Source organism: Paraburkholderia sp. BGA-UO-ETr-F12 (assembly GCF_059567945.1).
On sequence record NZ_JCAQOZ010000057.1, the window covers coordinates 230,687 to 279,439 of the forward strand.

44 protein-coding genes and 1 riboswitch (1 of these 45 running past the window's edge) are annotated in these 48,753 nt (G+C 63.6%); of the genes, 23 read left to right on the forward strand and 21 right to left on the reverse strand.

Annotation, left to right across the window (positions count from 1 at the left end; translation table 11 throughout):
• Positions 1 to 203: the end of a c-type cytochrome gene (locus AC57B6_RS27750; protein ID WP_046570696.1), read on the forward strand. The gene continues 1,078 nt to the left of window position 1, outside the view; only the last 203 of its 1,281 coding nucleotides appear in the window; the start codon falls outside the window, past its left edge; it ends in the stop codon at positions 201 to 203.
• An 82-nt stretch (positions 204 to 285) separates the two neighbouring features.
• Here AC57B6_RS27750 and AC57B6_RS27755 read toward each other — a convergent pair whose 3' ends face one another.
• From AC57B6_RS27755 to AC57B6_RS27785, 7 genes are all read right to left on the reverse strand, one after another.
• Positions 286 to 942 (reverse strand): amino acid ABC transporter permease, encoded by a 657-nt coding sequence (locus tag AC57B6_RS27755; protein WP_046570695.1) that lies wholly within the window; start codon positions 940 to 942, stop codon positions 286 to 288.
• A 2-nt stretch (positions 943 to 944) separates the two neighbouring features.
• Positions 945 to 1,697 carry an amino acid ABC transporter permease gene (locus AC57B6_RS27760; RefSeq protein WP_030100747.1) on the reverse strand — a complete coding sequence of 251 codons (753 nt, stop codon included), beginning with the start codon at positions 1,695 to 1,697 and terminating at the stop codon, positions 945 to 947.
• Between the two features lie 67 nt (positions 1,698 to 1,764).
• Positions 1,765 to 2,592: a transporter substrate-binding domain-containing protein gene (locus AC57B6_RS27765; RefSeq protein ID WP_046570690.1), complete on the reverse strand. Its 828-nt coding sequence runs from the start codon at positions 2,590 to 2,592 to the stop codon at positions 1,765 to 1,767.
• A 54-nt stretch (positions 2,593 to 2,646) separates the two neighbouring features.
• Positions 2,647 to 3,720 (reverse strand): ABC transporter ATP-binding protein, encoded by a 1,074-nt coding sequence (locus AC57B6_RS27770; protein ID WP_496422514.1) that lies wholly within the window; start codon positions 3,718 to 3,720, stop codon positions 2,647 to 2,649.
• 55 nt (positions 3,721 to 3,775) lie between these two features.
• Entirely contained in the window at positions 3,776 to 4,672 is an 897-nt protein-coding gene (locus tag AC57B6_RS27775; protein WP_183800051.1) for an ABC transporter permease, read from the reverse strand.
• Positions 4,669 to 5,652: an ABC transporter permease gene (locus AC57B6_RS27780; RefSeq protein ID WP_216751581.1), complete on the reverse strand. Its 984-nt coding sequence runs from the start codon at positions 5,650 to 5,652 to the stop codon at positions 4,669 to 4,671. Before AC57B6_RS27780 ends, AC57B6_RS27775 begins: the two co-directional genes overlap by 4 nt.
• Positions 5,649 to 6,743: an ABC transporter substrate-binding protein gene (locus AC57B6_RS27785; protein ID WP_028197228.1), complete on the reverse strand. Its 1,095-nt coding sequence runs from the start codon at positions 6,741 to 6,743 to the stop codon at positions 5,649 to 5,651. The genes AC57B6_RS27780 and AC57B6_RS27785 overlap by 4 nt, the downstream gene beginning before the upstream one ends.
• A gap of 559 nt (positions 6,744 to 7,302) precedes the next feature.
• Between AC57B6_RS27785 and AC57B6_RS27790 the strand changes: the two genes are divergently transcribed.
• On the forward strand, positions 7,303 to 8,196 hold the full coding sequence (locus tag AC57B6_RS27790; RefSeq protein WP_046570686.1) for a LysR substrate-binding domain-containing protein: 894 nt from the start codon (positions 7,303 to 7,305) through the stop codon (positions 8,194 to 8,196).
• A gap of 60 nt (positions 8,197 to 8,256) precedes the next feature.
• Here AC57B6_RS27790 and AC57B6_RS27795 read toward each other — a convergent pair whose 3' ends face one another.
• Together AC57B6_RS27795 and AC57B6_RS27800 are read right to left on the reverse strand one after the other, a co-directional pair.
• On the reverse strand, positions 8,257 to 9,339 hold the full coding sequence (locus AC57B6_RS27795; protein ID WP_028197226.1) for a calcium:cation antiporter: 1,083 nt from the start codon (positions 9,337 to 9,339) through the stop codon (positions 8,257 to 8,259).
• A gap of 337 nt (positions 9,340 to 9,676) precedes the next feature.
• On the reverse strand, positions 9,677 to 10,042 hold the full coding sequence (locus AC57B6_RS27800) for a BON domain-containing protein (RefSeq protein WP_028197225.1): 366 nt from the start codon (positions 10,040 to 10,042) through the stop codon (positions 9,677 to 9,679).
• A gap of 399 nt (positions 10,043 to 10,441) precedes the next feature.
• Here AC57B6_RS27800 and AC57B6_RS27805 point away from each other — a divergent pair, with 399 nt between their 5' ends.
• Positions 10,442 to 11,086, forward strand: coding sequence for a DNA-3-methyladenine glycosylase (locus tag AC57B6_RS27805; protein ID WP_178370067.1), 645 nt, complete (start codon positions 10,442 to 10,444; stop codon positions 11,084 to 11,086).
• Positions 11,087 to 11,358: 272 nt separating this feature from the next.
• Positions 11,359 to 11,703, forward strand: coding sequence for a DUF4148 domain-containing protein (locus AC57B6_RS27810; protein WP_030100741.1), 345 nt, complete (start codon positions 11,359 to 11,361; stop codon positions 11,701 to 11,703).
• A gap of 304 nt (positions 11,704 to 12,007) precedes the next feature.
• Here AC57B6_RS27810 and AC57B6_RS27815 read toward each other — a convergent pair whose 3' ends face one another.
• A complete protein-coding gene (locus AC57B6_RS27815; protein ID WP_496422536.1) occupies positions 12,008 to 12,451 on the reverse strand; it encodes a CBS domain-containing protein in 444 nt (147 codons plus the stop codon).
• Positions 12,452 to 12,743: 292 nt separating this feature from the next.
• Between AC57B6_RS27815 and ribA the strand changes: the two genes are divergently transcribed.
• Positions 12,744 to 13,394 (forward strand): GTP cyclohydrolase II, encoded by a 651-nt coding sequence (gene ribA, locus AC57B6_RS27820; protein WP_028197221.1) that lies wholly within the window; start codon positions 12,744 to 12,746, stop codon positions 13,392 to 13,394.
• Between the two features lie 146 nt (positions 13,395 to 13,540).
• Here the strand turns inward: ribA and AC57B6_RS27825 are convergent, their stop codons facing one another.
• Positions 13,541 to 13,750, reverse strand: a complete 210-nt coding sequence (locus AC57B6_RS27825) for a hypothetical protein (RefSeq protein ID WP_028197220.1) — start codon at positions 13,748 to 13,750, stop codon at positions 13,541 to 13,543.
• A gap of 26 nt (positions 13,751 to 13,776) precedes the next feature.
• Positions 13,777 to 14,691 (reverse strand): NAD(P)H-binding protein, encoded by a 915-nt coding sequence (locus AC57B6_RS27830; protein WP_496422515.1) that lies wholly within the window; start codon positions 14,689 to 14,691, stop codon positions 13,777 to 13,779.
• A gap of 208 nt (positions 14,692 to 14,899) precedes the next feature.
• On the opposite strand from AC57B6_RS27830, the gene AC57B6_RS27835 reads away from it, so the two are divergent.
• The 3 genes from AC57B6_RS27835 (at position 14,900) to AC57B6_RS27845 (ending at position 18,137) form a co-directional block, all read left to right on the forward strand.
• Positions 14,900 to 15,835, forward strand: coding sequence for an AraC family transcriptional regulator (locus AC57B6_RS27835; protein ID WP_406868553.1), 936 nt, complete (start codon positions 14,900 to 14,902; stop codon positions 15,833 to 15,835).
• Between the two features lie 105 nt (positions 15,836 to 15,940).
• Positions 15,941 to 17,035: a triacylglycerol lipase gene (locus tag AC57B6_RS27840; protein ID WP_496422516.1), complete on the forward strand. Its 1,095-nt coding sequence runs from the start codon at positions 15,941 to 15,943 to the stop codon at positions 17,033 to 17,035.
• 4 nt (positions 17,036 to 17,039) lie between these two features.
• Positions 17,040 to 18,137: a lipase secretion chaperone gene (locus AC57B6_RS27845; protein WP_144194393.1), complete on the forward strand. Its 1,098-nt coding sequence runs from the start codon at positions 17,040 to 17,042 to the stop codon at positions 18,135 to 18,137.
• 28 nt (positions 18,138 to 18,165) lie between these two features.
• On the opposite strand, the gene AC57B6_RS27850 is transcribed toward AC57B6_RS27845, so the two are convergent.
• The 3 genes from AC57B6_RS27850 to AC57B6_RS27860 all read right to left on the reverse strand — a co-directional run bounded on the left by AC57B6_RS27850 (position 18,166) and on the right by AC57B6_RS27860 (position 20,379).
• Positions 18,166 to 18,993, reverse strand: coding sequence for an anti-sigma factor family protein (locus AC57B6_RS27850; protein WP_028197215.1), 828 nt, complete (start codon positions 18,991 to 18,993; stop codon positions 18,166 to 18,168).
• A complete protein-coding gene (locus AC57B6_RS27855; protein ID WP_028197214.1) occupies positions 18,990 to 19,508 on the reverse strand; it encodes a sigma-70 family RNA polymerase sigma factor in 519 nt (172 codons plus the stop codon). Before AC57B6_RS27855 ends, AC57B6_RS27850 begins: the two co-directional genes overlap by 4 nt.
• Positions 19,509 to 19,653: 145 nt before the next feature.
• The gene (locus AC57B6_RS27860; protein ID WP_496422517.1) at positions 19,654 to 20,379 is read right to left on the reverse strand and encodes an anti-sigma factor family protein; all 726 of its coding nucleotides are present in this window, start codon (positions 20,377 to 20,379) and stop codon (positions 19,654 to 19,656) included.
• A gap of 167 nt (positions 20,380 to 20,546) precedes the next feature.
• On the opposite strand from AC57B6_RS27860, the gene AC57B6_RS27865 reads away from it, so the two are divergent.
• From AC57B6_RS27865 to AC57B6_RS27875, 3 genes are all read left to right on the forward strand, one after another.
• Positions 20,547 to 20,816: a DUF4148 domain-containing protein gene (locus AC57B6_RS27865; RefSeq protein WP_028197212.1), complete on the forward strand. Its 270-nt coding sequence runs from the start codon at positions 20,547 to 20,549 to the stop codon at positions 20,814 to 20,816.
• A 107-nt stretch (positions 20,817 to 20,923) separates the two neighbouring features.
• Positions 20,924 to 22,015 (forward strand): catalase family peroxidase, encoded by a 1,092-nt coding sequence (locus AC57B6_RS27870; RefSeq protein ID WP_496422518.1) that lies wholly within the window; start codon positions 20,924 to 20,926, stop codon positions 22,013 to 22,015.
• Positions 22,012 to 22,551, forward strand: a complete 540-nt coding sequence (locus AC57B6_RS27875) for a cytochrome b (protein WP_496422519.1) — start codon at positions 22,012 to 22,014, stop codon at positions 22,549 to 22,551. The genes AC57B6_RS27870 and AC57B6_RS27875 overlap by 4 nt, the downstream gene beginning before the upstream one ends.
• Here the strand turns inward: AC57B6_RS27875 and AC57B6_RS27880 are convergent.
• Positions 22,548 to 25,052 carry a GcvT family protein gene (locus AC57B6_RS27880; RefSeq protein WP_496422520.1) on the reverse strand — a complete coding sequence of 835 codons (2,505 nt, stop codon included), beginning with the start codon at positions 25,050 to 25,052 and terminating at the stop codon, positions 22,548 to 22,550. The two genes, AC57B6_RS27875 and AC57B6_RS27880, sit on opposite strands and share 4 nt — an antisense overlap.
• A 166-nt stretch (positions 25,053 to 25,218) precedes the next feature.
• Here AC57B6_RS27880 and AC57B6_RS27885 point away from each other — a divergent pair, with 166 nt between their 5' ends.
• The 8 genes from AC57B6_RS27885 (at position 25,219) to AC57B6_RS27920 (ending at position 36,488) form a co-directional block, all read left to right on the forward strand.
• The gene (locus AC57B6_RS27885; RefSeq protein WP_496422537.1) at positions 25,219 to 25,515 is read left to right on the forward strand and encodes a type II toxin-antitoxin system MqsR family toxin; all 297 of its coding nucleotides are present in this window, start codon (positions 25,219 to 25,221) and stop codon (positions 25,513 to 25,515) included.
• A 2-nt stretch (positions 25,516 to 25,517) separates the two neighbouring features.
• Complete coding sequence (locus AC57B6_RS27890) at positions 25,518 to 25,919, forward strand: type II toxin-antitoxin system MqsA family antitoxin (protein ID WP_106353224.1); 402 nt, start codon at positions 25,518 to 25,520, stop codon at positions 25,917 to 25,919.
• A gap of 104 nt (positions 25,920 to 26,023) precedes the next feature.
• A complete protein-coding gene (locus tag AC57B6_RS27895; protein ID WP_046570653.1) occupies positions 26,024 to 26,803 on the forward strand; it encodes a DeoR/GlpR family DNA-binding transcription regulator in 780 nt (259 codons plus the stop codon).
• Positions 26,804 to 26,992: 189 nt separating this feature from the next.
• On the forward strand, positions 26,993 to 30,475 hold the full coding sequence (locus AC57B6_RS27900) for a DEAD/DEAH box helicase (RefSeq protein ID WP_496422521.1): 3,483 nt from the start codon (positions 26,993 to 26,995) through the stop codon (positions 30,473 to 30,475).
• Between the two features lie 597 nt (positions 30,476 to 31,072).
• The gene (locus AC57B6_RS27905) at positions 31,073 to 31,813 is read left to right on the forward strand and encodes a response regulator transcription factor (RefSeq protein ID WP_153140900.1); all 741 of its coding nucleotides are present in this window, start codon (positions 31,073 to 31,075) and stop codon (positions 31,811 to 31,813) included.
• Complete coding sequence (locus tag AC57B6_RS27910; RefSeq protein WP_496422522.1) at positions 31,810 to 33,264, forward strand: FecR domain-containing protein; 1,455 nt, start codon at positions 31,810 to 31,812, stop codon at positions 33,262 to 33,264. Before AC57B6_RS27905 ends, AC57B6_RS27910 begins: the two co-directional genes overlap by 4 nt.
• Positions 33,265 to 33,330: 66 nt before the next feature.
• The gene (locus tag AC57B6_RS27915; protein ID WP_496422523.1) at positions 33,331 to 35,853 is read left to right on the forward strand and encodes a CHASE2 domain-containing protein; all 2,523 of its coding nucleotides are present in this window, start codon (positions 33,331 to 33,333) and stop codon (positions 35,851 to 35,853) included.
• A gap of 38 nt (positions 35,854 to 35,891) precedes the next feature.
• The gene (locus tag AC57B6_RS27920) at positions 35,892 to 36,488 is read left to right on the forward strand and encodes a DUF4136 domain-containing protein (protein WP_496422524.1); all 597 of its coding nucleotides are present in this window, start codon (positions 35,892 to 35,894) and stop codon (positions 36,486 to 36,488) included.
• A gap of 9 nt (positions 36,489 to 36,497) precedes the next feature.
• Here AC57B6_RS27920 and bluB read toward each other — a convergent pair whose 3' ends face one another.
• The 4 genes from bluB to AC57B6_RS27940 are packed head-to-tail and all read right to left on the reverse strand — an operon-like array spanning position 36,498 to position 39,503.
• Positions 36,498 to 37,157, reverse strand: coding sequence for a 5,6-dimethylbenzimidazole synthase (gene bluB, locus AC57B6_RS27925; protein WP_144194385.1), 660 nt, complete (start codon positions 37,155 to 37,157; stop codon positions 36,498 to 36,500).
• On the reverse strand, positions 37,141 to 38,439 hold the full coding sequence (locus tag AC57B6_RS27930) for a cobyrinic acid a,c-diamide synthase CobB (RefSeq protein WP_496422525.1): 1,299 nt from the start codon (positions 38,437 to 38,439) through the stop codon (positions 37,141 to 37,143). The genes bluB and AC57B6_RS27930 overlap by 17 nt, the downstream gene beginning before the upstream one ends.
• 3 nt (positions 38,440 to 38,442) lie before the next feature.
• The gene (gene cobO, locus AC57B6_RS27935; RefSeq protein WP_046570639.1) at positions 38,443 to 39,045 is read right to left on the reverse strand and encodes a cob(I)yrinic acid a,c-diamide adenosyltransferase; all 603 of its coding nucleotides are present in this window, start codon (positions 39,043 to 39,045) and stop codon (positions 38,443 to 38,445) included.
• Positions 39,042 to 39,503 carry a cobalamin biosynthesis protein gene (locus AC57B6_RS27940; RefSeq protein ID WP_046570636.1) on the reverse strand — a complete coding sequence of 154 codons (462 nt, stop codon included), beginning with the start codon at positions 39,501 to 39,503 and terminating at the stop codon, positions 39,042 to 39,044. The genes cobO and AC57B6_RS27940 overlap by 4 nt, the downstream gene beginning before the upstream one ends.
• A gap of 150 nt (positions 39,504 to 39,653) precedes the next feature.
• Positions 39,654 to 39,933, forward strand: a riboswitch (cobalamin riboswitch).
• 195 nt (positions 39,934 to 40,128) lie between these two features.
• Between AC57B6_RS27940 and cobW the strand changes: the two genes are divergently transcribed.
• The 4 genes from cobW (at position 40,129) to AC57B6_RS27960 (ending at position 46,768) form a co-directional block, all read left to right on the forward strand.
• The gene (gene cobW, locus AC57B6_RS27945) at positions 40,129 to 41,229 is read left to right on the forward strand and encodes a cobalamin biosynthesis protein CobW (protein ID WP_496422526.1); all 1,101 of its coding nucleotides are present in this window, start codon (positions 40,129 to 40,131) and stop codon (positions 41,227 to 41,229) included.
• A gap of 6 nt (positions 41,230 to 41,235) precedes the next feature.
• Positions 41,236 to 45,036: a cobaltochelatase subunit CobN gene (cobN, locus tag AC57B6_RS27950; RefSeq protein WP_496422527.1), complete on the forward strand. Its 3,801-nt coding sequence runs from the start codon at positions 41,236 to 41,238 to the stop codon at positions 45,034 to 45,036.
• Positions 45,033 to 46,097: a magnesium chelatase ATPase subunit I gene (locus tag AC57B6_RS27955; protein WP_496422528.1), complete on the forward strand. Its 1,065-nt coding sequence runs from the start codon at positions 45,033 to 45,035 to the stop codon at positions 46,095 to 46,097. The genes cobN and AC57B6_RS27955 overlap by 4 nt, the downstream gene beginning before the upstream one ends.
• Before the next feature lie 80 nt (positions 46,098 to 46,177).
• Positions 46,178 to 46,768 (forward strand): vWA domain-containing protein, encoded by a 591-nt coding sequence (locus tag AC57B6_RS27960; protein WP_496422529.1) that lies wholly within the window; start codon positions 46,178 to 46,180, stop codon positions 46,766 to 46,768.
• A 59-nt stretch (positions 46,769 to 46,827) separates the two neighbouring features.
• On the opposite strand, the gene AC57B6_RS27965 is transcribed toward AC57B6_RS27960, so the two are convergent.
• A complete protein-coding gene (locus AC57B6_RS27965; protein ID WP_496422530.1) occupies positions 46,828 to 47,781 on the reverse strand; it encodes a flagellar brake protein in 954 nt (317 codons plus the stop codon).
• Positions 47,782 to 48,753: the final 972 nt, after the last annotated feature.

A 48,753-nucleotide genomic window follows, 5' to 3' on the forward strand; every position in this document is an offset into this window, starting at 1 on the left:
ACGTGACGTTGAACGGCACGGAGGACCTGGTGATCGGCGGCATTCCCGCGCCGTATCCGATGCCGAAGTACGCGCCGGTGCTCAACGACCAGCAGATCGCCGACGTGCTCACCTTCGTGCGCGCCGGCTGGAATAACGGTGGACCGGCGGTGACGGCGGCCGACGTGGCGAAGCTGCGCAAGTCGACTGAGGCGGCTCGCTAGCGGCGCCGCGCTCGAGGCTCGCAACGAAAAAAGCGGCAACCGTTTTGCACGGTTGCCGCTTTTTTATCGACCAGGGGAAGCCTTAACGGTGCTGCCCCACCTTCTGCCGTTTCTCCAGCACGCGCGCATACCACGTCAACGGGAAGCACATCGCGAAGTAAATCATCGCCACCATGCCGTAGATCGGAAATGGGCGGAAAGCGGCGTTAGTGATCATCGTGCCGGTCTTGGTCAATTCCGTGAAGCCGATGATCGACGCCAGCGCCGTGCTCTTTACCACCTGCACGAGGAAACCGACTGTCGGCGCGACGGCGATCTTCAGTGCCTGCGGCCAGACGATGTAGCGCAGTTGCTGGCCGAACGTCATGCCCAGACTCGCCCCCGCGGACCACTGGCCGCGCGGCACGGCTTCCACGCAACCGCGCCAGATATCGACCAGATACGCGCTGGTATAAAGCGTCAGCGTGACGGTTGCCGCGACCCAGGGCGACACATCGACGCCCAGCAAGGGCAGGCCGAAAAACGCCAGAAACAGTTGCATCAGCAGCGGCGTGCCCTGAAACACCTCCACGTACACCACCACGATGCGCCGCAGCCACGGCAACGGCGACACGCGCATCGCGAGCAGGATCAGCCCGACAATGCCGCCGCCGACAAACGCGATCAGCGACAGCAACACCGTCCAGCGGGCGGCGAGCAACAGATTGCGGGCGATGTCCCACAGCGTGAATTCGACCATGATCAACGCTCCGTCGGCAGAGTGCGGGCGCCGCGCCACATCAGGCGGGTACGCCAGTTACGCGGCGCGCTGCCGCTATTGCCGCCGCGAGCCACGCGGCCCGCAAAGAGATTGCGGCCGAGCCGGTTCATGAGTTGCCGCAACACGATCGACAACACCAGATACGTCGCGGTGATGATCAGGTAGCTTTCGAACGAGCGGAAGTTGCGCGACTGGATGAAGTTGGCCGCGTAAGTCAGATCGGGGACCGAGATTTGCGAAACCACCGCCGAGCCAAGCATCACGATCAGCACCTGGCTCAACAACGCGGGAAACACGTTGGCGAGCGCCTGCGGCAGCACGACGTAGCGAAACACCTGGCGCCCATGCAGGCCGAGCGCCTGGGCCGCCTGCACCTGGCCGCGCGAAATCGAATCGATCCCGGCGCGCACGATTTCGATCGCGTAGGCGCCGAGATTGACGGTCATTGCCAGAATCGCGGCCTGTACCTCGTCGATATGAATGCCGAGGCTCGGCAAGCCGAAGAAGATGAAGAACAATTGCACGATGAAGGGCGTGTTGCGGATCAACTCGACATAAGCCGCGACCACGCCGCGCGCCCATTTCGGACCGGCCACCGCGATGCTCGCGCCGCCAATGCCGACGAGGCCGCCGAGCACGGTGGACACGGCGGTCAGTCCCAATGTGACGGCGACACCGCGCGCGAGCAGCCCCGCATAGAGGCCGAAGCCGCTGAAATCGAACGCGTAGGTCATGACGTGGCGCTCATCGTGAGGTCAAACTCCGGCGCGGACGCTCCGAAGGCGTCCGTGCAAACAAGGTTTAGAGATCGGCCGGCAGCGGCGCGCGCAGCCACTTCTGCGAAATCGCATTCATGGTGCCGTCCTTGCGGGCCTTGGCAATCGTTTCGTCGACTTTCTGCTTCAGACGCGGCTCGTTCTTGTTCAAACCGACGTGGTCCGGCGAGCTGAACAGCGAGAACTTCTGCTCCGGATCGTTCGCCGGATGACGCGCGAGAATGGTTGCGCCGACGTCGTTGCCGACTACCATCAACTGTACCTGACCAGAAAGAAACGCCGAAATTGCGCCGTTAGGATCGTCGAATCTTTTTATGGTCGCGCTGGGCGGCGCGATTTTGGTCACGCTCAGGTCTTCCAGCGTGCCGCGCGCGACCGAAATCGTCTTGCCGGCGAGGTCGGCGGCGTTCTTCACGGGCAGTGCCTTCGGGCCGAAGACGGCGAGGTAGTAGGGCGCGTAGGGCTGCGAGAAGTCGATCACCTTTTCGCGCTCCGGCGTCTGGCCGACTGAAAGCAGCATGTCAGCCTTATGGTCGGCGAGGTAGGCCATGCGGTTGTCGCCCGTCACCTGCACGAGTTCGACCTTTGCGTTGAGCGCACGGCCGATCAGGTTGGCGACGTCGATGTCGTAGCCCATCGGTTTCATGTCCGGGCCGATCGAGCCGAACGGCGGATAGTCCTCGAATACGCCGATGCGCACCGTGCCGGTTTTGGCGATGTTGTCGAGCGCGTCGGCATGCGCGGCCGGCGACGCCAGCGCGCACAGGGCGCCGAGGCCGGTGAAGGCGAGCGTCGCGGCAAGCGTGGCGAAGACGCGGCGCGCGTTCGATTGGGCAACTTGGGGCTGGTTCATGGTCTTTCCTCTGTCGAAAACTCGGTACTGGAATGGTTTTTCTGGATGAGCGTTTCAATGCGCCGCGCGGGCAGCGATCAGTTTGCATGCATGCGGTGGCAATTCCGCGAGCACCGGCATGCCGAGCGCCAGTCCCGGCGTTTCTCGCGGGGTGGTGGCGGCCGTCAGCGTGAAACCCGCGCAATCGATCGTCGCTTCGAGTGAGGCTCCCACGTCGCGGATAAACGTCACCGTGCCCGCGAGGCGGTTCGGCCCTGCATGGTCGGAGGCCGATTTGACGCACACGTCTTCCGGCCGGATCAACAGACGGATGTCGCCGCTGGCTTGCGGCACGCGTGCCGGCTGCGCCACCGCAATGCGCCGGCCTCCCGGCAGGCTGACGCCGCCCGCGCCGTCGTAAGTGACCGGCAGGATATTGCCGAGCCCGATGAAGTCGGCGACGAACTCGCTGACCGGGTCGCGATAAATATCGAGCGGTTTGCCGACTTGCGCAATCCGGCCTTTCTCCATCACGACGATTTCGTCGGCCATGGTCATCGCTTCGCGCTGGTCGTGCGTGACCATGATCGTCGTGATGCCGAGGCGCTGTTGCAGCAGGCGAATTTCGACCTGCATCGCTTCGCGCAGCTTGGCGTCGAGCGCGGAGAGCGGTTCGTCGAGCAGCAGCAGTTTCGGTTGCGATGCAATTGCACGCGCAATCGCCACGCGCTGCCGCTGGCCGCCGGAGAGTTGCGTGACGGGCCGGTTCGCCATGTGCGGTAACTGGATCAGATCCAGCAACTCGGCGACGCGCCGTGCTTGCGCGTCTTTCGCGGTCTTGCGCAGCTTGAGCGGATACGCGACGTTTTGCGCCACTGTCATATGCGGAAACAGGGCGAGCGACTGGAACACCATGCCGAAGTCGCGCTGGTTCGCCGGCAGATGCGTAATATCGCGGCCCGCGAAATGGATGCTCCCCGCGCTCGGCGTCTCGAGTCCGGCAATCATCCGCAGCAGCGTGGTCTTGCCGCAGCCGGACGGCCCGAGAAAGCACACCAGCTTGCCGTCGGGCACGCTCAGATCGACGCTGTCGACGGCATAGGTCGTATTGAAGCGCCTGGTCACGGCCTGCAAGGTCAGATGGGTCATCGAATGCTCCAGCAAAAAGGCATCAGCGCAGCGCGGATCGAAAGGCAAAGGGCGATCAAAGCGCCACCCCTTCGTCGCCGATCAGCTTTTCGAGCAGCCAGATCAGCGCGAAGTCGATCGCGACGATGAATACGGCGAAACAGAACACAGTCGGATCGAGCGACGACACCGTGCGGCTGTAGAGCCACACCGGCAGCGTCATCGTGTCGATGCCGTACAGAAAGAACGTCACTGTGAATTCGTTGAACGAGACGATGAACGCGAACAGCATGCCGGCGAGAATACCGGGGCGCATCAGCGGCAGGATGACGTCGATCAGCGCACGGCCCGGGCTTGCGCCCATCACGCAGGCCGCTTCTTCGAACTCCGGGCCGATCGAGGCGACCGATGCCGCGCAGTTCTTCACCGTGAACGGCAGCGCCAGAATCACGTGCGCGATGATCAGGCGGAACACGCCGAGCTCGACCGGCAGCACGTTGAACACCAGCAGCAGCGACAAGCCGAGCATCACCAGCGGATAGACGAGCGGCAGCGCGACCAGTTGTTCGACCGCCGGTTTGCCGCGAAAACGGTAGCGGCTCAGTGCGTACGCGGCCGGCACCGAGACGAGGGTGGCGATGACCATCGTCGAGAGCGCGACGATCAGGCTCGTGCTGAGCGCGGCGCCCATCGAGAGCGAATCGCTCGCATCCGGCGAGACAAAGCTGTGCCATGCCGCGCGGTACCAATGCAGGCCGTAGGCGTGCGGCGGGAATTCAAGCGTGTCTGCCGCGCTGAACGACATGGTGATCATCGTCAGGATCGGCAGCGCGGCGAGGAACAGCACGACGGCGGCGAGCAGCGCGGTGGCCTTGCCGAGCTGGCCGGGCATGGTGGTCGGCAAACGCGGCAAGCGCGGCAGGCGCGGTGAACGCGGTGGGCGCGTCAGGGGAGTCTGGATCGGCGTGCTCATGCGTGAGGCTCCTCGGCGAGACGTTGCGTGCGGCGCACGAGCCGTTGCGACAGTGCCATCACGGTGAGCGTCGCGATCATCAATACGACCCCCGACGCCGATGCCGCGGGCCAGTTGAGCAGGGGCGCGACCTGGTCGTGAACCAGCACGGCAAGCATCGGCACGCGGCGTCCACCGAGCAACAGGGGTACGGCGAATGCGCTGGCGTTGTAAGCGAACACCAGCAACGCGCCGGATACGAGCCCCGGCATGGCGAGCGGCAGCAATACGTGACGCAGCGTTTGCCAACGCGTCGCGCCGAGCGTGGCCGCGGCTTCTTCATACGAGCTCGAGACCGCGCGCATCGCGCTCGACAAGGGCAGTACAGCCAGAGGAAACGCGGTCTGAATCAGGCCGAGCAACACGCCGTGTTCGCGATACAGCCACATCACCGGACGGTCGACGAGGCCGCTGCCGAGCAGCGCGTGATTGAGCAGGCCGGCCGGGCCAAGAATGATCAGCCAGCCGTAACCTTGCAGCAGCAGATTGACGAGCAACGGCAGCAGCACGCCCGCGAGCAGCAGCCGCCGCGCGAGCCGCGACTTGGTGCGCGCCATCGCGAGCGCGACGGGAATTGCCAGCAGCACGGCGCAGACCATGCTTTGAAAGGCGAGCTTCAGCGTGAGCCACAGCGACCTCAGGAAATAGCCGTCGAGGAGATCGGCGTAGTTCTGAAGCGTGAAGCCATGCCATTCGTTGCCTTGCGTACCGAAGCTCATTCGCAGTACGACGAGCGCCGCCGCGCCGAGAATGGCGAGAAACAGCAGGATCGGCGCGAGCAGAAGCCAGGGGCGCGCTTTCGCGAGCGCAGTGGGCGCCTGCTCGTCCGGTGCGCGGGAAGCCGCGCCGGGCGAGCCGGGTGCGGCGCCCGGCGCGTCACCCGATCCCGCGTCCGACGCCGACGATGCGCGCCGTGAAAACCGCGCGAGCATTGCGGTCATGCCGAGAAAATTTCGGTGTAGCGCTTGATCCACGCCGGCTGCACGACGGCGAGCGCCTTGTCGTCATGCAGGATCGCTTTCTCGGCGATCTGCTGCGGGCTCGGCACGAACGCGCGGCTCTCGGCCGGAATCACCGCTTTCGAATTGACGGGTCCGTTCAGCACATCGGCGGCCATGCGGCCTTGCACGCCCGCATCGAGAGAATGGTTGATGAAGGCGTGAATCAGATCGCTGTCGGCGGGGTGCGACTTCGGGATCACCGTGAACATCAACTGCGTGGCGAAGCCTTCCTTCATGCCGTAGGTCACGCCCATCTTGTACTCGGGCTTGCGGATCTGGTCGGGGAAAAAGGCCGGCGAATAGATGCCGCCGATATCGAGCGAACCGGTGCGGAACAGGTCGGCCACCTGATTCGGGTTCTCGCCGAGCGTCATCACGTGGTCTTTCAACTGCATCAGTTTCCTGAAGCCCGGCTCGATGTTCTGTTGCGAGCCGCCGTTCATTTTTGCGGCGATGATGGCGAGGTCTACCGCTTCGGCCCATTCCGGCGGCGGCAGGAACAGGCGTCCGGCGTACTTCGGGTCCCACAGTGCTTCGTACGAAGACGGCGCGGTCTTGACCGTCGACGTGTTGTAGATCAAGCCGTCCGACCACAGCAGATAGCCCACGCCGAAGCCATTCGCGCCCGTGCGGTATTGCGGCGCGACCTCCTTCAGGTTCGGCAGCTTGTCGAGGTCGGGCTTCATCAACAGACCCGCGTCGCCGAGGCCCGCAGCGCCGACGCCGGCCAGCGTGATGACGTCGTAAGTGGGACGATCGCCCGCGGCCTTGACCTTGGCGACCATGCCGGAGGTGCCGTCGGCGCGGTCGGCGATCACCTTCGCGCCGGTCTTCGCCGTGAACGTGGCGGCGATGTTGCGCAAAGCGGCGGCGCCCGTGTCGTCCGACCAGGTCAGCAAGCGCAGTGTCTTGCCGGAGAAGTTGTGCTCTTGCGCTCTGAGATTGATAAACGGCATCGGCAATGTGGACGCCGCGAGCGCCGTGCCGATCGCCTTGATGGCCTGCCTTCTACCCCGTTTGATCTCTTGCATGGCGGTCTCCTGTGTTGAACGCCTGTTGCCTGGTGAGTTTCGCTCTGACCGCTGCCGTTGCATCGCCCATTTGCGCTGCTTGTGATGCCCAACCTTGTGTTCCCGACCTCACGCGATACCCGTTGCGTTGCGTGTGGATGCACTCTAGATTTGCCAAAATCCCCCAACAAACGAAATATGCGCATGGAACGCATGACAGAATCTCATGGGTTGACTGTCGTGCGACGCTAGCGGAGGCTTTGCTACGATCCTTGCGAGCCCCAATCCAGTGGCTTATCGGGGTTAACGTCCATGATTTTCAGGCGCAGAGGGGCTTGACGGAGGTATGAGGAAAGCTCGGTTCTGGTGCGATGTCCGGCAGGATCTGCCCCGAGTCGGTGCAAGCCGGCGTGCCAAGGCTTGAATTGACGGTCACGTCATGAGTGAAATGCATGCGGTTTGCCCGAGCGCACCACGTGCGAGAACTTCTGATCGCGTATGCTGTGGGCTCACAGGGCGTGACGGCGTACAACGCCGCCACCATGCGATGATTTTTCCTGATTCCGGACTGGACTACCCGATGCGACGTCTTCCTCCGCTCAACGCGTTGCAGATTTTCGAAACCGTCGCCCGGCATCGCAGCTTCACGCGTGCCGCGGATCACCTATGCCTGACGCAAGGCGCGGTGAGCCGGCAGATCATCGCGCTCGAGGACTATTACAAGTTTCCCCTCTTCAAACGCCACGCCAAAGGTCTGACGCTGACCGCCGAAGGCGAGTTGCTGCTGCCGGCCGTGAAGGAGAGCTTTGCGCGTATCGAGGAGATATCGCTGCGCCTCACGCGGCAGCGCACCGACCTCGCGCTGAAGGTGCCGACCTGCGTGATGCGCTGGATGTTGCCGAAGATCATGCGTTTCCAGGCCGAGTATCCCGAGCTGCACGTTCAGATCACGACGACCTGGCAACACGACGTCGATTTTCAGCTCGAGCCGTTCGATGCGGCGATCATCTATGGTTCGTCTCCGGGTGTGGGCGTGCAGGCGGTGCCTCTGTTCGAGGAGCGTTTGACGCCGGTGTGCGCGCCCGATCTGCTGAAAGACAAGCCGCTCGACCAGGTCGCGGATCTGGCGCGCCACACGCTGCTGCATCCGACGCGCGATCATCGCGACTGGAAGATGTGGCTTGCCAAAGTGAGCGAGATGGATGCAGCGAATGCGCAAGCTATCGACGCCGAGCACGGCCCGAGCTTCGACACCCTCGACATGGCGACCAACGCCGCGCTGCAGGGCTTCGGTGTCGCCATCAGCGACCTTGCGTTGATCGATGAGGACGTCGCGGCGAGGCGCCTCGTGCGGCCATTCGAGACAGTGCTCAAGACCGGCTGGCGCTATTACTTTGTGTATCCGGATTCAGTCGCGCATCAGCAGAAGCTGAATCTGTTTCGCGACTGGATCGCGGCGCATTGGGAAGAGTAGGAAGAGCCGGCGGCGCCGGGTGTGTGGGCGGGGCGCAAGGCCCCGGACCACAGACCGCCGTCAGGGCGCGAAGGACAGAAACAGATACGCCGCGAACAACGACAGATGCACGGCGCCTTGCAGGATCGTCGTGCGCCCGGAGCTCAGCGTCAGGGTGCCGACTACCAGCGTGAGCATCAGCAGTACGGTTTCCTTGCCGTCGATACCGAGGATGAGCGGCTGGGCGGTCCACAAGAACACCGCGGCAACCGTTGGAATGGTCAACCCGATACTGGCCAGCGCCGAGCCGAGCGCGAGATTCAGGCTGTTCTGCAAACGGTCGGCGCGCGCCGCGCGCACGGCGGCAAGTCCTTCCGGCAGCAGCACCAGCGCGGCGATGATAATGCCGACCACCGCCGGCGGCGCGCCCGCGTTCTGCACTGCGGTTTCAACCACCGGCGAGAGCACTTTCGCCAGCAACACCACAGCGACCAGGCACACCACCAGCAAACCGCCGGCCGCCAGCGCGACACCGATGCTCGGCGGGGCGGCATGGACGTCCTCGTCGGGGACGTCGGCGAGAAAGTAATCGCGATGCCGCACGGTCTGAACGAACACGAACACCCCGTACAGCACCAGCGACGAAACGCCCGCGAAGGCCAGTTGCGACGACGACAGCAGCGGGCCCGCGCTGGTCGTCGTGTAATTCGGCATCACCAGCGTCAATACAGACAAGGACGCAAGCACCGCCAGCGCGGCCGCGGCGCCACGGCTCTGAAAGTCCTGCTCGCGATGCCGGATGCCGCCCACCAGCAGACAGATACCCACGATCCCATTGCACACGATCATGACCGCAGCGAACACCGTGTCGCGTGCGAGACCGGCTTTTTCCGGACCGGACGTCAACATCACCGAAACGATGAGAGCAACTTCGATCACCGTCACGGCCACCGCCAGCACCAGGGTGCCGAACGGTTCGCCGACACGATGCGCCACCACTTCCGCATGGTGGACCGCCGTGAACACGGCAGCGCACAGTGCGACGCCGATCAGCGCGAGCAGCAGCCCGTTACCCGGCAGGGCATACGCGGCTCCCAGCACGATCCAGGCGGCGAAAGGCGCGGCGATGGTCCAGCGGGGCAAGGCGGTCGCGGTTGTGGTCATTCGGGCTTCCTTTCGTTGCGGGTTCTTGTTGCCTGTAGCTGACTGGCGCGAGATGGACAGGTGGGGCGCCGGCAAGACCTGCGAGCGAGCGTAAGTTGCTAAACCATCCCGTCAACAACGCGCCCTAACGCATTAAATTATAAAGGAAAGTTTTCGGCGGACGAGGCTTTGTGAGCCTGCGGGACGGATTGCGCCGACGCAGTGGCGAAGGTGCGCAACAGCCGGGTTTGGCAATTGCGTGGAAATTCAGGGGAAACAGACTGGATGTTTCAGTCCGGACGCGCCGCCTTGCGAGAAGCATTGCGCCCGGTGTAGCACTAAGGCTGCTGACGCGGTTTTACTGTCCGACCGGACGGATCGACAGTGCGTTCTTGACCGACGTCACGCCCGGCACGGCTTGCGCGGCCTGCGTGGCGAGGTCGACTTGCGGCTGCTCAGGCACCGTGCCGGCCAGCGTCACTGCGCCGCCACGTGCGCGCACCGTGATATTGCTGACCGTCAGGCCCTTGGTCTTCGACAGTGCGCTGCGCACTTTGCGTCCCAATGCACGGTCGGCTTTCTTGGCCGACTTGGCGTTAGGCGCCGCCGAAGCAGCCATGGGGGCCGCGGTAGCCGCGGCATCGCTGGTTTGCGCGTACGCACTGACGGATGCCAGAACGATCAGCGCGCCGCCGACCATCTTGATTGCCTGGAATGCTTTCATTCAACTCTCTCCTATTGTCATGAACACGACGGCCCGTGGATGGGCCGGTGTACTACGCCAGCGGTACTTCGGGATCAAACCTGAATGGAACGTTGCTGCGGATCGTGCGACTTCTTGCAAACTGTAAGTTGAACAGGTGCGCTTGAACACACGCATGCCGGCAAGGGCTGTGCTGCGGGCCGGAAACACACGATACTCCAATTAGTGCCATGGTGATCGCGCCGCTGCCCGGAAGTGAGGTTTTGGTACAACGAATGGGCGGATGAACGCGGGCCGATGGCGCTTTATGTCGCTTATCGCTTGATGCGGCGCGGCGACACGCTCGGGCGTGTCCGCTGAGTGCCCCGCTCGCGCCTGCGTCGACCTTGCGCCTCGCGCCTAACGATCCATCCGGACCGCATGCCGAAACAACCGCTACCCATCTTGCCATTGCTTCGTGACGATTTGCCGCCTGATGCGACCGCGTTGGCGCGTTTCATGGTTGGCAAATACCTGGTGCACGATCTTCCCGAAGGCCGTATGAGCGGGCGGATTGTCGAGACTGAAGCGTATCCGGTCGGCGACCCGACCAGCCACGCGTTTATTGGCCGTCGCCCGTATAACGGCTCGATGTTTCTCGCTCCCGGCCACGCTTATATCCGGCTCACGTACGGACTCTCGTACATGCTGAACATGTCCGCGGAAGCGGAGGATATCGGCGCCGGTATTCTGCTGCGCGCCATCGAACCGCTGGAAGGCTTGCCGTTGATGGAAGCGCGGCGGCCTGGCGTGCCGCTGCGCGATCTTGCGCGCGGCCCCGGCCGGCTCACCACGGCCTTGGGCATCGGTCAGTCGTTCGACGGTCGCGATCTTTGCACCGGGCGTGACCTGTGGATCGGCGTGATAGAGAAGGATGTGCCGATCGGCGTGACGACACGCATCGGCTTATCGCGCGAAATGCATCGGCCATTGCGGTTTTTTGAACCCGGCAGTGCGTTCGTCAGCGGACCACGAAAGCTGCTGCTGCCCCCGCACGCCGAAACTTTGACCCACGCGCCGGATTGATCTTTAGTGACGTGCGATGCGGTGAAACATGCGTAATGGGTGAAATTGTCGGAACATCAGACAGAAAGGTTACGATCCCGACAATTATTACGGTAAGGACGGCACTTCAATCAGGCTCCTGCGTAGGTTCCGCCGCATTCTTTCGAATCGAACAATTATGTATCTCGTAATTAAGGGTTTTCCCTCGATGATCGGGTGACTAGACTGGAATCACTCGCTTCTCACATGGTGTGGCAAGCGAAGCAAAAAATCAGATCTGGAGGTAAGTCATCATGAAATCGCTCATCAAGGCAGTCGCTATTGCAGCCATTCTGGCCGCCCCGGTCGCTTCTTTCGCTCAATCGAGCCAACAACCCTTGACGCGCGCGGAAGTTCGCAGCCAGTTGATCCAGTTGGAACAGGCGGGCTACAACCCCGCCACCAGCAACGACACAAACTATCCGTCTGACATTCAGGCCGCCGAAAGCCGTGTGCAGGCGCAAAATCCGGCCGTCGCGCAGACGCAGGAACCGGTCGCGAATACCAGTGGTTATGGCGGCACGGTGAGCGGTTCGTCACAAGCGGGTGGCGTGGTCCAGCCGATGTCCGGCCCGAAGTCGGTTTATTTCGGTAACTGATTGGAGGGCTGTAATGAGGGGCTGCAATGAAGCGGTGCAAGCGCTCAGGTGCGCTGCCCCATGAAGTTCGTCGAGCGTGCATCGATTGAGCGCACGCTCGACGTTTAGCAAGCAGTCAGTAGTTCGATACGGATATGACAATGCGCACCGGACGCGGTGCGCATTGTCAAAACAGGAACCTCCGCTGCCGCAAGGTAGCTTCGCCCAACCTCTTTCAAGGATTGGGCTTTTTTTGCGCCAACTTGCGCCCGCCTGTGCCCGCTTACGCCCGGCAGCGAGTCGCACACCCGACGTGCGGCGAATCTCAGGGCCGCTCGCCGTGGATATAGAACTCCAGTTGCTGGATGGTGAATTGCTGCTCGGCGATGATGTTCTTCACCAGGTCGCCGATCGAGACCATGCCCACCAGCCGGCCGTTTTCGATCACCGGCAAGTGGCGCATGCGCCGTTCGGTCATCAGCGCCATGCAGTCGTCGGTGCTCTGGTCCGGGCGCACGAAGCGCACGGCTTTGCTCATGATGTCGCGCACCGGCGTGGCCTTCGACGAACGGTCCATCAGCACGACCTTGCGCGCATAGTCGCGCTCCGTCACGATCCCGGCGATGCTGTCGCCCTCGGTTACGACCAGTGCGCCGATGCCTTTTTCAGCCATCAGCTTGATCGCGTCGTAGACGGAATCGTCGGCCTCGACAGTAAAGACGGTGGTGTGATTGGGTTTTGTTTTCAGAAGCTGTGCAACGCTTGTCATGGAGCGGCTCCGTTTCGCAGTGCAGCACGCCGATGCGGCGCGCTGTCGTGAGGGACAGGCCATTCCAGTATAGGCGCGCAGCGCCGCTGGAAGTACTTCGGGAATACCTGTGGCGCGCAGCATATCCGGCATGGGTTAGCGTTCGGGAGCGGCGCGGCGCCACGGCGGTTCCTTGCGCGGCGCATGGACATCCGGGTGCGTTGCGCCGATTAGCGGTAAACTCCCAGTCCGTACTTGTCTGTACCTTATCCCCGGTTTGATCGGGTTCATGTCAGCACCATTGTCCAACGCCATGCTCACGTCTCACGATCCGTCGCCAGCAGCAGACGGCGCAATCAACGGCGAATGCGTCATCCTCGACGCTACCGCCACGCTCCCCACGCGCTACGGCACGTTCACCTCCTACGTGTTTCGCGTGTGCGAAAGCGGCGCCGAACATCTCGCGCTTGTGATGGGCGACGTCGCCAACAAGTCGTCCGTATTGACGCGCCTGCACTCCGAGTGCCTGACGGGCGACGTGCTCGGCTCGTACCGCTGCGATTGCGGCGAGCAGCTCGATCTGGCGCTGCGCTATATCGCGGCCGAAGGCTGCGGTGTGCTGCTTTATCTGCGTGGCCACGAAGGGCGCGGCATTGGCCTGTCGAACAAGATTCGCGCGTATGCGCTGCAGGAGCAGGGCCGTGATACCGTCGAGGCCAATCTCGATCTCGGCTTGCCCGACGACTCGCGCGAATACGATTCGGCGGCGGGCATTCTGCGCACGCTCAAGGTGACCTCGGTGCGCCTGATGAGCAACAATCCGGAGAAGTTCGACACGCTGTCGAAGCACGGTATTCCGGTATGTGAGCGGGTCGCGCTGGCGATTCCGATGCGCGAGGAAAACGAGCGCTATATCCGCACCAAGCAATTGAAGTTTGGGCACTATTTCGACGAGAACGAATAAGCGACGCGTAGTCGCCGGCCGCCTTTTGCAAACGGCAGCCGGCGCTAACACGTTGTTTTCGTCAATAGAGTGCGACCTCAGGTGGCCAGCTTTGGCGGAACTGAGGCGCGCCCACGGTGCACAGGTGGTTCGCCCGGGCCGGTGAGTCAGAACAGACTGAAGTCGTCGTTACTGTCGGGAATCGCGTTGAGCACGTCCTGAAGCGCTCGCCAGCCGACCAGTCCCGCAAGGCCCGCGGAAATCTCCAGAATCGCCGTCCAGTCGCGGCTGCTCGTCGTTCCGCGCGCGTGCAGTGGACGCCGCGCGGCGATTTTCCGTGATTTCATCGATACGCGCAGCAAAGGGCAGGTATGCATGCCGTTTCTCCTATCGCGAGTGCCGTTCAGCGTGCGGCGGCGCTTGCCGGCGAGGCTGCGGCGACGCGCGCCAGGATCGCCGCGAAGGCGTCGGCGAGCGTGGTCGAGCCGAAGCGCCGCTCGCTGATCCCGGTTTCGACGTCGATGCGGCCCGCGTTGTGCGCGTCGTACAGATCCGTGATGAGACGTGCGTGATTCGCGCCGAGTCCCGCGCCCTCGAGCATCCCGGCCCATTCGCCGCGGGGCACTTCGTAGGCCGTAATCTGACGCTGCGTCAATGCACCGAGCGTGCGTGCGAGGTCTAACGCGCTGACGCGCGTTTCGCCTTCGATACTGACCACGCGCGGCGCCTCTTTCGCCGGCCTCTCGTCGAGCAGGAGTTCGGCGGCCAGCAGTCCTACGTCCTCGGCGGCGACCGTCGGAAACAGCTTGATCAACGGATGATGCAGGCTCGGCAGCACGCCTCTCGCAAGTGCGACAGGTAAGAGGCGCGCCCAGTTATGCATGTGTTCCGCTGCACGCAGAAACGTCAATTGCGCGGCAATGGGCGCGAGCCGCATTTCGAGGGTGTGAAACAGCGTCGTAATGCCCGTGCCGCTCGGATGTTCCGCGCCGTAGTCCGAGAGCGCGAGCACGCGTTGCGGCGGGTCGGCACGCAATACGTTCGCGCTCACGTCGATCATGCGGCGCATCGTGGTTGCGGGATCGGCGTCGGCGCGCGGCACCGGGCACAGTATCTGTACCGCGTATGCCCCCTCGATGGCGCGCGCGACCGAGGCGGCGTCGAGCAGATCGGCAACGGCGATTTCGCAGCCGATTTCCTCCAGCAGCGCGCCTTGCTCGTTGTTACGGACCACCGCGCGCACGTCACAGCCCGCCCGGCGCAATGCCGCCGCGCTCACTCTACCTACATTGCCTGCTGCTCCAAAGATCACAAACACGTTCGGCTCCTGGCTGATTCGGTATGTCGTCATCTTAGGGAGGCCGGCAACGAGAAACGCGCGGGCGCGGATCGTCTTGCGCAGATTCGGATGATTGTTTTGTTCTGCGGCGACGCAGCATGCCGATTGTGGCAGCGCGAGCTCAAGCATCGCGACGAAAAACGCAGCACAATGCACACACGTTGGCCGTCATCCACGAGGGAAAGCAATGAATGCCGTGACACCGATACTGCAACCGCACAGTGGTTCCCGCCTGGTATTGCGTTCCAGCAAGGCGCTCGGCTGGCAGGGTTTTGGCGCGGATCTGGTCAACGTGTCGGCCGGACTGCACCGGATCCCGGCGCTCAAGCATCATCGCGTGGGCGTGCATGTCGGCGCGCCGGTCAAGGCGCGTTGCATGTGCAACGAGCGGCGCTACTCCCGGATTCAGGCGCATGGCGACACCGATGTGATTCCCGCGGGCGTCGACGGGCAGTGGACCGATGAAGCCGCCTGCACGATTTTCAGCGTGTGGATCGGCGAGGACTTCGCGCAGCGCACCGTCGAGCAACTGGAACTGAAAACGAGTGAAGCGCGGCTGCGTCCGCAGCTCCAGATGCGCGATCCGCGCTTCCAGCATCTGGCCTGGGCCTTACGCGCCGAACTCGAAGCGGATGATGCGTCCGATCCGCTTTACGCTGAAAGCCTGTGTACGGCGATGGTGGTGCGGCTGATCGGCAGCGCGCCGATACTCGACAAGCTCGAAAACAAACGCCGTACGCTGGCGCCGAAAACTGCCGCGCGTGTGATCGAGTTTATCGAAGCGCATCTGGATCAACGTCTCACGCTCGCCGAACTGGCCGCGCACGCCGAGTTGAGCGTGCCGCATTTCAAGGTGCTGTTTCGCGAGACGCTCGGTATGCCGGTGCATCAATACGTGGTGCAGCGGCGGGTGGAGCGGGCCCGTGCACTCCTGCTTCAAGGCCGCTTGAGCGCGAGCCAGATCGCGTTGGAGACGGGCTTTGCGCATCAGAGTCATATGGCGCACTGGATGGGGCGGTTGCTGGGGGTAACGCCGCGGGAACTGGTCAAGTCAAGCGCGAATCCAGACAACATGATCGAACTCGAACGCTTCAATGCCCGCCGCATCGCGACGCTGCGATAGAGCTTGAGAACGCACTGCAGCATAAGCAGTTTGGAGTTCCCGCTCTATTGCCCTCACTCGATTTGTATAGCTAAATACGCGGACTTCGCAACCGGAGGCCGTCATATGTCGAAATCGAAGGGTTCTCGCATCGTCGCCTGGGCGATCGCTGCTGCTGTTGCCAATGCGCCGCTCGCCGCGCTTCTGACACTAGCCACGCCGGCCGGAATCGATCGCGCGGTTGCCGCGACATCGAATACCGCCAGCGACGATTACGCGGCAACCCGCTATCCGATCATCCTCGTACATGGCCTTACCGGCACCGACAAGTATCTCGGCGTACTCGACTACTGGTACGGCATTCAGTCGGACCTCCAGCAGCACGGTGCAACCGTGTATGTGGCGAACCTTTCGGGTTTTCAAAGCGACGACGGTCCGAGCGGCCGTGGCGAACAGTTGCTCGCTTACGTGAAGCAGGTTCTGGCGGCAACCGGTGCGCAGAAGGTAAACCTGATCGGTCACAGCCAGGGCGGCTTGACGTCGCGCTATGTCGCGGCGGTCGCGCCGGAACTCGTCGCTTCGGTGACCACCATCGGCGCGCCGCATCGCGGTTCGGAGTTCGCCGACTTCGTGCAGGACGCGTTGAAAAAAGACCCGACCGGTCTTTCGACGCCGATCATCGGCGCCTTTGCGAATATCTTCGGCATCCTGACGAGTAGCAGTCACAACACCAACCAGAACGCGGTAGCCGCGCTGCAAACGCTGACCACAGCGAACGCCGCCGCCTACAACCTGCGCTATCCGAGCGCGGGTCTCGGCGCACCGGGTTCGTGTCAAACCGGCGCGGCGACTGAAACCGTCAACGGCAACACGCATCTGTTGTATTCGTGGGCGGGCAGCGCGATTCAACCCACGTCGATACTGGGCATTCCAGGTGCTACCGACACCAGTGTCGCGCCGCTCGATGCCGCCGACGTCCTCGATCCGTCGACACTCGTTTTGTACGGCACCGGCGCCATCATGCTGAGCCGACAGTCGGGGCAGAACGACGGCCTCGTCTCGGTGTGCAGCGCGCTCTACGGCAAGGTGCTCAGTACCAGCTATAAGTGGAATCACCTCGACGAAATCAACCAGTTGCTCGGCGTACGCGGCGCGAATGCAGCGGATCCGGTTGCGGTGATCCGTACGCAGGCTAACCGGTTGAAGACGCAAGGCGTGTGAGCGGATGCGGCGATTGGGTCGATTGGGGCGAGTAGGACGTTTTGGGCGGCAACGGGGCAGTGCGCGGAGTCAATGGCTGGCTTTTATCGCTGTGGGCGTGCTGTCGGCCGGCGCCGCGTTGTGGCTGAGTCGTGCGCCGCTCACGCATGAAGCGTCGGCACAAAAAACTGCGCGTGCCGCGAGTGCTGCGCAACAGGCGCCTGCTGTGAGTAAAACCGCGACCGCAGACGCATCGATGTCCGGAGCATTGCCCGCTTCGCTCGACGGATCGTCGCCGCCGCGCCTGCCAACCGACGGTCATGGCCACCTCGCGCGGACGCGTGCGGTCCGCGATTTCTTCGATTACTTCCTGACGACGCAAAATGAAATTTCAGCGGCGACGCTCGACGCCGTGGTGCGCCGTCAGATCGCGGCACAACTCGACGGCACGTCGGCCGCCGACGAAGCGCTGACCGTCTGGCAGCGCTACAACGCGTATCTCAAGGCGCTCGCGCAATTACCGGACAGTTCTCCGACGCAGAGCCAAAGCCAGAACCCGGGCGGCGCAAAGCCGAACTTCGACGCGCTGCAACTCTCACTCGATCAGCGCGACGCGTTGGGCGCGCGATTGCTGGGGGAATGGAACGAGCCGTTCTTCGGCGCTGAATCGCAGCGGCAACACACCGATCTGGCCCGCCTGCGCATCGCGTCGGATAACTCGCTCAGCGACGCGCAGAAAGCGGCCCGCCTCGCCGCGCTCGACGCCGCACTCCCGCCGGAAGTGCGCGCGGCTCACGAGCGTGCACGCCAGCAGCAGGCCGCGCTCGACGCGATCGCTCAGGCGCAGAAGCAAGGCGGTTCGCTCGATGCAATGCGTGCGCAGATCACGCAGACACTGGGGCCCGAAGCGGCGGAGCGCGTCGTGCAGATGCAGCAAGCCGACGACGCCTGGCAAGCCCGCTATGCGGACTACGCGAGCCAGCGCGCGCAAATCGACAAACAGGGTTTGCCGCCTCAGCAACACGACGCGCAGGTCGCCCAACTGCGTCAGCAGTTCTTCAGCAATCCGGGCGACGCCATGCGCGCGGCGTCGCTCGATCGCGGCAGCGGTTCAGCCAACTGAGCCCGCTATTGCAGTTCGGCACGGCCTGTCAACCCGGCGCCACGCCCGTCAACTGCGAATACACGTCGTGCGAGAGTTGCAACAGCACCTTGCGATCGATCCCGCCCGACACGGCATAGCCAAAGTCGCCATCGACCCAGTAGAACACGTTCACCGGCCCGTCCTGATACAGCTTGAACGCCGTGGTATTCGAACTCACCTGACGATGCGAGATGCACAGCGTCACGCGTTCGCCGTTTGGCCCGCGATACATGAATTGCGCAGTCGGCCCGTCGGCGCCCGGCAACAGGCGGCCGCCCGACAGGTTGAAACCGCTCTTCGAGAGCATCGGCGGATGCACGTTGGTGCCGAGCCGGTTGGACAGCCATTGCACGAAATCCTGTTCGTGATCCGCGGTCATGTCAGCCGGCCGATCGATAGCCGGCATGTAGACCACATGCGCCACCGCGGCCTGCCGCGCAAGCATTTCCGAACTATCCGCGCTAACGGGACGCATATCCGCCTGACCTGCAATCGGCGCGACCACGTCCCGGCCCATATGCGTGCCCATGCCGATGCCTACACCCATCACCAGCGCCGCTGCCATGCCGGCAACCTGCGGCCAGTTGGCAGCAATATTCCAGCGGCGCTTGCCGGCCGCCGGGGTCTGCAGACGTTTGGGCACGGGCTCGCTCAGCACGCGGTCATAGCGTTCATGGAACATGTTGTTCAGCGAGAAATAGTCGCTGACGCGGGCGGCCAGTTCGGGGTTCTGTTCGAGCGCGCGCTCCACTTCGACGCGCCGTTCGTCGGACAGCGTTCCGTCCACGTAGGCGTGCAGGTCTTCTTCGCCGATCGGCGTATGTTGGTCGCTCATCGCACCACCTGTAATTTTGCACCGGGCTGCGTGCCCGCCATCAACGCCCGAAGCCGCTCGCGTCCGCGCGAAAGACGCGACATCACCGTGCCGAGCGGAATGTTCAGCGCGAGGGCCACGTCGGCATAGCTCATTTCCTCGAGACCGACCAGCAACACGACTTCTCGCTGCTCGATCGGCAGGCGCTGCAACGCGTAGTCGAGGTCACGCATTTCCAGCGAGCGGGTTTGATCGGACGGCACGGCAAACTCGCTTTCGTGGACACTTGCATCGTCGACCGCCACGTGGACGGCGCGCGCCGAAGCCTTACGCGCCTGATTGGCGAACACGTTATGCATGATCGTGAACAGCCACGCGCGCAGGTCGGTGCCGGGCTGGAACATGCCGGTGCGGCCGAGCGCGCGTTCGAGCGTGTCCTGCACCAGATCGTCGGCGAGATCGCGATTGTTGATCAGCGCTCGCGCATAGCGCCGCAAGCGCGGCACATGTTCCATCAACTCGTCACGGACATCCATTTTTCATCCCGATCATGGGGCTTCTCGTAAGGCGCCGGGTAGGCGGCGGTCGATTGAACCGCCACGCGCATTCAAACTGCGAACACGCGTGAGCGCATTTTATTCCGTTGTTTTTTGCAGCGTGGCGGGAGCGTCAGCGCACGGTTTAGCGCATGGTCATCGCGTCTGCGGCGCGCATCAGGCGACGAGTACGAGCATCGCCCGCCACGACAAAGTGCTGGCGCTGCGCCGTCCACGTCAGCAAGCGGATTTCACCGATACGGCGGGCGGTCCACTGCGGCTGTGCGTGTGCAAACAGTGCCAGGGTGGACATCACCACGACGGGCTGATTGTCTTCGTTCAGATAGACGAATTCGTTGGCGCGTTGGAACGGGCCGAGCGATATGGCCCTTTGATCCACAAGCCGCAGCCCTATCGCGGCGAGTCCGGGTGCGGACAAATCCGTTCGCGTCGGCGACGCGGCGGGATAGGGCGCGGCGGCGATTTCCGCCAACGCCATCACGGCGGCATTGTCGAGCGCCTGCCTGGACACCTGGGTGGCGGAAAGCCAGCCGCTCGCGGCCGCCAGCGCCAGAACCAGCGCTGCGAGTGTGTTGAAGACCTTGCCCGGACGCTTCGCGGCTTTCAGCCGGCCGGGCACGCCGTGCGCTCCCTCTGCGCGGTTCGAAACGGGTTCGCCGGTGGTCTGGAAGGCTTGCTGCATCTGTGCGTTCAATCTCCCGTAGAACGCCACCCGGCGTGCCTCCGCCGGATCCTTGCCCAGATAGTCCCGCAGAAACGCGGCGCGTTCCGGGCTCAGCGTGCCATCGGCGTAGGCCTGAATATCGGCTTCGGAAAGCGGCGAGTCGGAGGGGGCGTCGGTTGAGGTCATGGTGTCGGCGTGCGTCGGATTTCAGCTAGCAAACGGCAAACACGCGCCGAGGCGGTTTTATTCCACGGTTGAAGTTTGTTTTTTTCGAAGCGTCAAAGCAGGAATAAAAACCGCCAGCCCGTGGTTTTCCCTCATGCGAACCCGCACAAAACTCTCTGGAGTTCATCATGAAGAAGATCGCTTTTGCCGCATTGTCCGTTGTGATTCTTGCCGCTTCATCGAGCGTCTTTGCCGAGGGCAAGACACGTGCTCAGGTGTACCAGGAATTGATCGAAGCCCAACAGAACGGCCTTGATTACGTGACCGATGCATCGTATCCGGATGTGAGTCCCGTCTTTGCCCAGCAGGTCGAGCACAACAAGCAGGCGCTTGCCGCAAAGGCGGCCGCCGCGAGCCATGTCGCGGGCGGCAGCGCGGCGACGGGCAACGCCAATTGAAGGGATCGATATCCGGCGCGAACGGACGCGCCGGATATCGGATGGAATAGATCGCTGAATTCGGTGTTCACCGATGAGTGCATCTTTCCGGGCGTCAAGGAGTCGTAGTGACAAAACCATCCGTTCCCCATTCTGAACCCTTATGCGTGCCATGCCGGCTTGCCGCGATCGGCGCGCTCGTCGCTGTCCTTGCCGGCGGCTTCGCTTATACCGCGGGCTGGCTGACGCCCGCGCGGCTCACTGCGCCGCGTTTCATCAATACCTTCGAAGCGGTGGCCGGGCAGCCCCATCCGGGCTACCGCCGCAACCATGCAAAAGGCCTGTGCGTGGCCGGCTATTTCGACAGTAACGGCAACGGCACGGCGCTATCGCGCGCCGCCGTGTTCGCCGCCGGCCGCACGCCGGTCACGGGCCGCTTTGCGGTGCCGGGCGGCAACCCGTCGGCGCCCGACACCAGCTCTCCGGTGCGCAGTATGGCTTTGCTGTTTCAATTGCGGAACGGCGAGCAATGGCGCACGGGAATGAATTCCACACCCGTATTCGCGGTTCATACGCCCGAGCAGTTCTATCAGCAACTGGTGGCGGCGAAACCCGATGCCGTGACCGGCAAACCGAATCCAGCCAGACTGAAAGCGTTTTACGACGCGAATCCGGAAACCGGGCCGTTTCAGGCATGGGTGAAAGCGCATCCGCCGTCATCGAGTCTGGCGAACGCCGCGTACTACAGCATCAACGCATTCTGGTTTACCGACGGTGCCGGCAACAAGCGTGCCGTGCGTTGGGCCATGGTGCCCGAAACGCCGTACGCGCCGATCACCGATGCACAAAAAACCGAAAAGAATTTTCTCGCGGCCGATCTCGATCAGCGCCTGCAAACCGGACCGCTGCGCTGGCATCTGATTCTGACAGTCGCGCAGCCGGGCGATCCCATCGACGACGCAACGATGCAATGGCCCGACGATCGTCAGCATATCGATGCCGGCACGCTGGTGATCGATCGTTCGACGTCGCAGGAAGACGGTACGTGCCGCGACGTCAATTTCGATCCGACCATCTTGCCGACGGGTATTCGTCCGTCGAACGATCCGCTGCTCGCGGCACGCTCGGCGGCTTACGCGTTGTCCTATCAGCGCCGCACGCGCGAAGAAACGCTGCATCCCGAGATCCATCAAGCACGGAAAAACGGAGGCCAGTCATGAGGCAGACGCACGCACATTTCAGTCCGCTCGCGCGCGTTCTGCACTGGACGATGGCGCCGCTGATCGTCGCGATGCTGTTTATCGGGGTGGCGATGGTCGCGACGGTGTCGCATGCGCATAACACGTTGATCGCAATTCACGAGCCGCTTGGCATTGCGTTGCTGCTGCTAGTGGTGCTGCGCGCGAGCTTGCGTATCAGGCGCGGCGCGCCGCCGCTGCCGCAGGACATGCCGGCGCCGCAGCGCATCGCCGCCAGGCTGTCGCATCTCGTTCTCTATGCGCTGATGGCGGCGATGCCATTGATCGGCTGGGCGATGTTGTCCGTAGCGGGCTATCCGGTCACGCTATATGGCCCGCTGCATTTGCCGCCGATCGCGCCGCACAACGTCGAACTGTTCGCGGTACTGCGCGCGTTGCACACGTGGCTCGCATTCGCGCTGTTTGCCACCGTGCTGCTGCATCTGGCGGCAGCGCTGTTTCATGGGCTGATCCGCCGCGACGGGGTGTTCTCGAGTATGGCGCGCGGCGGCCGTTAGCCCTTCACCCGTTCCGAGCGCGGATCATAAGGCGCTTTCAGATGCACAGTGGCCGGCAACAGATCGCCGGCGACGTCGATCTCGTAGCGGCCGCCCGTCAGATATGCGGTGTCGGCCGTGCCATCCGGATTGTTGATGTAGCCCATCGCCACCGGACAGCCGAGCGTGTGCCCGAACGCCGCCGAAGTGACGAAGCCGACGGGCTTGCCGTCGCGCAGAATCGCTTCGCCGCCCCACAGCATGCGATCGGCGGCGCCATCGGCGGTGAGCACGACCATACGGCGGCGCAGCGGCTCGGCGCGCAGTTTTAGCAACGCGTCGCGGCCACGGAACGCGATGTCCTTGTTGAGCTTGCACGCGAACGACAGACCGGCTTCGAATGGATTGGTGTCCGGCGTCAACTCGCGGCTCCACGCGCGATAGCCTTTCTCGATACGCAAAGAATCGATGGCGTAATAGCCTGCGTTGACGAGACCGAACGCCTTGCCCGCGGCATGCAGTGTTTCGTAGACGCCCACCGCGAATTCCACGGGCACGTACAACTCCCAGCCGAGTTCGCCGACGTAGGTCAGCCGCGTGGCACGCACCGTCGCGTAGCCGAGATCGATTTCACGGCTCTGACCGAACGCAAACGCCTCGTTGCTCCAGTCGGCTTTCGATACGCTTTGCAGCAGTTCGCGCGAGCGCGGACCCATCACGGCCAGCACCGCGTACTGGCCGGTGACGTCGACCAGCGCGCAGTGTTTGTCGTGGGGGATCGACTTCTCGATGTAGTCGAAATCGCGCGTAGTCTGCGCCGAGCCGGAGACAATCAGATACTGGTCGCCGGCAAGGCGGGTCAGCGTGAAGTCGGACTCGTACGTGCCACGCTCGTTGAGCATGCCGGTATAGACGGTGGTGCCGGGCGGTACGGCAACGTCGTTGGTGACGATGCCTTGCAGCACGCTTTCTGCATCACGTCCCTTGACCAGAAATTTGGAGAACGACGTCATGTCGAACAGCGCGACGCCTTCACGGCACGCGCGATGTTCGGCGCCGCTCCACGGCAGCCAGTTCTGCTGGCCGAACGCGTAGTCGATCCGAGCTTCGGCGGGCATCGGCGCGAAGAAGTTGGCGCGTTCCCAGCCCATCTTGCTGCCGAAGCAGGCGCCATTGTCACGCAGCAGGGAGTACAGCGGCGAGCGGCGAAATGGCCGCGCGCTGTCGAGTTCACGATTTGGCCACGGCATCGCATAGTGCAGGCCAAGCGTTTCCTTCACGCGATCGTGCAGCCACGTGTCGTTGCCGTTAAAGCGCGCAAAGCGGCGGATGTCGACCGGCCACAGGTCCATCGTAGGTTCGCCCGCGACGATCCATTCGGCGAGCGCCATGCCCGCGCCACCCGCCGAGGCAATACCCATCGAGTTGAAACCCGCGCCGACGAAAAAGCGCCGCAATTCGGGCGCTTCGCCGAGCATGAAATTATTATCCGGCGTGAACGACTCCGGGCCGTTGTAGAACTGTTTAACCTGCGCTGTCTGGAGCGCGGGCACGCGTTGCAGCGCATTTTCCATCAGGATTTCGAACTGATCCCAATCATCGGGCAGCAACTGGAATTCGAAATTCTCCGGGATGCCGTTCATGCCCCACGGCTTCGCATTCGGCTCGAAGCCGCCCATCACGAGGCCGCCCACTTCTTCCTTGAAGTAGATGAAGCCGTCCGGGTCGCGCATCACCGGCAGGTCCGGATGCACGCCGGCAATGCGTTCAGTGACGATGTAGTAGTGCTCGGCCGAATGTAGCGGCACCGTGACGCCGCACAGGCGGCCCACCGCTTTTGCCCACTGGCCCGCGCAATTCACGACGATATCCGCGCTGAGCGTGCCTTCTTCGCCATCCTTGTTGCGCCACGCGAGGCCGCTGACTTCGCGTGCGCCGGTTGTGCCGTTGGCCTTGTCTTCGAGCGCGGTGCGCGTATGGATCGCCGTGACGCGAGTGTTCTCGACGATGCGCGCGCCGCGTGTGCGAGCCCCACGTGCAAGCGCCTGGGTCAGGTCGGTGGGATTCGCTTTGCCGTCGCCTGGCAGCCAGACGGCGCCGAGCAGGTCGTCGGTGCGCATCACCGGCCATAGATCGCCGGCTTCCTTGGGACTGATCACGTCGCACGCCACGCCATAGGCACGCGCGACGGCGGCGGTGCGCTTGAGTTGCGTCATCCGCTCGGCCGTGCGGGCCACCGAGAGCGAACCGCATTGCTTCCAGCCGGTTGCGAGGCCGGTGTCGGCTTCAAGTTCGGCGTAGAGCGCGGTCGAGTAGCGGATCAGTTTGGTCATGCTTTCCTGCGCGCGCAACTGGCCGACGAGGCCGGCCGCGTGCCAGGTCGTACCGCACGACAGTTGACCCTGTTCGAGCAGCACCACATCGGTCCAACCCAGCTTGGTGAGGTGATAGGCGACCGAACAGCCAATAATGCCGCCCCCGACAATGACGACGCGAGCGTGGGTGGGGATGGGTGTGGACATATGTGGAAATTGGTTGATTTAACGCGCGTAGATTGCAACAAATCTTGGCAAAAAGCAACGACCGATTTGGCTCGCGAGGGGTCAAAGGATGCTGGTGATGCGTTGGTAAGCAGACAGCAAAACTATCTTTTAATAACCAAGTAGGTTAATATCCATCGGGGGCGAGATTGGAAAAAGTACGCCTCATTGCAAGCTGGCCGAGGTTCAAAGCCTGGCGCGTGCGGGGAACATCAGAATCACGAAATCGGCCGTGATTGGAGCCGCGGCACTTGGCCTTGGACCCGCGGCAATCATCGAGACATTGCTGTCGCTCGAGCGCGGGAATTTTCGAAAAAGCATGACCGCGTACGCGGACCATCGGGTCTGGCAGGACGTCTACTGTGCCGTCACGGAAGCAGGCATGGTCTATTTGAAATTGACGGTGATCGACGACGTACTTGTCGTGTCATTCAAGGAGTGGTGAGCATGAAATGCCCGAACTGCGGCGCGGCCGAACTGGTGCGCGATACGCGCAATATGCGCTATGTCTACAAGGGCGAGACGGCTGTATTCGAAGCCGTCACGGGTGACTATTGTCCGGCGTGCGAAGAGGCGGTGCTCGACATGGACGAGGCCACACGCACCGGGCAAATGATGCTGGCTTTCAACAAAGAGGTGAATGCCTCGCAAGTGGATCCTGCCTTCATTGCCGCTGTGCGCAAGAAGCTCGATCTGGACCAGCGCGAGGCAGCGGAGATTTTCGGCGGGGGGGTGAACGCCTTTTCGCGCTACGAAAATGGCAAGACCCGGCCGCCGCTCGCTCTGATCAAACTGTTGAAAGTGCTGGACCGGCATCCGGAGCTGCTGGAAGAAGTCAGGGCGAGTTGAGCGTTGCATCCGGATTGTGGGTTTGTATGGAAATGCGTTGGGTTTTCTTGGCGAATAATGAGGGTGTTTGCTAGACTGGGCGCTGCCATCCTGATCCGTACCCTATGTTCTCCACCCAACGCCAAGCCGAAATCCTGCGACTCGTCCGCGAGCAGCGCACCTGCACGATTACCGATCTGGCGGGCCGTTTCGAGGTTTCCGACGAAACCATCCGCCGCAATATCAAGCCGCTGATCGCCGACGGCCTGCTCATCAAGGTTCATGGCGGCATCATGGTGCCCGAGCGTCTCGACGAGCCGCCGTTCCAGCGGCGCATGGTGGCAAGCCGCGAAGGCAAGCAGGCGATTGGCGCGCGCATTGCTGAACTGGTGCGTGACGGTGACTCGCTGATCCTCGAGGGCGGCACCACCTGTCTGCATATCGCTCAGGCGCTCACTGCGCGCTCCCGCCTCACGGTGGTGACCAATTCAATCGAAGTGGCTCGCGTGCTGGCGCCGCGCAACGGCAACCGTGTGTTCATCGCGGGAGGCGAACTGCGTCCCGACGACTCCGCCTCCTTCGGCGACAGCGTGCTGGCGTTCCTGCGCCAGTTCCACGTGCGCTACGCGATCGTCTCGGTCACGGCGATCGACATGCAGGGCCGTTTCATGGACGCGCTGCCAGGCGACGTCGCGTTTTCGCTCGCGGCCTTTGCGCAGGCCGAGCAGCGCGTGGTCGCGGCGGATCACGCGAAATTCGGCCATAGCGCGCTAGTTCACGCGTTCGGCGCGGACGCGGTCGATCTGCTGGTGACCGACGAGGCGCCGGCGCCCGCACTCGCTCAGGTGTTCGCGGCGGCGGGCCTGGAGGTCCGTATCGGGGCGTCAAGCGATCCCTCGCTCTAGGCGAAGCCAGGCCATCGGCCCTTCGTACCGCGTTCAAAACCGTCTCCACAGCCCATTGCCGTCAACGCGTAAAATGGCCGGTTATCACGGGCAATCGTGCCGGGCCGCGATCGCACCGGCAGGCGCTGTACACCGTCTGCCGCGTCCGCGCATGGTTGCCCCCGCCGGCTTGAATAGGGATGGGTCCTGATGTCGTCAGTTTTCTTTGATCGGGAAAGGATTACGGAGTGGCTGGGTGACCAGACTGTCGCGAAGGCGCGTTCGGTCGGCGCCGTCACGAACGTGAAATGGGACGGCGCCACGCTCAGCGGCTACGTGCAAGGCACCCGTGTATTGCCCTATCACACGCGGGTGCGGTTTCGCACCGATGGCAGCAAACCATGGGCGCAGAGCGACTGCAGTTGTCCGGTCGGGCGCAACTGCAAGCATGTCGCCGCGCTGCTGCTCGCCGAGCTCGAGTATCACGACGAGATGGATCACATCACTAATGTCGAGATCGATGCTGGCGTCGACACCGATGCGCACCCGGCCGCCGGCTACTCGCGCTCGCCGCAGTCGTGGTCTGGGCCCGCGGCGCAGTCGCCATCCGGCGTGCGCCCCGAACTGGTCAGCTGGCTGGAGCGTTTTCGCGCGCGCGCCGAGGCCGCCGATGCGGTCGCCCAGAAGTCGGGCGGCACGCGTACCCAAACCCTGGCTTATCTGCTGAACTGGTCCAGATTCCATATGCGCCATGAGGTCGTGTTGTACCGGGCGCGCTGCACGTCCGACGGCACGATCGTCGAAGTCGACGAGCCGTGGGGCAACGTGGAAGCGGCCCTGCTCAAGCAACCCCGCTTCGTCTCGGACGAAGACCTGTCGATCCTGCGTGGCCTGTGGCTCGGCCGTTCGCGCGAGGACTTCGGCCAGTTCGTTCTGCGCGGCACGAGCGGCGCGGAGATGCTGCAAAAACTGATCCTCACGGGCCGCCTGTTCTTCGAGCTCAAGCCGGCGCCGGGACAGGACGGGCCAACGCCGCTGTCGCGCGGTGCCGACCGGCCCGGCCAGATCGAATGGGAGCCGCTCGCGGACGAACGCCTGCGGCCCGTGTTGTGCACCGAGCCGCGCGCCAGCATGGTGCTGCCCACGGAGCCGGTCTGGTACGTGGACGGCGTCGCCAACGAGGCGGGCATTGTCGAGTCGTCGCTGCCGTTCCAGCAGCTGCCCGATTACCTCGCGATGCCGCCGATCTCGCTCGCCGAAGCACCGCTCGTCGCCTCGGTGCTGCGCGAGATCGCGCCCGACCTGCCGCTGCCGCCCACGCATGAAGCGTCCGCGATCCGCGTGATCGACGTCGATCCCGTGCCGGTGCTCACGCTCAACAGCCACGCGCTGCCGTCAACGGGCAAGGCGGGGCAGCGCAAGTCCGAGGCTGTCGAGCTGGCCGGTGTCAGCTTCGATTACGACGGCGTGAGTATCAATGTCGACAGCAGCGTCACGCTGGTGCCGATGCCGGGCGGCGACGTCATCCATATCCGCCGGCGCTATGACGCCGAAAAGAAGCGCTTGCTCGAACTGCGCAAGACCGGGCTGCAGAAGGTCCCGACCAGCCGGGTCTACGCATCGCGGCTTTTGCCCGATACGATGCTCGGCCTGCCCGATGCCGACTCCTGGTCGGCTTTCGTCAACGACGCCGTGCCCGAGCTTGTGAGCCAGGGCTGGCGCGTGACGATGGCGCCGGAGTTCCGCTACAACATCATCGAGATCGATGCGATCGACGGCACCGCACAGCAGGCGGGCGACGGCTGGTTCGATCTGGAGATGGGCATCCGCATCGGCGAGCGCAAGGTGCGGCTCGAGCCGCTGCTCGCCGATCTGTTCCGGCGCGACCGGCGCTGGCTGGGCGGCTCGCTCGAAGCCATCGCCGACGACGAGCCGATCGAACTGAAGACCGAAGAAAACAAGCGTCTGCGTCTGCGCGCCGACCGCCTGAAGCCGGTGGTGCGCGTACTGGTCGACCTGTTCGACGCGCTCGGCGGCACGCTGGCGGAAGGCGCACCGCTGCGCGTGCCCTCGGTCGACGCCGGCCGGCTCGAAGCACTGAACAGCACGGGCCGCTGGCAGTTCCAGGGCGACGACTCGATTCGCCAACTGGCGCAGCGTCTGCAGGCCGGCCCTGGCTTGCACGAGGTGCCGGTGCCGCGTGGCCTGAAGGCGGAACTGCGCGCGTATCAGCAGCAGGGGCTGAACTGGATGCAGTTTCTGCGCGAACACGATCTGGCCGGCGTGCTCGCCGACGACATGGGTCTCGGCAAGACCGTGCAGACGCTCGCGCACATCCTCGCGGAGAAAGAAGCCGGGCGGCTCAAGCGGCCCGCGCTGATCGTCGTGCCCACCACGCTCGTGCACAACTGGCGCGAGGAAGCGCGCCGCTTCGCCCCCGATCTGAAAGTGCTGGTGCTGAACGGCCCGCAGCGCAAGGAGCGCTTCGAGCAGATCGGCGAGCACGAACTGATTCTCACGACGTACGCGCTGTTGTGGCGCGATCAGAAGGTGCTCGCCGAGCATGACTATCACCTGCTGATTCTCGACGAGGCGCAGTATGTGAAGAATGCAACGACCAAAGCCGCGCAGGCGATCCGCGGCTTGCGCGCCCGGCATCGCTTGTGTTTGACGGGAACGCCGCTGGAGAATCACCTCGGCGAATTGTGGTCGCAGTTCGATTTTCTGCTGCCGGGCTTTCTCGGCAGCCAGAAAGATTTCACTAAACGCTGGCGCAATCCCATCGAGAAAAATGGCGACGGCGTGCGCCGCGCGCTGCTGGCGCGCCGCATCCGGCCGTTCATGCTGCGCCGTCGTAAGGACGAGGTCGCCAAGGAGCTGCCGGCCAAGACCACCATCATCTGCTCGGTCGATCTGGAGGGCGCGCAGCGCGACCTCTACGAAACCGTGCGTACGGCGATGCAGGAGCGGGTGCGGGCGGCGGTCAGCGCGCAGGGTCTCGCGCGCAGCCACATCATCGTGCTCGATGCGTTGCTGAAGCTGCGCCAGGTCTGCTGCGATCCGCGTCTCGTGCGGAAAGTCCAGCTTGAGGGAAAAGCCGACGAACCGGACGAGAAGCGCGGCAAGCCGGAAAAAACCGAAAAGGCGACGCGCGTCACCCGCTCGGCGAAGCTCGATTTGCTGCTGTCGATGCTGCCCGAACTGATCGAGGAGGGCCGGCGCGTGCTGCTGTTCTCGCAGTTCACCGGCATGCTGGCGCTGATTGCCGAAGCGCTGGAGGAGGCCGCGATTCCCTATGTGATTCTGACGGGCGACACGGCGGACCGCGTCACACCGGTCGAGCGTTTCCAGCAAGGCGAGGTGCCGCTCTTCCTGATCAGCCTGAAGGCGGGTGGCGTAGGCCTGAATCTGACCGCTGCCGACACGGTGATTCACTACGATCCGTGGTGGAACCCCGCTGCCGAGAATCAGGCAACCGACCGTGCGCATCGGCTGGGGCAGGACAAGCCGGTGTTCGTCTACAAGCTGATCGCCGCGGGCAGCATCGAAGAAAAAATCGTGGAATTGCAGGAACAGAAGGCGGGACTTGCCGACAGCATTCTTTCTGAAGACGCCGCCGGCGCCGCCAAGTTCTCGGACGACGATCTCGATGCGCTATTCGCGCCGATGCCGGAGATCGAAGGCGGCCGGTGAGGTTTTAGAGCCGGCGCATTCACTCCAGCGCGCCGGATTCCCCGCCAATCAGGTAAAAGCCGGGTTTCAATCAATCGATCTAACAATCTTTAAACGATTTATTTTGAGACTGTTCCTATACTGACTCGCAAATTGTCAAATCGCTGGGGGCGGGGCCACCTACGACGAAGAGCAGACGGGGCCAATCACCGTGCGAGCGAGACCAGCCGACCCGAATGACGATCCACCGAGGTCGATTTTAATAGCGGGCGGAACCTGAGAGACCTTTGGGGAAAATCCCATTGAACGGTTCGCAATGACCGAACCGTGCCGGATGGATAGCCGCATGATTGCATCCGGGAAAGAGCAGGGTCGTTTTCGATTATCATGATCTACCCCCTCAATAAATAGCGCGCTAAAGCCAAAAATACGCGCTAATTTTGAGACAGCAAGACGGCAGAGCGAACGGGGTGCGAGGCAAGGGACCATTAATCGAAAAAATGTGCAGCCGAAGATGAAGACTGGAAGCTGGATCGTCGGTGCTAGCGCCGTCATCCCGGTCATCTGCCGGCTCACCGGCCGTTAGTTACCAAGGACCATGTCGCGTTGCGGGGTTTTATGAGAATTGCAGTTCTGGATGACGATTCGGCGCAAGCCGATCTTGTTTGCCAAACGCTGTCGGCGGCCGGCCACGTCTGTCACGCTTTCGGAGCGGGCCGTGAACTGGTTCGGCAATTGCGGCGACAGACCTTCGACCTGCTGGTGCTGGACTGGAACGTGCCTGACATGTCGGGCGAAGAGGTGTTGCGCTGGGTGCGCGAAAGCCTCTCCGAGCGTTTGCCGGTGCTGTTCATGACGAGCCGCGGCCGCGAAACCGATATCACCTCGATCCTCAACACGGGCGCGGACGATTACGTCGTCAAGCCGGTCTCCGCGGCGGTTCTGCTGGCGCGCGTCGGCTCATTGCTGCGCCGGGCCTATCACCTGAAGCCGCCGGCGTCGAAAGAGGTTTTCGGCGAATTCGAATTCGATCTGGGCGCGAAGCACGTGGTGGTGCGCGGCGCGACCGTCGCCGTCACGCAGAAGGAGTTCGAACTTGCGCTGCTGCTATTCCAGCACCTGAGCCGGCCTTTGTCGCGCGCACATATTCTCGACGTGATCTGGAAGCAGGCCACGGATATCCCGTCGCGCACCATGGACACGCACGTGTCGATGCTGCGCAGCAAGCTTGGCTTGCGCCCGGAGCACGGCTACCGTCTGACGCCGATCTATGGCTACGGGTACCGGCTCGAGCGGATCGAATCCGGCACGCCGCCGGCGGTGGCCGAACAGCAGCGCCCCGAATTGGGGGACGCGTGACGGTTTCTTTCGAGGCGGTAGCGCCCGGTTGCGCAGGCTTACCGGGGCGCCGTGCCGGCGCGCTGCTGGCCGCGGCCGGCCTGATCGCGCTGACGTGCTTTGCGCCGCTGTCGGCGGATGCGCAAGCGTCCCGCGCGCCGAAGCAACGCGCCCGAACGACGGCGCCGGCTTACGTGTCCTACGTGACCCACGAGGGTGACACACTGTATGAAATCGCTGGCCGCTATCTACGCGACGCCGGCGATTGGGCCATGTTGAGCCGTTTGAATCATGTGCCCGCACCACGCCGCATGCCGGCCGGAATCTCGCTGCGGCTGCCGGCCGACCGGCTCAAACAGGATCCCGAGTCGGCCCGCGTGATTGCGACGAGCGGGCCGGCCGAGCGCGCTTCTGGCAATAATCCTTACACACCGCTCGCAGCCGGCACGACGCTTGGCGAGGGGGACCGCATCCGCACGGGCCACAACGGTTTTGTCACGCTGGAGTTGCCGGACGGCTCGCACGTCACCATGGCGCCGGACGGCCTGCTCGATATCGACAAGCTGCGGCGCACCGTGCTGACCGGCTCGGGAGATCGCGTACTCGGTCTGCGGCGCGGCGAAGTCGCCAGCGAAGTCACGCATGCCACCAAAAAGGACGACCGCTTCCAGATCCGCTCGCCGTCGGTTGTAGCCGGCGTGCGCGGAACGCGTTTCAAGGTCGCCTACGATGGCGACGAGCAAACCACCGCAGTGGAAGTGCTGGACGGCGCGGTCGGCGTCGATCCGGCCGCAGCCGGTGGCGAGGCCTATGCGCCGCCACCCGGCGTGCCGCTGCAGGCGTCCGCGCAACTGGTCAAGGCACGCTTTGGCAGCGTCACGCGGGCAGGCAGTGCGATTGGCGCGCCGGTTGAATTGCTGGCCGCGCCGGCGCTCGTCAACCCGGCCAAAGTACAGGACGGCAAAACCGTCGCTTTCGACCTCGTACCCGCCAGCCCCGCCGTGGCTTATCGCGTGCAGATTGCGCGCGATGCCGATCAGCTCGATCTGATCCGCGATCTGCGCGTGAGTGCGCCGCACGCGGACTTCGGCGAACTGGCCGACGGCACCTATTTCGTGCGGATTGCCGCGATCGATGCGAACGGTCTCGAAGGCTTGCCGCAGGTGTACGGTTTCGAGCGGCGTCAACTGGGTCTGGCTGCGTCGGCGGGACCGCGTGCCGGCAGCCGCGATTACGAGTTCCGCTGGTTCGTCAGCCGCTCCACGGTCGAAACGCGCTTTCGCTTCGTGCTCGCCACGAGCGCCGATCTGCGCCATCCGCTCGTCGACCGGACCGATCTGAGCGGCGGCGAGATCGTGGTAAGCGACCTGTCGGCCGGTGTCTACTACTGGACGGTCGTCGCCGAGCAGTTCGAGAACGGCCGCTTCTACGAGAAGAGCAGTTCGGTCCGCTCGTTTACGCTTGCACGCTGACGCTGGTAGATTCACGGGACCGCGCCGGCAACCCGCCGGTCCCTTAGCCCTCAACCACGCCACGCTTTGCCGAACCCACACACGCGCCTGAGTCTCGACCCGCGCGCCCGCCTCGGGCGGCGCGCAGGGCGCCGCTTCCTGCTGGAGTGGGCCGGTATCGGTTGCCTCGGCATTGCGGTGATTCTGCTCAGTTCGTTCGGCCGTCTGAGCGCCAGCGTCGACAACCTGGTCTACGACCGCTTTCTGAGCCTGCGCGCGCAACCGTTGCTGCGCGACATCGTGGTGGTCGAAATCGACAACGCCAGCATCGCGCAGCTTGGCCGCTGGCCATGGCCGCGCAGCGTCCACGCGCGGCTCCTCGAACGGATCGCGAAGGCGAAGCCCGCTGCGGTGATCTACGACGTGCTCTTCACCGAAGCCAATGCGGAAGACGAGCAGCTTGCCCGCGCAATCGCCCTCAGCCCCACCTATCTGCCCATGCTGCTGACACCGCCGGACAGCACGGGCCGGCGTGCCGTGGTCGAACCGGTGGCGCCGCTTGCGCACGCGGCGGCCGGCATGGGGCATATCAATCTTGAAGTCGACAACGACGGTATCGTGCGCAGCGTCGCCCGCTTCGAGGGCGATGCGAACTCGCGCTGGCCGCAATTGATGGTGCCGGTCGCGCGGGACGTCGAGCGTGGCACGCTGCGCGTCGACGACTGGCCGCGCAGGCAGTCGTCGGGCGACGCGACGGCTTCATCGGCTAACGATGACAACGATGACGGCGAAGGCCGCTTTCTGATCCCCTTCGGTCCGAACGCGCAGGACTTCGCGAAGCTGAGTTTTGCCAGCGTGCTCGCCGGCGACGTCCCGGCGGACCAGTTGCGCGGGCGCATCGTGTTGATCGGCGTGACCGCCTCCGGCCTGTACGACCGCTTTGCGACGCCGGTGTCCGGCGAGTTGGGACCGCTGCCCGGCGTCTATATCCACGCCAACGTGCTCGATACGCTGCTGACCGGCCGTGAGCTCGAGCCCGCCGAGCCATGGATGCTGTTCGCGGTGTCGCTGGCGCCGCTCGCCGCGCTGCTCGCCGGCTTTCTGGTGTTGTCGCCGCGCCGCTCGTTGCTGCTGACCGTGGCGTTGGGCATGGTCGCCACCGCGGGCAGCGCGGTCTTGCTGTACGGCGCGCGGCTCTGGATGTCGCCGGTGCCGGCGATCTTCAGCCTGCTCGTGGTGTACCCGATCTGGAACTGGCGGCGCCTCGAAATGACGATGGCTTATCTACGCGGCGAACTGCAACGCCTCGCGGACGAGCCTCACCTGCTGCCGGAAACGCCGCAACGCCGCCGCGAGTTCGGCGGCGACGTGCTGGAACAGCATATGGCGCTGATGGCGCAGGCCGCGCAGCGCGTGCAGGACATGAAGCGCTTTGTGTGGGACAGCCTGGACAGCATGCCTGAGCCGATCCTCGTGAGCGACGTGCAGGGTGTCGTGCTGATCGCGAATCATGCGGCCAAGGCGCATTTCGCGCGCCTCGGTGCGCCGTTGCCGGAAGGCCGGCCGATGCGGGAGGTGCTGGGCGGGCTGACGCTGGTCAAGACCATCGACAGCGGCGCGGCGTCGGACGCCGAAAACAATCTGCTGGCGCATGCCCAGTGGCCGGCGCTGCTCGATCCCGCGCGCCGCGAGTTCGCCGCGCTGATGGCGCAAGGCGTCGAGGTGCGCGATAGTCATGCGCGCGACCATCTGCTGCGCTATGCGAACTGCACGAACGAGCAGGGTGAGACGACAGGGTGGATCGCGGGCCTGGTCGACGTGTCGGCCTTGCATGCGGCTGAGCGCCAGCGGGAAGACGCGTTGCGGCTGCTGTCGCACGATATGCGCTCGCCGCAGGCTTCGATTCTGGCGCTGGTGGAGATCGAACGGGCGCGCAGCGAGCCGGCGCTGGCGCGGGGCCTGCTGGAGCGCATCGAACGCTATGCGCAGCGTGCGCTGACGCTCGCCGACGATTTCGTGCAGCTTGCGCGTGCCGAATCGCAGACTTACGTGCTCGAACCGGTGAGCATGACCGAGCTGATGATCGACGCCAGCGACGAGGTCTGGCCGCAGGCGCACTCCAAACGCATCACGCTGCAAACCGAGACGCACGCCGAGGGGGCGGGTGCGGAAGACGACGGTCACTGGATCTGCGCCGACCGCTCGCTGATGACCCGCGCGCTCGTGAACATTCTGAACAATGCGGTCAAGTACAGTCCGCCGGACACGCGAATCACGTATAGCCTGACGAGCCTAGATGCAGCCGGCGGGCTGGTCCGGGCGGGTGCGCCCGGCGCGGCGAAGCGCGTGTCGTGTACGATTCGCGACGAAGGCTACGGTATTCCGAAGGAGCAGCAGGCGGGTCTGTTCGAGCGCTTCCGGCGTTTCCATGAGACGGAGCGGCCGGAAGTGGGCGGTGCGGGATTGGGCATGGCGTTCGTCAAGACGGTCGTGACGCGGCATGGCGGCGATGTCGAAGTGGTCAGCGCGCCTGGCGAGGGCACGGCTTTCACGATTACCCTGCCGGCGCTCGACGACGCGCAGTCCGGGTTCGCCGCGACCGAGCGCTGACGACCTATGAACATTGACCTTATCGAAGCGAGACGCCGGTGAAAGCGATATTGATCTGTGCCGTGCTGGCTGCGGCGAGTCTGACCGGATGCGCCGGTCTGAATGCCGACGTGCACACGGCGAACCCTTCAGCCTCGCTAGAGGGCGAGCGTACCTATACGATTGCGCGGATGCCGTCGCAGGACGCCAGCGCGGATCATCCGCAATTTGAAACCATGCTGCGCGATGAACTGGCGAAGAACGGCCTTGTCGATACGGCGGGCAAGCCCGCGCACTATCTATTGTCGATTGCATACGCCACGCGGCCTGCAGCCGTCGGCGTGGGCACGAAGGATTGCGCGCCGGGCATGTGCGAACGCTCGCCCGAAGCGCCGTTTTCGCTGTTCGGCGGACGCGCCTATCAGCACACATTGACGCTGCGGTTTTTCGAGCGATCGAGCGGGCGGGAAGTCTACAAAGTGAGCGCGGCCAGCAGCGATCGCGATGCCGATCCCTTGCACGCCATGCCGCTGCTCGTGAAGAGCGCACTGGCTAGATTTCCGTTCGATGCGCCGCCCGAATGGCGCGTGAAACTGCGCACCGGGAACACAGGTGGCGTGCCGGAGGTGGTTTCAGTCAAGCCGCTTCAGCCGTAAAGCCTGGTGTTATTCCGGCGTTTTATCGTCTTGCGGCCAGCGGTTTTCAAACACGCAATCGGCGAGCGGCATACGGCTTGCCCAGCGCTCGGTTTCCAGCATCGGTTCGCAATAGAACTGATCGACGTGGCCGAGACACAGGATGGCCACCGGCCGCGCACCCTCGGGCATATGCAGCAACTGGCGCACCGCGTCGACATCGAATAGCGACACCCAGCCCATCCCCAGACCTTCCGCGCGCGCGGCCAGCCACATGTTCTGGATCGCGCACGCGACGGACGCGAGGTCCATCTCCGGCAAGGTGCGGCGTCCGAAGACGTGCCGCTCGCGGCCGTCCATCAGTGCCATCACCAGCAGTTCGCCGCACTCCAGCATGCCTTCCACTTTCAGCTTCATGAACTCTTCGCGGCGCTTGCCGAGTGCATCGGCGGTAGCGAGCCGTTCGCTTTCGACGGTCGCGTGCAAGGCCGTGCGCAAGGCCGGATCGGTGACGCGCGCGATGCGCCAGGGCTGCATGAAACCGACGCTCGGCGCGTGATGCGCCGCGTCGAGCAGGCGTTGCAACACGGCAGGGTCGACCGGATCGCGCACGAAATGACGCATGTCGCGCCGTTCGTAAATCGCGCGGTAGACGGCTGCGCGTTCGGAATCGTTAAAAGGCTTCGCCATGGAACAGGGCGGCCGCGAAGGCCGGGTTGGAGGGCCAATAGGTGTGCATATAGGTTGCCACGATCGACCCAGCACGGAACACGGCCTCGCCCGGGGCATCGCCATGCGCACGGGTCGCGCAGCGCAGCGGCGTGAGCGGTGTGGTCAGCTTCGAGTAGTGAAACGTGTGGCCAGTCACTGGACCGTGCAGGCTGTCGAGCTGTTGCATGCCGAGCGCCGTGAAGCGCTTTTGCATGCTCGCATGGCCGGGCATCAGGCCGAGCATCGGTGTGCCGGCGCCGTGCGTGTCAGTGAGCTGCTCGAGCAGGTAGAGCATGCCGCCGCATTCGGCGACGATCGGTTTGCCGGCTGCCGCGTGCGCGCGAATCGTTGCGGCACTGCGCGTGTTGCCTGCCAGCAAGGGTGCATGCAGTTCGGGATAGCCGCCTGGCAGGTACAGCGCGTCGGCATGCTCGGGCAGCGCCTCGTCGGCAAGCGGTGAGAAGTAGTCGACGTGTGCGCCGAGCGTTTCCAACAGCGTGACGTTGGCCGGATAGATGAACGAGAACGCGGCATCGCGCGCAATGGCGATTCGCTTGCCTTGCAGAATACGCGGCAATGCTTGCGGCGCGGGCGCGCCGAATTCGACCGGCGGCGCCAGTTCAGCCAGCGCGGTGTGCGCAAGCGCATCGGCGGCACGCTCCAGACGTGCATCCAGATCGTCGATCTCCGCGGCCTGATGCAAGCCGAGATGGCGATCGGGCAACTCGATGCCGTCGTGGCTGGCGATGTGCCCGCACCAGCGCAGCGCGGGCGGCAGTGCTTCCTGGAGCATTTGCGCGTGTCTTGGCGAGCCGACGCGATTGGCGAGCACACCGTAAAACGGCAGTTGCGGCCTGAATTGCGCGAGACCGAAGGCGACCGCGCCGAAGGTCTGCGCCATCGCTTTCGCCGAAATCACCGCGAGCACGGGCACGCCGAACGTGGTGGCCAGATCGGCGCTGCTCGGCGTGCCGTCGAACAGGCCCATGACGCCTTCGATCAGAATCAGGTCCGCCTCGGCCGCCGCCTGCGCGAGCAGGTTCCGGCAGGCCGTCTCGCCCACCATCCACAGATCGAGCGAGAGTACCGGCGCGCCGCTGGCTCGCGCCAGAATCATCGGGTCGAGAAAGTCGGGACCCGTCTTGAAGACGCGCACGCGTCGCCCAAGCCGCCGGTGGTAGCGCGCCAGACCCGCGGTAATCGTGGTTTTGCCTTGTCCCGACGCGGGCGCGCTGATGAACAGGGCGGGGCATGCGGACATTGCCTAGAACTCCACGCCGCGCTGCGCTTTCACGCCTTGCTCGCGATACGGGTGCTTGACGATGCGCATTTCGGTGACGAGATCTGCGGCTTCGATCAGCGCATCGGGCGCGTGACGGCCGGTTACCACCACGTGCAGCATCGGTGCGCGCGCGTTCAGTACCGACAGCACTTCGTCGAGCGGCAGGTATTCGTACTTGAGCACGGTGTTCAGTTCGTCGAGGATTACCATCTGATAATCGCCGCTCTCGATCATGCGGCGCGCTTCGTCCCAGCCTTTGCGCGCGGTGGCGATGTCGGCGTCGCGATTCTGGGTGTTCCAGGTGTAGCCGTCACCCATCGTGACGAAGTCGCACTGGGCGATCGCACCGAGGAAGTCGCGCTCCGAGGTATGCAGCGCGCCCTTGATGAATTGCACGACGCCAAGGCGCATACCGTGCCCGAGCACCCGCACGGCCATGCCGAACGCTGCAGTGGTTTTGCCTTTGCCTGTGCCGGTGTTGACGATCAGCAGACCTTTTTCGACGGTAGCGTTGGCCTGTTTTTTTTCGTGGCCTTCGCGCCGGCGTTCGGTCATGCGTTGATGCGATTCGGGGTCGGTCTTCATTGCAGGTCCTGTTCTGGAGAGTCGTTATCTGTCTGTTCGCTGACGGTCTGCGTGCTGCCCGAGGAGGCTATCGCCACCGTGACGCCGCCGTGCACGGTTTTACGCACCAGCAAGCGCGCGTTGTGGGCATCGACCACTTCGGCCACTTCGAACGCGCCGGCCGCGGCGAGCAGCGCGCATGGCTCGCAGACGCCGTTTATGCCGAGATGTTCGCGCACCGCCGCCGACGGATCGTCGACACATATCGCCGCAATCTGCGCGCAGCTGAACAACTTCAGCGGCAGCGCGTGGCGTGTGCAGAATTCGAGCAAGCCGGCTTCGTGGGCTTTGGTGTCGACCGAGGCAATCGCTGCGATTTCGCCGAATGCACGCGAGCGGAGCGTGGCGCGCACAGCCGCTTCGATCTGCTCAGCGGAACTGTGCGAGCGACAACCGATGCCGATGCTGAGTGTTTTCATGAAGGGGTCTGCGAGAGTTGCGGTGGTCCAGGCGGCCCGTAGGGGCGGGCACCCAACGCGCGCATACGATAGCACACGGCAGGTCGCGCCGGCATGGCGAAAAGGCCCTGCCAGACCCCGTGTTTCCTTGACGGCATGGGGCTCTCGGCCTAAACTCGCACGCACTTTGGTGCTCGTGTGCGCGCTCGTGCGCATGCAGTTAAACGGGAAACAGGGTGCCCACCTGCCATGGACCGGGCTAACCTGTGCTGCCCCCGCAACGGTAAGCGAAATGCGGTTCCAGATTGATTGTCTGGCGCCGCGGAGCCGGCTTCGATGTCCACGCGCAAGGCCGCGTCGGCATATGACCACTGGACGAGAAACCACTCGTCCGGGAAGGGGAAGCGGCGCTTTCGCCAGCCCGGATACCGGCCAGACGACGAAGAACGACCCCGCGGGGATGCGGCGGTGCGTTCATGATCGCATTACTGTTTTCCGTTGCCCCGGCAACGCCGTTGTTCGTCCCCGTGTTTTGCCATTGTTATCGCTATTGCCTGCGGGGCGCGGCCCCGTTTGCGTGACCGATACGGACAAAACGCGCAAACACGCCGGCGTGCACCTGCAACTCCCACGGATGGACCTCACGATGCAAACTCAAATGCGCAAGATTCCCGTCACCATCGTCACGGGCTTTCTCGGTAGCGGCAAGACCACGCTGCTGCGGCACATTCTTCAGAACGCGGGCGGCAAGCGCATCGCGGTGATCGTCAACGAGTTCGGCGAACTCGGCATCGACGGGGAAATCCTCAAGGGTTGCGGCATCGGCTGCGATGAAAACGGCGTCGAAACCGAAGGCCAACTGTATGAACTCGCGAACGGCTGCCTGTGCTGCACCGTGCAGGAAGAGTTTTTCCCGGTGATGGAAAAGCTGGTGGAGCGCCGCGAGCAGATCGATCACGTGCTGATCGAAACCTCCGGTCTCGCGTTGCCGAAGCCGCTCGTGCAGGCTTTCAACTGGCCGCAGATCAAGAACAGCTTTACCGTCGACGCGGTCGTTACCGTGGTTGACGGGCCGGCCGCGGCGAGCGGCCAGTTCGCCGACAATCCAGTGGCGGTGGATGCGCAGCGCAAGGCCGATCGGAATCTCGATCACGAATCGCCGTTGCACGAACTGTTCGAAGACCAGTTGTCGGCCGCCGATCTGGTGATTCTGAATAAAACCGACCTGCTCGACGAATCGCATCAGGCTTCGGTCGAAGCGCTCATTCGTGAAGAAATTCCGGCGCAGGTGAAGATCGTACGCGCGCAGATGGGCCAGCTCGATCTGCATACGCTGCTGGGTCTCGAAGCGGCCTCGGAGGAAACGATCCACTTGCGCCACGATCATCATGGTTCGGCTGACGACGCCGATCACCACCATGACGAGTTCGATTCGGTGGTGGTGCAGGCGAACGTTGCGTCGCGTGAGGCGGTGATCGCGGCGTTGCAAGGGCTGGTCGAAACGAACACGATTTACCGCGTCAAAGGTTTCGCGGCGCTGCCGGGTGCGGCGATGCGCCTCGTGATTCAGGGCGTGGGCCGTCGTTTCGATAGTTACTTCGACCGCCGCTGGCAGGCCGGGGAAGTGGGCGAAGGTCTGCAAAGCCGCTTCGTGCTGATCGGCGAAGACCTCAACCAGGCCGCGCTGCAACAGGCATTCGACGCCGCCCTGGGCGCTGCGGCGAGCGTCCAGCCGCAACAGGCGTAAGCGCTCATGCATCTGCTGCGCACCACGCCGGGCGGTTTTGTGGACGACACGCAAGGCGTGATCCGTATCGATCAGCAGCCTGCCGATATCGTGGTGCTCAGTTCCGCCGATACCACGCTGTCGCTTCTGGCGAGCGTGTTTCCTCGTCTGGGCGACGGCTTTCCGAGCGTGCGGCTTGCGAACGTCACCTATTTGCGGCAGCCGGCGTCGGTCGATTTCTATATCGAAGACGTGCTGCAGCATGCGCGTGTGGTGGTGGTCGATCATCTTGGCGGCGAGGCGTACTGGCCGTACGGAATCGAACAGGTTGTCGCGCTCGCCGAGCGCAAGCAGCAGACGCTCGCGATGTTTTCGGGCGATCTGCAGGAAGACCCGAACCTGCTCGCGCGCAGCACCGCCGACGCCGATTTATGCCATCAGCTATGGCGCTATCTGCGTGAAGGCGGCCCGCAGAATGCCGAAGCGTTCCTGCGTTGCATTGCGTACCGCTCATTTGGCTGGGGACGCGAACCTGCGCCGCCGCGCGCATTGCCCGCCGCGACGCTTTACCATCCGGAACGCGACACGCCGACGATGGCCGACTGGCAATCGCGCTGGCGCGAAGGCGCGCCGGTTGCCGCGATCCTGTTCTATAAGGCGCATCTTCAGGCGGCCAACACCGCTGTATTCGACGCGCTGATCGATGCGCTCGAAGCACAGGGTCTGAATCCACTGCCCATCGCAATTACGTCCCTGAAAGATGCAATGAGCCGCGAGGTCGTGCAGCAATTGTGCGCGCAACACCATGCCGCGCTTGTGCTGAACACGACCGCATTCGCCGCATCCGCAATCGACGACCCCGGGCCGCTAGCGCTGGCCGGCGACGCGCCGGTGATGCAGGTGATCCTGAGCGGCGGCAATCGCGAAGATTGGCTCAAGGACAATCAGGGCCTCAACTCGCGTGATATCGCCATGCATATCGCGCTGCCGGAAGTGGACGGCCGCATCATCACGCGCGCGATCAGCTTCAAGGGGCTCGCGTATCGTTGTCCGCACACGCAGGTCGACGTGGTGCGTTATCAGCCGGACCTGGAGCGTGTCGGCTTTCTGGCCGAACTGAGCCGCCGCTGGTGCCGTCTGCGCACGCTCGATAGCGCGCAGAAGAAACTCGCGCTGATCCTCGCCAATTATCCGATGAGCGAAGGGCGGATCGGCAATGGTGTGGGGCTCGATACGCCGGCCTCGGTGGTCGGCATTCTGTCCATGTTGCGCGACGACGGATATCGCGTCGCGGACGTGCCCGCTGACGGCGACGCGCTGTTAAATAAGCTCACCGAAGGCGTGACCAACGATCCGGTCGTGCGTGACTTGCGGCCCGCGTTGCAAAGCCTCGCGCTCGACGACTACCTGCTGTACTTCAACGCGTTGCCCGTGGAGGCCCGCCAGGCGCTGAACGCACGCTGGGGCTCGCCCGAACAGGATCCGACGTTGCGGCGCGGCCGCTTCATGATCGCAGGCTGGCGTTGCGGGCAGGTGTTCGTCGGCATTCAGCCTTCGCGTTCACGCGAGCAGGGCGATTACGCGAGCTACCACGATGCCGAACTCGTGCCGCCGCATGCGTATCTGGCGTTCTATTTCTGGTTGCGTCATCAGTTCGGCATCGACGCGGTCGTGCATGTCGGCAAGCATGGCAATCTCGAATGGCTGCCGGGCAAGAGCGTCGCGTTGAGCGATGCCTGCTGGCCCGATCTGATTCTCGGGCCGATGCCGCATCTGTATCCGTTCATCGTCAACGATCCGGGCGAGGGCAGTCAGGCCAAGCGCCGCGCGCAGGCGGTCATCATCGATCACCTGATGCCACCGCTTACACGGGCCGAAACTTACGGACCCTTGCAGGATCTCGAACGCCAGGTCGACGAATACTATGAGGCGCTGATGGTCGATCCGCGCCGCGCGAAGCTGTTGAGGCGCACGATTCTCGAAACCATCGTCGAACACCGGTTGCATGACGAGCTGAGTCTCGCGGAACCGAACGGTCAGGACGATGAAGATGCGCTGCTGACGCGTGTCGATGCGTGGCTGTGCGAGTTGAAGGAAGCGCAGATTCGCGACGGCTTGCACACGTTCGGGCAATCGCCCGCAGGGGTGCAGCGGCGCGATACGTTGCTGGCTTTGGGACGCTTCCCGGTCGGCGATGGCCAGGGCGGCAAGGCCGGATTGATCGATGCATTGGCGCGCGATCTGGAGATGGATCACCTGTTCGACCCGCTTTCGGTGGACTGGTCGGCGGCGTGGGATGGTCCTCGTCCCGACGTGTTGCAGCAGGTCAGCGATGCGCCCTGGCGGCACTGCGGCGATACACGCGAGCGTCTGGAGCTGCTGGCCGCCGACATGTTGCGTGAGGTTTGCGGCGATGAAGCGTCCAATACGGCGCCCGTGAACGGGACGTTGCCGCAGGCCGAACGTGTGATCGAACGCCTGCGCCATGATGTGTTGCCGCGGCTCGACGCTTGCGGTCCGCAGGAAACGCTTAATCTGAAGCGTGGCCTCGAGGGCCGTTTCGTGCCGCCGGGGCCGAGCGGTTCGCCATCACGTGGACGGCCCGATGTATTGCCCACCGGCCGTAACTTCTACTCGGTCGATACGCGTGCCGTGCCGACGCAAGCGGCGTGGTCGCTTGGGTTGAAATCGGCGCAGCAGTTGATCGAACGGCATTTGCAGGAGAAGGGCGACTATCCGCGCGCGATTGGCCTCTCGGTATGGGGCACGGCCACCATGCGCACGGGCGGCGACGATATCGCCCAGGCACTCGCGCTGCTCGGCGTACGGCCGAAGTGGGCGCCGGGCAGTCATCGCGTGACCGACTTCGAGATCGTGCCGATCGAGGTATTCGACCGGCCACGTATCGATGTCACGTTGCGCGTGTCCGGCTTTTTCCGCGATGCCTTCGCGAACGTGATGCATCTGTTCGATGCCGCCGTGCAGGCGGTGGCCGAACTCGACGAGCCCGAAGACCTGAACCCGATCCGCGCGCGCGTGCTGCGCGAACGCGACGCGCTGATTGCGCGCGGCATGGACGCCGCCGAAGCGCGCAAGCGTGCCGGCTGGCGCGTGTTCAGTGCGCGGCCCGGCGCCTACGGCGCGGGTCTGCAAGACATGATCGACTCGCAGCAATGGCAAACCGACGCCGATCTCGCCAACGCGTATCAGGCGTGGGGTGGTTATGCCTACACGCAGAAAAGCGCCGGCGAGGAAGCGCGCCACGCGTTCGGCACACGTCTCGCCGCGATGGATGTCGTGCTGCAGAACCAGGACAACCGCGAGCACGACCTGCTCGATTCGAACGATTACTACCAGTTCCAGGGCGGCATGGTCGCCGCGGTGCGGCATCTGGCGGGCAATCAGCCCCAGGTTTATCACGCCGATCACAGCAATCCGGCGGCGCCGCGCGTGCGTACGCTGCATGAAGAGATCGCGCGGGTAATCCGCTCGCGCGTGGTCAATCCGAAATGGCTCGATGGCGTGAAGCGTCACGGCTATAAAGGCGCGGCCGAAATCGCGGCGACGGTCGACTATCTGTACGGCTACGACGCCACCGCGCGCGTGGTCGCCGATCATCAATATGCGCTTGTCACCGAGGCTTATCTGAACGACGCCGATACGCGCGGGTTCTTGCGGCGACACAATCCGCACGCGCTGCATTCGATCTGCGAGCGTTTGCTCGAAGCGATGCAGCGCGGATTGTGGCAGACGCCCGGCGATTATCGTGCGCAAGTCGAACAGCATCTGCTCGCGAGCGAGCAGCAGATCGAAGGGATGCAAACATGAACGCTGCGATCCAACGACCCATTTTTCCATTTGCCGCGCTGATCGGCCAGACGCCGTTGCAGCAGGCGCTGTTGCTGGCTGCCGTCGATCCGGGTTTGGGCGGCGTGCTGGTGAGCGGACCGCGCGGCACGGCGAAATCGACCGCGGCGCGCGCGCTTGCCGAATTGCTGCCGGAAGGGCAATGGGTGAATCTGCCGCTCGGCGCGAGTGAAGATCGCTTGATCGGTACGCTCGATATCGAAACCGTACTGCGCGATAGTTCCGTGCGTTTTTCTCCCGGCCTGCTGGCGAAAGCACATCGCGGCGTGCTGTATGTCGATGAAGTGAATCTGTTGCCCGACGCGCTCGTCGATGCGTTACTCGATGCTGCCGCCAGTGGCGTGAATACCGTCGAACGCGATGGTGTTTCGCATAGTCACGAGGCGAACTTCGTGCTGATCGGCACGATGAATCCGGAAGAAGGCGAGTTGCGGCCGCAACTGATCGATCGTTTCGGTTTGATGGTCGAGTTGCAGAACTGTTTTGAACCGCAGGTGCGTGAGCAGATCGTTAAGGCACGGCTGGGGTTCGATCTCGATCCACAGAGTTTTCGTGCTCGCTATACGCAGCAACAGGAAACGTATGTCCAGCGGATTCGTGCGGCGCGTGAAGCGTTGCCGCGCCTCAACTTCGACGACGCCGTGCATGCGCATGTCAGTGCGCTATCCATTGAAGCGGCGGTCGATGGTTTGCGTGCGGATCTTGTGATGCTGCGCGCGGCGCGGGCATTGGCGGCGCTGGAGCAGGCGGCTGCCGTCACGACAGAGCATGTCGGGCGGGTTGCGGAGGCGGTGCTGGCGCATCGGCGCCACGATCGCGAGGTGCGTGCAGGTGGCGAGACACTTGAGCGCGAAGTGCCGCAGCAGGCTGCTGACAATGCGGATGCCGCGCCTTCGCGATCCTCGCAGGAGGCGGTGCCAGGCGCGGCTGCTGTCGATAACGACTGGGGCTACTTGCCGCCGCAGCCCGCGGGTGTCGCGCAGGTCAAAGGCGTTGTCCCGCTCGACGCAAAAAAACGCTGAGCCATCGGAAGGGCGCCGCCGCTGACTCGCGCAGCGGTTTTCGATGGCGGCATGGTGCTGGCGCAGGTTCGCGTGGCCGTTTGCAAGGCACGCCGGGCAAGCGTATTGCATGGCTGCCGACACTTGCCGCGAGGCGCCAGGACGCGCTGCGTACCGAACACCTGCGCTTCGTGCGCGAGGCGCCGCGCGGCGGTGTGCTGCATTGCTTCGTGCTCGATTGTTCCGGGTCGATGCTTGGCGCGCAGCGCCTTGCACTTGCCAAAGGTCTGCTGATTGCGTTGTTCGATCGCGCGAGTGCCGCGCGCGCCGAGGCGGCGCTGGTGTGTTTTGGCGGTGCCGGCGCCACCCTGCGTTTCGGTCCTGCCGTGCCGCGCTGGTGGAACGAGCGATGGCTAAGACCGGTGGGTGGAGGCGGTGGCACGCCGCTCGCGTCCGGTGTGCGCGAGGCTGCCCAGGTGCTGGAGCGCAACGCCCGGCGCAAGCCCGCACAGCAGCGCTGGCTGTGGATTCTGACCGACGGCCGCAGTGGCGATCAGCCGGCGCGGCCGCGTCACGCGGACGAGGTGGTGTTCGTCGATTTCGAGCGTGAGGCGATACGGCTGGGCCGCTGCCGCGCGCTTGCCGACGTGTGGGGTGCGGCGCTGCTTACGCCGGACGAGTTGATCGTCTGACTGGCCCACTGCCTCGCAGCCTGAGTAGCACACGCGCTGTGCAGCGCGTTTTCGTGCGTTTATTTCAAACTGTTGGACCAGTACTGCACGTCGTCCTGGCGGTCGAATACGAAGACCTTCATCGCCATCTGTTGCGCGACGTCGAGCTGGTCGAATTCGAGGCCATGGGTCGAGGGCTCGCCCGGCGTATTGCCTTTCTGCACGTTGCGGATCACGGCAGTCGTTTCGATCTCGGTCGGCAGCACCGCCGATTGGAGGCTGAAAGCGACGCGTAGCCGCTCGCCGACTTGACCCAGCGTCCACGGAGTGGTCAGCGACATACCGAGTGCGCTGATGCTTTTGGCGAGGCCCAGACCTTCATAGGAATCGCCCGTTTCGCCGATGCCGAAACGTACCGGCAGATGCGCGTGGACGCGGATCGATTTGCGCTCGCGCAGGCGGCGGATCACGCCGGGTTTCGATAGCACCACGTAATCGAATGGGGCGCGGCAAACCGACTCGACCGTGCAGACGAAACGAAAAACAGCATGGCTTGCTATGGCGACGATCTCGATGTTTTCACCGAGGCGCAGCGGCAGGATGCGGCCGTCCTGTAGCGGCGGTGTCACGAAGAGCGCGTGGTTGGGTGCGAAGCCGATGATGCGGCATGGATGCATCGGGGCGCCGCTGCCGAGTTGGGAGCGCACGCCGATTAATGCACCTATCGTCAGGTGCATGTCTTTCAGGGTGAGGTTGTCGGTGGTGGTGGCTGGGTGATCGGTTGGCGGTTCGGGGTGCGTGGTCGTGTCCAGCAGGTCGCCGCGGTGCGGGTTGAAGTTGTCGAACAGGAATTTGCGCTCGTCCGTGGTCGCGAGGATGGTGCCGGCGGCGAAGAGGAGTGTGCCGTCGGAGTCGGCGATCGGCCAGTCCAGTGGGCTGCCTATGGGGATCGCTTCTAACGTTAGAAGTGGCGACTGGCTTGGGGGGTGAGATTCTGCCTGAGCCTCTGGCTGGTCTTCTGCTGGGTTTTCCATGGTCGGCTGCTAAATATGTGGCTGGATTACTTGTTTACGGCTGTGCCGGGTGGAGGCTTTAGGGGTTTTGGTGGTCTTGGTGCTCTTTTATGTTGGTTGCATGGTGGGTGGGGGCTTTGGGCTTTGGCCTTTCCTTGCTGTGTTAGTGGTCTATTAGTGTTGCCCCTGTGCGGGGCGGCACTTACTTTCTTTGCCGCCGCAAAGAAAGATAAGCAAAGAAAGCGGCTTCACCCCGCAAGCTCATAAGCGGGTCCCCCGCACAGTAGCGGTAGTGGTGCATCTGGAATCTGTCGCCTCGCACACTTCGCCTTGGTGACAAGGCAGTCATACCTCCGGCGGCGCTGCGCGCGCCGAAGAGCATCTCTTGAAACCACGCTCGGATTCACACCCGGTGGTGTTCTTTTGGTGGGTGCCTGCTTGTCTTCGGGGTGTGTGCCATTTCTATTTTGCGCACTCTATGGGCCTGTTCCCTCCGCAGCTTTCGTGTCCCCCACTATTTCGTTGCCCGTGTCCTTCAATGGGGTTTGCGTTTATGACTTGCAAAAAATTGCCGTCACTGGTATTGCTCGTTAATTATATCGGATGACTAAGTATTTTTGGGTGCCTGGGTGGGGCTGGTTCGGGGAGGATCAAGTTTCTGAAAATAATTGCACAAAGGGGATTGACGACATGCGGGCCGATCTCCATAATCTCGTTTCTCTGCTGCTGATGCAGCGACGCAGAACGAAGCGGTACCGGTGGTTGCGCAGGTGGGCAACGCGGTGCAGATTCGGTAGTGAATGCGGACTCGATCTTTAAAAATTAACAGCCGATAAGTGTGGGCGCTTGATGCGCGACGCGCGGTGGACTCTTCGGGGTCTGCCGGAAGCGAAAGTATCAAGTCTCACACGAGTATTAAAGGAAGGTTTTCCTGTCGGGGTGGATTCACGCCGGCAGGTTAATCATTCGTCAGTACGTTGAGTGAGCGACCGG

Bases quoted from the DNA above. Each gene is read 5' to 3' on its own strand.
- AC57B6_RS27755 (WP_046570695.1), bottom strand. From the start codon at position 942: ATGGTCGAATTCACGCTGTGGGACATCGCCCGCAATCTGTTGCTCGCC.
- AC57B6_RS27760 (WP_030100747.1), bottom strand. From the start codon at position 1,697: ATGACCTACGCGTTCGATTTCAGCGGCTTCGGCCTCTATGCGGGGCTG.
- AC57B6_RS27765 (WP_046570690.1), bottom strand. From the start codon at position 2,592: ATGAACCAGCCCCAAGTTGCCCAATCGAACGCGCGCCGCGTCTTCGCC.
- AC57B6_RS27770 (WP_496422514.1), bottom strand. From the start codon at position 3,720: ATGACCCATCTGACCTTGCAGGCCGTGACCAGGCGCTTCAATACGACC.
- AC57B6_RS27775 (WP_183800051.1), bottom strand. From the start codon at position 4,672: ATGAGCACGCCGATCCAGACTCCCCTGACGCGCCCACCGCGTTCACCG.
- AC57B6_RS27780 (WP_216751581.1), bottom strand. From the start codon at position 5,652: ATGACCGCAATGCTCGCGCGGTTTTCACGGCGCGCATCGTCGGCGTCG.
- AC57B6_RS27785 (WP_028197228.1), bottom strand. From the start codon at position 6,743: ATGCAAGAGATCAAACGGGGTAGAAGGCAGGCCATCAAGGCGATCGGC.
- AC57B6_RS27790 (WP_046570686.1), top strand. From the start codon at position 7,303: ATGCGACGTCTTCCTCCGCTCAACGCGTTGCAGATTTTCGAAACCGTC.
- AC57B6_RS27795 (WP_028197226.1), bottom strand. From the start codon at position 9,339: ATGACCACAACCGCGACCGCCTTGCCCCGCTGGACCATCGCCGCGCCT.
- AC57B6_RS27800 (WP_028197225.1), bottom strand. From the start codon at position 10,042: ATGAAAGCATTCCAGGCAATCAAGATGGTCGGCGGCGCGCTGATCGTT.
- AC57B6_RS27805 (WP_178370067.1), top strand. From the start codon at position 10,442: ATGCCGAAACAACCGCTACCCATCTTGCCATTGCTTCGTGACGATTTG.
- AC57B6_RS27810 (WP_030100741.1), top strand. From the start codon at position 11,359: ATGAAATCGCTCATCAAGGCAGTCGCTATTGCAGCCATTCTGGCCGCC.
- AC57B6_RS27815 (WP_496422536.1), bottom strand. From the start codon at position 12,451: ATGACAAGCGTTGCACAGCTTCTGAAAACAAAACCCAATCACACCACC.
- ribA (WP_028197221.1), top strand. From the start codon at position 12,744: ATGCTCACGTCTCACGATCCGTCGCCAGCAGCAGACGGCGCAATCAAC.
- AC57B6_RS27825 (WP_028197220.1), bottom strand. From the start codon at position 13,750: ATGCATACCTGCCCTTTGCTGCGCGTATCGATGAAATCACGGAAAATC.
- AC57B6_RS27835 (WP_406868553.1), top strand. From the start codon at position 14,900: ATGAATGCCGTGACACCGATACTGCAACCGCACAGTGGTTCCCGCCTG.
- AC57B6_RS27840 (WP_496422516.1), top strand. From the start codon at position 15,941: ATGTCGAAATCGAAGGGTTCTCGCATCGTCGCCTGGGCGATCGCTGCT.
- AC57B6_RS27845 (WP_144194393.1), top strand. From the start codon at position 17,040: ATGCGGCGATTGGGTCGATTGGGGCGAGTAGGACGTTTTGGGCGGCAA.
- AC57B6_RS27850 (WP_028197215.1), bottom strand. From the start codon at position 18,993: ATGAGCGACCAACATACGCCGATCGGCGAAGAAGACCTGCACGCCTAC.
- AC57B6_RS27855 (WP_028197214.1), bottom strand. From the start codon at position 19,508: ATGGATGTCCGTGACGAGTTGATGGAACATGTGCCGCGCTTGCGGCGC.
- AC57B6_RS27860 (WP_496422517.1), bottom strand. From the start codon at position 20,379: ATGACCTCAACCGACGCCCCCTCCGACTCGCCGCTTTCCGAAGCCGAT.
- AC57B6_RS27865 (WP_028197212.1), top strand. From the start codon at position 20,547: ATGAAGAAGATCGCTTTTGCCGCATTGTCCGTTGTGATTCTTGCCGCT.
- AC57B6_RS27875 (WP_496422519.1), top strand. From the start codon at position 22,012: ATGAGGCAGACGCACGCACATTTCAGTCCGCTCGCGCGCGTTCTGCAC.
- AC57B6_RS27880 (WP_496422520.1), bottom strand. From the start codon at position 25,052: ATGTCCACACCCATCCCCACCCACGCTCGCGTCGTCATTGTCGGGGGC.
- AC57B6_RS27890 (WP_106353224.1), top strand. From the start codon at position 25,518: ATGAAATGCCCGAACTGCGGCGCGGCCGAACTGGTGCGCGATACGCGC.
- AC57B6_RS27895 (WP_046570653.1), top strand. From the start codon at position 26,024: ATGTTCTCCACCCAACGCCAAGCCGAAATCCTGCGACTCGTCCGCGAG.
- AC57B6_RS27900 (WP_496422521.1), top strand. From the start codon at position 26,993: ATGTCGTCAGTTTTCTTTGATCGGGAAAGGATTACGGAGTGGCTGGGT.
- AC57B6_RS27905 (WP_153140900.1), top strand. From the start codon at position 31,073: ATGAGAATTGCAGTTCTGGATGACGATTCGGCGCAAGCCGATCTTGTT.
- bluB (WP_144194385.1), bottom strand. From the start codon at position 37,157: ATGGCGAAGCCTTTTAACGATTCCGAACGCGCAGCCGTCTACCGCGCG.
- AC57B6_RS27930 (WP_496422525.1), bottom strand. From the start codon at position 38,439: ATGTCCGCATGCCCCGCCCTGTTCATCAGCGCGCCCGCGTCGGGACAA.
- cobO (WP_046570639.1), bottom strand. From the start codon at position 39,045: ATGAAGACCGACCCCGAATCGCATCAACGCATGACCGAACGCCGGCGC.
- AC57B6_RS27940 (WP_046570636.1), bottom strand. From the start codon at position 39,503: ATGAAAACACTCAGCATCGGCATCGGTTGTCGCTCGCACAGTTCCGCT.
- cobW (WP_496422526.1), top strand. From the start codon at position 40,129: ATGCAAACTCAAATGCGCAAGATTCCCGTCACCATCGTCACGGGCTTT.
- cobN (WP_496422527.1), top strand. From the start codon at position 41,236: ATGCATCTGCTGCGCACCACGCCGGGCGGTTTTGTGGACGACACGCAA.
- AC57B6_RS27955 (WP_496422528.1), top strand. From the start codon at position 45,033: ATGAACGCTGCGATCCAACGACCCATTTTTCCATTTGCCGCGCTGATC.
- AC57B6_RS27965 (WP_496422530.1), bottom strand. From the start codon at position 47,781: ATGGAAAACCCAGCAGAAGACCAGCCAGAGGCTCAGGCAGAATCTCAC.